This window comes from Micromonospora sp. NBRC 101691, from assembly GCF_030269285.1.
In the GTDB taxonomy this organism is placed as follows: Bacteria; Actinomycetota; Actinomycetes; order Mycobacteriales; family Micromonosporaceae; genus Micromonospora; species Micromonospora echinospora.
This window is the reverse complement of sequence record NZ_BSTB01000015.1, coordinates 114,741-172,411: the sequence shown is the minus strand read 5'-3', so window position 1 is coordinate 172,411 and position 57,671 is coordinate 114,741. Positions and strand designations below refer to the sequence as shown.

Annotated in this window: 40 protein-coding genes (2 of these 40 cut by a window edge); 19 read left to right on the top strand and 21 right to left on the bottom strand. The window is 71.4% G+C overall.

Annotated elements, in window-relative coordinates:
• A protein-coding gene (locus QSK20_RS22220) for a LacI family DNA-binding transcriptional regulator (protein ID WP_285790529.1) crosses the window boundary here: on the top strand, positions 1-235 show its 3' portion. It extends 857 nt beyond the left edge of the window; only the last 235 of its 1,092 coding nucleotides appear in the window; its start codon lies beyond the left edge, outside the window; it ends in the stop codon at positions 233-235.
• Between the two features lie 52 nt (positions 236-287).
• Here QSK20_RS22220 and QSK20_RS22215 read toward each other — a convergent pair whose 3' ends face one another.
• Positions 288-797: an MFS transporter gene (locus QSK20_RS22215; RefSeq protein WP_285790528.1), complete on the bottom strand. Its 510-nt coding sequence runs from the start codon at positions 795-797 to the stop codon at positions 288-290.
• A gap of 39 nt (positions 798-836) precedes the next feature.
• Positions 837-1,595: an MFS transporter gene (locus tag QSK20_RS22210; RefSeq protein ID WP_285790527.1), complete on the bottom strand. Its 759-nt coding sequence runs from the start codon at positions 1,593-1,595 to the stop codon at positions 837-839.
• 507 nt (positions 1,596-2,102) lie between these two features.
• Here QSK20_RS22210 and QSK20_RS22205 point away from each other — a divergent pair.
• Positions 2,103-2,321, top strand: coding sequence for a hypothetical protein (locus QSK20_RS22205; RefSeq protein WP_285790526.1), 219 nt, complete (start codon positions 2,103-2,105; stop codon positions 2,319-2,321).
• Positions 2,322-2,842: 521 nt separating this feature from the next.
• On the opposite strand, the gene QSK20_RS22200 is transcribed toward QSK20_RS22205, so the two are convergent.
• The 3 genes from QSK20_RS22200 to QSK20_RS22190 form a co-directional block, all read right to left on the bottom strand.
• Entirely contained in the window at positions 2,843-3,427 is a 585-nt protein-coding gene (locus QSK20_RS22200; protein ID WP_285790525.1) for a copper resistance CopC family protein, read from the bottom strand.
• A gap of 351 nt (positions 3,428-3,778) precedes the next feature.
• Complete coding sequence (locus QSK20_RS22195; RefSeq protein WP_285790524.1) at positions 3,779-4,981, bottom strand: M14 family zinc carboxypeptidase; 1,203 nt, start codon at positions 4,979-4,981, stop codon at positions 3,779-3,781.
• A 408-nt stretch (positions 4,982-5,389) separates the two neighbouring features.
• Positions 5,390-6,817: an Nramp family divalent metal transporter gene (locus QSK20_RS22190; RefSeq protein ID WP_285790523.1), complete on the bottom strand. Its 1,428-nt coding sequence runs from the start codon at positions 6,815-6,817 to the stop codon at positions 5,390-5,392.
• Between the two features lie 374 nt (positions 6,818-7,191).
• Between QSK20_RS22190 and QSK20_RS22185 the strand changes: the two genes are divergently transcribed.
• Genes QSK20_RS22185 through QSK20_RS22160 form a run of 6 tightly spaced genes read left to right on the top strand, consistent with a single transcriptional unit; the run spans position 7,192 to position 21,344 of the window.
• Complete coding sequence (locus QSK20_RS22185) at positions 7,192-10,809, top strand: hypothetical protein (protein WP_285790522.1); 3,618 nt, start codon at positions 7,192-7,194, stop codon at positions 10,807-10,809.
• A gap of 41 nt (positions 10,810-10,850) precedes the next feature.
• Positions 10,851-11,075 carry a hypothetical protein gene (locus QSK20_RS22180; protein WP_285790521.1) on the top strand — a complete coding sequence of 75 codons (225 nt, stop codon included), beginning with the start codon at positions 10,851-10,853 and terminating at the stop codon, positions 11,073-11,075.
• The gene (locus tag QSK20_RS22175; protein WP_285790520.1) at positions 11,072-13,705 is read left to right on the top strand and encodes a LamG domain-containing protein; all 2,634 of its coding nucleotides are present in this window, start codon (positions 11,072-11,074) and stop codon (positions 13,703-13,705) included. The genes QSK20_RS22180 and QSK20_RS22175 overlap by 4 nt, the downstream gene beginning before the upstream one ends.
• 10 nt (positions 13,706-13,715) lie before the next feature.
• Positions 13,716-15,062: a ComEC/Rec2 family competence protein gene (locus QSK20_RS22170; RefSeq protein ID WP_285790519.1), complete on the top strand. Its 1,347-nt coding sequence runs from the start codon at positions 13,716-13,718 to the stop codon at positions 15,060-15,062.
• The gene (locus tag QSK20_RS22165; RefSeq protein WP_285790518.1) at positions 15,059-19,516 is read left to right on the top strand and encodes a DUF6603 domain-containing protein; all 4,458 of its coding nucleotides are present in this window, start codon (positions 15,059-15,061) and stop codon (positions 19,514-19,516) included. The genes QSK20_RS22170 and QSK20_RS22165 overlap by 4 nt, the downstream gene beginning before the upstream one ends.
• Positions 19,509-21,344 (top strand): hypothetical protein, encoded by a 1,836-nt coding sequence (locus tag QSK20_RS22160; protein WP_285790517.1) that lies wholly within the window; start codon positions 19,509-19,511, stop codon positions 21,342-21,344. Before QSK20_RS22165 ends, QSK20_RS22160 begins: the two co-directional genes overlap by 8 nt.
• Before the next feature lie 75 nt (positions 21,345-21,419).
• Here the strand turns inward: QSK20_RS22160 and QSK20_RS22155 are convergent, their stop codons facing one another.
• Entirely contained in the window at positions 21,420-22,856 is a 1,437-nt protein-coding gene (locus tag QSK20_RS22155) for a glycosyltransferase family protein (RefSeq protein ID WP_285790516.1), read from the bottom strand.
• Between the two features lie 445 nt (positions 22,857-23,301).
• Between QSK20_RS22155 and QSK20_RS22150 the strand changes: the two genes are divergently transcribed.
• A complete protein-coding gene (locus QSK20_RS22150) occupies positions 23,302-26,172 on the top strand; it encodes an AAA family ATPase (protein ID WP_285790515.1) in 2,871 nt (956 codons plus the stop codon).
• Positions 26,173-26,933: 761 nt separating this feature from the next.
• A complete protein-coding gene (locus tag QSK20_RS22145) occupies positions 26,934-27,632 on the top strand; it encodes a TetR/AcrR family transcriptional regulator (RefSeq protein WP_285790514.1) in 699 nt (232 codons plus the stop codon).
• Here the strand turns inward: QSK20_RS22145 and QSK20_RS22140 are convergent.
• The 4 genes from QSK20_RS22140 to QSK20_RS22125 are packed head-to-tail and all read right to left on the bottom strand — an operon-like array spanning position 27,618 to position 31,785.
• Positions 27,618-28,751, bottom strand: a complete 1,134-nt coding sequence (locus QSK20_RS22140; RefSeq protein ID WP_285790549.1) for an acyl-CoA dehydrogenase family protein — start codon at positions 28,749-28,751, stop codon at positions 27,618-27,620. The two genes, QSK20_RS22145 and QSK20_RS22140, sit on opposite strands and share 15 nt — an antisense overlap.
• 30 nt (positions 28,752-28,781) lie before the next feature.
• Complete coding sequence (locus tag QSK20_RS22135) at positions 28,782-29,810, bottom strand: LLM class F420-dependent oxidoreductase (RefSeq protein ID WP_285790513.1); 1,029 nt, start codon at positions 29,808-29,810, stop codon at positions 28,782-28,784.
• A complete protein-coding gene (locus tag QSK20_RS22130; protein ID WP_285790512.1) occupies positions 29,810-30,967 on the bottom strand; it encodes a CaiB/BaiF CoA transferase family protein in 1,158 nt (385 codons plus the stop codon). The genes QSK20_RS22135 and QSK20_RS22130 overlap by 1 nt, the downstream gene beginning before the upstream one ends.
• On the bottom strand, positions 30,964-31,785 hold the full coding sequence (locus QSK20_RS22125) for an enoyl-CoA hydratase-related protein (protein ID WP_285790511.1): 822 nt from the start codon (positions 31,783-31,785) through the stop codon (positions 30,964-30,966). The genes QSK20_RS22130 and QSK20_RS22125 overlap by 4 nt, the downstream gene beginning before the upstream one ends.
• A gap of 43 nt (positions 31,786-31,828) precedes the next feature.
• Between QSK20_RS22125 and QSK20_RS22120 the strand changes: the two genes are divergently transcribed.
• Positions 31,829-32,509 (top strand): GntR family transcriptional regulator, encoded by a 681-nt coding sequence (locus tag QSK20_RS22120; RefSeq protein ID WP_285790510.1) that lies wholly within the window; start codon positions 31,829-31,831, stop codon positions 32,507-32,509.
• Position 32,510: 1 nt separating this feature from the next.
• Here QSK20_RS22120 and QSK20_RS22115 read toward each other — a convergent pair whose 3' ends face one another.
• Positions 32,511-34,001 carry an aldehyde dehydrogenase family protein gene (locus QSK20_RS22115; protein WP_285790509.1) on the bottom strand — a complete coding sequence of 497 codons (1,491 nt, stop codon included), beginning with the start codon at positions 33,999-34,001 and terminating at the stop codon, positions 32,511-32,513.
• A 76-nt stretch (positions 34,002-34,077) separates the two neighbouring features.
• Here QSK20_RS22115 and QSK20_RS22110 point away from each other — a divergent pair, with 76 nt between their 5' ends.
• Together QSK20_RS22110 and QSK20_RS22105 are read left to right on the top strand one after the other, a co-directional pair.
• Positions 34,078-35,229, top strand: coding sequence for an acyl-CoA dehydrogenase family protein (locus QSK20_RS22110; protein ID WP_285790508.1), 1,152 nt, complete (start codon positions 34,078-34,080; stop codon positions 35,227-35,229).
• A 105-nt stretch (positions 35,230-35,334) separates the two neighbouring features.
• Complete coding sequence (locus tag QSK20_RS22105) at positions 35,335-37,278, top strand: GMC family oxidoreductase N-terminal domain-containing protein (protein ID WP_285790507.1); 1,944 nt, start codon at positions 35,335-35,337, stop codon at positions 37,276-37,278.
• 5 nt (positions 37,279-37,283) lie between these two features.
• Here QSK20_RS22105 and QSK20_RS22100 read toward each other — a convergent pair whose 3' ends face one another.
• Both QSK20_RS22100 and QSK20_RS22095 read right to left on the bottom strand, forming a co-directional pair.
• Positions 37,284-39,431, bottom strand: coding sequence for a 3-hydroxyacyl-CoA dehydrogenase NAD-binding domain-containing protein (locus tag QSK20_RS22100; protein WP_285790506.1), 2,148 nt, complete (start codon positions 39,429-39,431; stop codon positions 37,284-37,286).
• Positions 39,432-39,441: 10 nt separating this feature from the next.
• Positions 39,442-40,656 carry an acetyl-CoA C-acetyltransferase gene (locus QSK20_RS22095; protein WP_285790505.1) on the bottom strand — a complete coding sequence of 405 codons (1,215 nt, stop codon included), beginning with the start codon at positions 40,654-40,656 and terminating at the stop codon, positions 39,442-39,444.
• 177 nt (positions 40,657-40,833) lie between these two features.
• Between QSK20_RS22095 and QSK20_RS22090 the strand changes: the two genes are divergently transcribed.
• Complete coding sequence (locus QSK20_RS22090; RefSeq protein WP_285790504.1) at positions 40,834-42,030, top strand: TetR/AcrR family transcriptional regulator; 1,197 nt, start codon at positions 40,834-40,836, stop codon at positions 42,028-42,030.
• Between the two features lie 140 nt (positions 42,031-42,170).
• Positions 42,171-43,334 carry a TetR/AcrR family transcriptional regulator gene (locus tag QSK20_RS22085; protein ID WP_285790503.1) on the top strand — a complete coding sequence of 388 codons (1,164 nt, stop codon included), beginning with the start codon at positions 42,171-42,173 and terminating at the stop codon, positions 43,332-43,334.
• A 15-nt stretch (positions 43,335-43,349) separates the two neighbouring features.
• Here the strand turns inward: QSK20_RS22085 and QSK20_RS22080 are convergent, their stop codons facing one another.
• The 3 genes from QSK20_RS22080 to QSK20_RS22070 all read right to left on the bottom strand — a co-directional run bounded on the left by QSK20_RS22080 (position 43,350) and on the right by QSK20_RS22070 (position 46,362).
• Positions 43,350-44,540: an oxygenase MpaB family protein gene (locus tag QSK20_RS22080; RefSeq protein WP_285790502.1), complete on the bottom strand. Its 1,191-nt coding sequence runs from the start codon at positions 44,538-44,540 to the stop codon at positions 43,350-43,352.
• 232 nt (positions 44,541-44,772) lie between these two features.
• Positions 44,773-45,867: an NAD(P)-dependent alcohol dehydrogenase gene (locus QSK20_RS22075; protein WP_285790501.1), complete on the bottom strand. Its 1,095-nt coding sequence runs from the start codon at positions 45,865-45,867 to the stop codon at positions 44,773-44,775.
• Positions 45,868-45,891: 24 nt separating this feature from the next.
• A complete protein-coding gene (locus QSK20_RS22070; protein WP_285790500.1) occupies positions 45,892-46,362 on the bottom strand; it encodes a DUF4334 domain-containing protein in 471 nt (156 codons plus the stop codon).
• Between the two features lie 96 nt (positions 46,363-46,458).
• Here QSK20_RS22070 and QSK20_RS22065 point away from each other — a divergent pair, with 96 nt between their 5' ends.
• Positions 46,459-47,379, top strand: a complete 921-nt coding sequence (locus QSK20_RS22065; RefSeq protein ID WP_285790499.1) for an oxygenase MpaB family protein — start codon at positions 46,459-46,461, stop codon at positions 47,377-47,379.
• Between the two features lie 149 nt (positions 47,380-47,528).
• Here the strand turns inward: QSK20_RS22065 and QSK20_RS22060 are convergent, their stop codons facing one another.
• The 4 genes from QSK20_RS22060 to QSK20_RS22045 form a co-directional block, all read right to left on the bottom strand.
• Positions 47,529-49,379, bottom strand: a complete 1,851-nt coding sequence (locus tag QSK20_RS22060) for an AMP-dependent synthetase/ligase (protein WP_285790498.1) — start codon at positions 49,377-49,379, stop codon at positions 47,529-47,531.
• 461 nt (positions 49,380-49,840) lie between these two features.
• On the bottom strand, positions 49,841-50,602 hold the full coding sequence (locus tag QSK20_RS22055) for an SDR family NAD(P)-dependent oxidoreductase (protein ID WP_285790497.1): 762 nt from the start codon (positions 50,600-50,602) through the stop codon (positions 49,841-49,843).
• 29 nt (positions 50,603-50,631) lie between these two features.
• The gene (locus QSK20_RS22050) at positions 50,632-51,780 is read right to left on the bottom strand and encodes a phosphotransferase family protein (RefSeq protein ID WP_285790496.1); all 1,149 of its coding nucleotides are present in this window, start codon (positions 51,778-51,780) and stop codon (positions 50,632-50,634) included.
• Complete coding sequence (locus QSK20_RS22045) at positions 51,773-53,068, bottom strand: acyl-CoA dehydrogenase family protein (RefSeq protein ID WP_285790495.1); 1,296 nt, start codon at positions 53,066-53,068, stop codon at positions 51,773-51,775. The genes QSK20_RS22050 and QSK20_RS22045 overlap by 8 nt, the downstream gene beginning before the upstream one ends.
• 277 nt (positions 53,069-53,345) lie before the next feature.
• Between QSK20_RS22045 and QSK20_RS22040 the strand changes: the two genes are divergently transcribed.
• The 3 genes from QSK20_RS22040 to QSK20_RS22030 all read left to right on the top strand — a co-directional run bounded on the left by QSK20_RS22040 (position 53,346) and on the right by QSK20_RS22030 (position 55,956).
• A complete protein-coding gene (locus QSK20_RS22040) occupies positions 53,346-54,569 on the top strand; it encodes an oxygenase MpaB family protein (protein WP_285790494.1) in 1,224 nt (407 codons plus the stop codon).
• 184 nt (positions 54,570-54,753) lie between these two features.
• Positions 54,754-55,407, top strand: coding sequence for a molybdopterin cofactor-binding domain-containing protein (locus QSK20_RS22035; protein WP_285790493.1), 654 nt, complete (start codon positions 54,754-54,756; stop codon positions 55,405-55,407).
• A gap of 201 nt (positions 55,408-55,608) precedes the next feature.
• Positions 55,609-55,956, top strand: a complete 348-nt coding sequence (locus QSK20_RS22030) for a hypothetical protein (RefSeq protein WP_285790492.1) — start codon at positions 55,609-55,611, stop codon at positions 55,954-55,956.
• Between the two features lie 254 nt (positions 55,957-56,210).
• Here the strand turns inward: QSK20_RS22030 and QSK20_RS22025 are convergent, their stop codons facing one another.
• Positions 56,211-57,671 carry the 3' portion of a twin-arginine translocation signal domain-containing protein gene (locus tag QSK20_RS22025; protein ID WP_285790491.1) on the bottom strand. Its footprint extends 510 nt past the window's final position, so only the last 1,461 of its 1,971 coding nucleotides appear in the window; its start codon lies off the right edge, out of view; its stop codon occupies positions 56,211-56,213.

Below are 57,671 nucleotides of genomic sequence, written 5' to 3'. Positions count from 1 at the left end.
CGTCCCCGTCGCCGCCGACCTCGCCCCCAGCCTCACCACCATCCGGCTGCCGATGACCGACATGGGGCGGATGGTGCTGTCGCTCGCGCTCAAGCCCCGGTCGGCCCGCCCCCGCCGCCGGACGATCGGCCATCTCCTGGTGGTCCGCGACTCGACCGGCCCCGTCCCCACGGTGCTGCCGGCAAGCCGCGCCGAGACCGGCGAGCGGAGGGGAGCCGTCAGGCCCGTCAGCTGAGACGCGCCGTGACGACCGTCCCGGCGGGGCTGTCGCCGCGCTCGTCGGGTCACTACCGGCTTGGTGCCTCCCGGACCTGTCCAGCCCGCGCGAGGCCGGTCTCCACGTCCCCGCCTGCGGTGGCGCCGTCCCCGTCCCCGTGCACCTCCCGGCCGGACTGATCGCGGAACGACCGCCCCAGCAGCGGAAGGACACTGAGCGCTCCCAGCCCGGCACCGACCGCGAGTGCGGTGCGGGCACCCAGGAGTTCGGCCAGGACGCCGACCGCCCCGATGGCTACCGGGTGGACCAGTCGCGTGGTCGCCGCCCAACTTGCGACGACCGAGCCGAGCCGGTCCGCCGGGGTGACCGCCATCCGCGTGGACGCGAAGGTCGGATTGAACAGCCCCGTGGTGAATAGCAGGCCGAACTGCACCGCCAGGACCGCCGCAAGCGCCGCAGGCCCCGCCGGTACGACGGCGAGGGGCAGCAGCCAGACGACACGCACCAGTCCGGTGCCGAACAGGACCTGCTCCCTCCCCCGGCGCCGGACCAACCGGTACGACAGCGAGCCCGCGACCATCCCGCCGACGCACGGGACGCCGAGGGTCAGCCCGTACTCTCACGCGGACAGGCCCAGGTCACGCACGACGAACAGCGCCAGGATCGGGTTCGTGGCCATGAGGGCGGACCCGAAGAGCACCGCGTTGACGTAGAGGGCACGAAGCGGAGGCACCCGCCAGATGGTGCGCAGACCTTCGCCGACCCGAAGGCCGGCCGACGGTCGTTCGGCGGCGGGACCCGGTTCGGACATCCCGGCCAGCAGGACGGCGGACACCAGGAACGACGCGCTGTTGCAGGCGAGGGTCAGGGACGGGCCGACGGCCGAGGTCACCACGCCGCCGGCCGGCGGACCGATCAGCTGGGCCGCCCAGAACACCGACTCCTGCCGTCCGAGCGCCCAATCCAGACGATCGCGGCCGACGTGTCTGAGCATCGACGTGCTCGCGGCGGCGAAGAGGATCGCCACCGACATCTCGGTGCCGGCCACCGCCGCCAGGTGCCACACGGTCACCGCCCCGGCCCAGGTGGCGAGGCTGAGGCTGAGCAGGGCGGCGCCCGCCAGCAGGTCCAGCCAGATCATCACCGACCGTTTGTGCCAGGTGTCGATCCTCGGCGCGACCACCAGGGCGGTGGCACCCGCGGCGAGGGTCGCCATGCCGCTCAACAACCCCAGTTCGCCGCCGCCGACACCGACCTCCGTGATGGCGATCCACAGGACCACGCCGCTACCGAGCAGCGTGCCGACGGTGCTGACCGTGTAGGCGAGAAGCATCCGCCGCAGGTCCGGTAAGGCGGCCGCCACCGCGCCCTGCTTCACGCGACACCGTCCCGTACGGGTCGGCGAAGGCCCATGCGCCGACGTTACTGGTCCGGGACCGCCGGGGCCGCAGGCCGGGGCCGCCGGCATCAGGAGGTGTCCGGTCTCCGGGAGTCACCGCTGTTCGACGGCCCCGAGCAGCCGGGACGGATACGTTGTCCATCGCTTCGACCGCGCACGGCACCCGACAATTTCCGCCCGTCACCACCCGCCGTCCGGTCGGCGGCAATCCTGGCGATGGCGGAATCCGTCCACATCACGGTGACGCCGTCTCACTCGACGAATCGCGCGCTCGGAAATCGCCGCGCGCCACGGCCGAACCGGCGGGCCGGACGCAAACTGGGCCGGGACCACGATGCATCAGCGCAGCCCAGGCTGCTCCCCCCGTCCGCAGACCGGCAGTCGCCCGTTGCGCGCTCCGTGACAGGAAGTGGCGGAGACCGATCCGCGCCGGGGCCTGGGGCGACCGCCGCAGGGACAATGATGGCCGCGACATACCTATTGACCTTGACCGAACCGCTGGACCCGCCCGGCTTCGCCGAACTGGTCGAGGTCACCCAGATTCCCGAGTACGACGGCCGCCTGCCCACTCCGGCCGGAGGCTTCGCCACCGGTCATGACGGAAGGTACGACATCGCTCCGACCGGGAGAGTAACCCCCGAGATCCACCAAAGCCTGACAGTTCGACCCGTCCACAGCGAGCCTGCTCGGCTATGGCGTCGATGACACCGACCGTTACGCCACGAACGCTTTCCAGCTGTTTCCGGAAGCAAGCCATCCGCTGAGCCGGCACCCATTATCGGCCTTTGTCGGATCGCCCTGCGTCGCGTCACCAATATCCGAGATGAGCCCTTTGATCACATGGCCGGATCACGCGGGGCCACCCGGCTTTCCTTACCCTTTTCGCACCTTGACACGCGGAGACGATCCGGCCACTCTCATGGGCATCCTGTTCGTGCAATCAGGAGTGAGAGGAGAACGTTCATGGCTACCTACAAGTTCATCGGCGGCGTCGAGGACGTCGTGTCCTACCGCGGCGGTGTCGAGGACATCGTCGCCGGCTGAAACGACACGGCCGGCCGCTGGTCGTCGGTGGAAAGCATGCCGAAGCCGACATCACCATGACCAGTTCGGCTCCGATCGTATTCTCGGAAGTTCCGAGCGCCAGTCCATGTCAATGGGCTGGCGCTCGGCTCGGAAAGGGCCCCCGGCGGAGCCGCCCGGACGTGCGCCCACGATCCGGTGAGTCAGGCTGCGTCGTGACGGCGACGTCGGAGCATGAGCGCGATGCCGGCGAGGGCCAGGACGCCGAGCAGCGCCGCGCCGACCAGCACGACGGTGTCCGGCCCGTCATCGGTGCTGTCGCTGGCTGCGGGGCTGGGGGTGGCGGTGGGGCTCTCGGCTGTGGTGGGTACGGCGCTGGGGCTTGCCGCGTCGGTGGGGCTGGTGGTGCGGGTCGGGTCGGCGACCGTGAAGCGGTAGGAGCCCCGTACGGGGTGCCCGTCGGCTGAGACGACCCGGTAGGCGACGGTGTAGGTGCCGTTGGCGATCGGCTCGTCGATGGCGATCGTGCCGGTCGGGCCGGTCACGGTGACCTCACCGGTGGGCATCTCCTGTCCGGTGTCGTCGGTCAGCGTGATGGTGGTCAGGTCCGGGTTGAGCTTCTGCATGAACCGGAGGGTGATCTCGCCGGGCGGCGTGGTGACCCGTGCGTCCCTTGCCGGGGTGGCCTCCTGCAGCGTGTTGTGTGCCGCAGCGGGTGAGGCCGGCGTGAGGCACAACGCGACGGCGGTGACCAGGACGCCGACAACGGCGCTGGCGGAGAGACGCATGGTGGATTCCTCCGGTCGTGGTGTCACGTGAGTGGTAGTTGGCCGAACCAGCCGGCGGCGGGACAGTCGGGCGGCCAGGACGGCGGTGGCGAACGGCCGCCGGGCGTACGAGACGGCTGGCCGAGACCGTGCGGGTCACGGGAGTCCTCCGGAGTTCGGTTACCGGGTTGGTCGGCCGGCCCGCTTTGGAAAGTTCCACCACGTAACATTCGTCACCGGTAGCGGCTGGTCAGACGTGCCGCCCAGCGGGCGCCCAGCGGTTCCGGCCGCTCCACCAGCCGGCTCCTGGTACTGCCGACGCCAGCGGCCCCCGGAGCTGAAGCTCCGGGGGCCGCCAGTCGTCAGAAATCGTCAGTCGTTCGTGGTGTCCCAGCCGTAGTCGGGCAGGTCGAAGAAGTCGTCCCCCTCGACCTGGTCGACGGTGCCGTCGGCCAGGCCGTCGATCAGCGACTGGATGCCGGTCTGCACGCTCTGCACGAACATGCCCTTCTGCTTCTGGCCCAGGTCGTCCTGCTGGCCGCGCACCTCGAACAGCACCGTGCCGGTGCCGTTGAGGGCGAACGCCGAGCGGCCCTGACCCGCGTACTCCCGCTCGTCCGGGTGGAGGTACCGGCCGATGGCCGCGAGCTTCGACTGGCTGCCGTACTTCTCGAGCATGCCGTTGGCGACGGTGAGGGCGTAACGGCGGGACTTGTCCTGGTCCAGCGCCGGCCACTTCGCCTTGTACGCGGCGCCGTCCTGCACACCCAGCGGCGGGTAGTCGAGCGTGACGTTGATCAGGTTGCCGTCCTGCTCACCGCCGGTGATCCGGTTGCACGGCCCCATGTGGTGCAGGTCGATGTACGCGTCGACGGCGCCCTTCTCGTCCCGCAGGTCCACGTAGACGTCCCGGACGGCCCGCGACTCGGGGGCGAGGAAGAACCCGGCGTCGGTCTGGCGACCCGGCAGGTCCGCGGCGCTCGGTACGTAGTCGAGGTCCGGGTTGAAGTCGCGGTTCAGGTCGAAGCCGGGCAGGTTGATGCCGTCGCCGTTGGGCCGGTGGTACCAGGCGGTCGGAGCGCCGGCCAGCTGCGGGAACTCCGCGACCGTGTCGCTCCAGGACTGCACGTTGATACGCCGGTTGAGCTCACCACCGTCGGGGTTGGTCATCGGCATGGCGACGAGGGTGACCTCGTTGAGGATCTGCCGCGTCTGCGCGTCACCGGCGCTGCCCAGACGCTTGAGGATGTTGAGCAGCGCCTCCGTGCCGGTCCGCTCGTTACCGTGGATCGCGCTGGTGACCAGCAGCACCTTGTCACCGTTACCCACCCGGGCGGCGTACAGGTCCCGGCCCTCCGCCGACTGCCCGACCACCTCGACGTCCACCCGGCCGCCGCTGGTGCGCTCGATCTGCGCCAGCTGCTCGCCGACCTGCTCGTAGTTGCTCCAGCCCGACCACGACGGGTCCTCGGCAACCTTGCAGCTGCCTTCCCCCGGTCCCACGGGAGCGGCGGCGGAGACCGCCGGAACGGTGAGGATCGAGCCGGCGAGCGCAGCCGTGACGGCGGCGGCCATGGCCCTGCGGGAGCGGAGGATCGTTGACGTTGTGTGTGGCTGCACGTTACTCCTCTCGTGGATCCGCCGACCACGGGCTGGGCGCAGAAGAGCCCTGGTGACGCCCGGGAAGCGGACCACCTTTTGCTTAAGGGGATCTTGACCTGCGCAAACGGAGGGAGGCAATAGAGAGCCGGAAATTTTTCGAGTCGGACACAGGCTCGACAGACGCAACGAACCTGTCACGCAGCGTAGCGAAAGAGGCTGTCCGCCCCTCGACAGGACGGCTCTCGCCGATCCGTCCTGTGTGTCCCTCGACTTCGGACGGTGCTCGTCTCCTTACCGTTACACGGACCCGGAAAGCGATCACCCGTACGGTGGACGCCGGGCCCTGGTCGGGGCGACGGCGCCCACCTGGAGCGGGGCGGCTCAGCTCAACCAGTCGATCAGCTTTCCGCCCTGCTGCCAGATGGTGAGGACGGAGAACACGCCGAACAGCGCCACCGCCCACACCAGGGCCGCCACCCGGTAGCCGCGCGGACGGATCTGCTCCGGCAGCACCTTACGGTTGACCACCAGCAGCAGGATGGCGTAGATGAACATCATCAGTCCGCCGACGCAGGCCGAGATGACCAGCAGCAGCAGTGGTTGGGCGAAGCCGGCGAGCAGGATCGCGCAGCCCAGCCCGACCAGGCCCCAGACCAGGAAGAAGTAGATCCGGCTCTCCGAGGCCCGACGCAGGTACGAGGTGGCGAGCACGTCGGCGGCGAGCCGGCTGGTGTAGTCCACGATGCCCATCGCGGCGGCGAACAGCGAGATCGCCCCGATCAGCCAGAACAGGATGCCGAACCAACCGCCGACCAGCTCCTGCAGCCGCTCCCCCTCCACCGCCAGGAAGTCCACGCTGTTGGCCAGTCCCGGCTCTCCGTACACGGTGGAGTAGGCCAGCATCGACATCAACGTGATGGTGACGAAGGAGATCAGCACGAAGGTGACCAGCTGCTCCCGGTTGGCCAGCCGCCACCACCGGCGCCACCGGCGCAGGTTCTCCTCGGTCGGCTCGAACACGAAACCTGTCACGTCCGACGCCGCCTCCTTGCGGCCGGTGACCGGGCTGACCAGGCGGGGGACGTACGCGCCCATACCGAAGCCCTTGTCCCTGATCCAGTTGCTCTGCACCAGGTTCTGGCCGCCGCCGGCCCCGGCGAAGACCAGCGCGGAGAGCATCAGCGCGAACCCCAGCTCGACCGGGAAGTCCGGCGCGGTGACCGTACGGGGCAACTCGCCCCAGGCGTCGGCGGAGATGGCGAAGACCACCGCCACCACCACGAAGAACACGACCAGGCCGACCTTCAGGAACTCCACCCGCTCGAGCGCGGTGTAGACCACCGGGGCCAGGGTGAGGGTCAGCCCGATGGCGAGCAGCATGCCGACGGCGATCCAGGTGACGTTCCCGCCGCCGAAGAGGTACGTGACCATGGTGGCCGAGCTGGACGCCCAGCCGGGCCAGAGGTTGGCGAAGTACGTCATGACCGCGAAGACCAGGCCCCAGTGCCGCCAGAACCGGGAGAACCCGGTCAGCGCGGTCTCCCCGGTCGCCAGCGTGTACCGCTCGATCTCCATGTTCAGGAACCACTGGGTGACCAGCCCGACGGCCGCGGCCCAGAGGAAGACCAACCCCACCTGCGAGGCGATGTACGGATACAGGATGAACTCACCCGACGCGAGGCCGACCCCGGCGGCGATCACCCCCGGTCCGATGATCTTCCAGGTCGACCGGGGCGGCGGGGGCAGGTCCCGGACGGCGGGTCCGGGCACGTGTCGGGTCGGGAATCGGTCGGCGGCGGTCTGCGTCATCGGAGCCTCCAGGGGGGTGGGGCCCCGGTACCCACGCCGCCGCCGCACCGAAACCCGCCGAGCCGGACGGCTCCCGGCCGATGGAGCCCGTAGCCGACCGGCGGCTCCCCTCCGGGATGGGCCCGAGGCGTGGAGGCCTGCGGTGTCTGATCCCCTGACCTGGGGCGAGGTAACCGGAGCAGACCGGACCTACGGGCAGATTGCAATTATCGTTGCCGATATCTGAACAGATCGCCGAAGTCGGTCCTACACCATGGGGGGCCGTCAGCGCTACGGCGCACCGTGCAAGTCCACTGTCGAGTTTGTGGAGGCTCAAGATCCGGTCCGGTTTGTAGGGTGGGCCGCGCTGATCGTCCATCCCAGAGAGAGCCTCCATGCGTCTGCTCGCCGTACCCGTCCGAATCGACGCACTGTGGCTCCCGGCCCAGCGGACCGTCGCCGGCCCGGTCGCCGACTTCACCCGACTGCCCTACCGCGACCCGGTCACCGGACGGGACGTCCACCCCGACCAGCCCTTCCTCAGCGACGGGATCCTCCCCGCCCCCTTCGAGGAGGAACTCACCCTCCAGGCCGGGGTCCACCTGCACTGGGCCCTGCCGGACGCACTGACCCGCCTGGTCCACAGCCCGCAGGAGGGCGTCCTCGGCCGGGGGCGGGAGGCCGCGGCGCAGCCGCCCCGGGTACCCGACCGGTGGCTGGTCACCCGCACCGACCCCGACGGCCGGCGGGCCCGGTGGGTGGTGGAGAGCGACGCCCTCACCGACGGGTCGTCCGCCTCGGTGGCCTACCCCCTCTCCCCCGCCGACCCCCCGGGCCCCTCGGGTCGCCCCTGGCGTCGGCTCGGGCGGGTCCTGCCCCTGGGGGCCTGGCCGGGGGCGGAGACCGACCGGGTGGCCCGGCTGACCGCCCTCGGGTACGGGGAGCCCACCTTCGCCGCCTTCTACCCCAACTCGGCAAGCGTCTTCGGGTTCTTCGACCCCCAGTCGGGCACCCGGCGACCGGCCGGTACCCGGTACGACCTGCTCGGCTGGTACTCCTCCCCCGCGCTGGACGAACTGACCGCCACCCTGGCCCGGCCGGGTACCGGCACCTGGACGCAGCGGGTGGCCGACGAGCTGGGTTGGGCCGTGCCTGACGGGGCGGCCCCGGAGCGGATGGTCTGCTTCGGACGGCTGACCCTGGACCCGGAGGGGAAACTGTCCCTGCCCGACACCCGGACCACCGAGACCGGGGTCTACCTCGCCGACAGCGCCACCGAGGCGCTCGCCGCCCACCTGGGGGCGGAGCTGCCCGGCGTGAGCGCCGACGAGATGGAACAGCTCCTGGAGGCGATCGACCTCGCCGACCGCCTGGAGACCGCCACCCTGGACCTGCCGGAGCGGCTCGCCGAGGCCCGGCACACCGCCGCCTTCACCCCGGTCGCCGCCGGGACCCGCTGGACGGTCCGGCCCCAGGACGCCGTCCCCGGCACCGACCCGGCGGCCCTGGTCGCCGCCGCCGGCCTCGCCGGCTCAGCCGGTCTCGCCCGTCCCGCCCCGGTGGGGGCCGCCCCCGCCCGGGAGCTGGCCGACCTACCGCCCGAGCTGGGTGACCTGCTGGTCGCCCTGAACACGGCCCAGGCCGCCCACGACGGGGCCCAGGCCCAGGCCGACGGGCTGCGGCAGCGTCTCTTCGCCGACTGGCACCGGTACCTGACCTGCGCCTACCCGCCCCCGGAGAACCGGACGGACTACCCCGACCCGGATCTGGTGGCCGCCTACCTGCAACGGGAGATGGCGGCCCTGGACGCCCTGCTCGCCGAGACCGGGGAGTTCCCCCCGACCGGGCGGGGCGACACCCTGGCCCACCGGCTGGCGGCGGCCCGGGAGGCGGTGCAGGCGGTGGTGGCCCGGGTCAACGCGGAGCTGCCGGAGGGGGCCGGCTACCGGCTCCAGCAGCTCCCCGACGACTCCTACCAGGTGCCCAACGAGCCGGTGGTGCTGCTCACCGGCGCCGAGGCCACCGGATCGGACCGGTACGGAAGCGACGACGAGCACCCCGAGGGCCTGTTGCCCTGCCTGGTGGTGGAGGCCCCCGGGGCGGCCGGGGACCTGACCGACGCCGAGGGTGTCGCCGCGGCCGGCGACCTGCTGGACACGGTCCTCGCCGGCCTGACCGAACCCCACCCGGCGCTGCGCCGCTGGGCCGGCCAGCCCTGGCATCCCCTGCTGCTGCACTGGGAGGTGGAGTTCCTGCCGGCCGCCCTCGGGACCAACCTCGACCCCACCGACCGGAACTACGACCCCGAGGTGGTCCGCCTCAACTACCGGCTCCCGGCCGGGGAGGCCGAGCTGGCGACCCGCCCCGGGCACCGGCTGACCGAACGGGCGGCGGTGACCTACAGCGGCAGCACCGTGCTCTCCACCGCCACCCGTCCGCTCCTCTCGGCCCGGATCCTGCGGTACCTCGCGGGCGGCCCCCTGGCCCGATACAACGAGGAACGCGCGACCGCCGGGCTGGCGCCCCTCACCCCGGAGCAGGTGACCGGGGATCCCGTGACCCTGCTCGCCTGGTGTGCCGACCAGTCGGCCGACCCCCGGCTCGGCACCCTCGCCGCCGCGTACGCCCACCTGGCCGCGCACGAGGGAAGCAACCTGGCCCAGAGCCTGGGCGGGTTCAACGACGCCCTGCTGATGCGCCGGCTGACCCGCCAGCTTCCCATCCTCGACCCGCTCGGTTTCCCCTCCGGGCAGCTCCTCGCCGAGCGGGTGCGGGACCGGGTCGGGGAACAGAACCGACAGGCCCCGGTGCCCCTGGCCGACTTCAACCCCCTGCGGGCCGGCTGCCTGCGACTGCTGCGGCTGCGGGTGGTGGACTCCTTCGGGGTCGGGCACGACCTCTCGGTCGACCAGCCCGCCGCCACCACCCGGCTGCGGGTACCGGACCGGCCGGGCTGGATCGCCCTGCCGCCCCGGGTGGCCCAGCCGGCCCGCCTGCGGCTGCGGCTGCTCGACGCCGAGCGCCCGGACCGGCCGGTCAGCGGCCTGGTGGAGTCCTCCCCGGTCTGCGGGTGGCTCCTGCCCGACCTGCTCGACGACGGGCTGCGGGTGCACGCCGCCGGCGGGGAGTGGCTGGGCAGCCTCCTTCCCGACCCGGACCCGGACCGCCCGGCCCTGGCCCGTTGGCTGGCCGCCCCCACCGGCGGGGTGCCCGCCGTGGAGCAGATCGCCAACCCCGGGCTGCGGGCCGTCGTCGACCGGCTGCGGGGGTACGGGGCCGACCGGCTCGGAGCGCTGCTCGGTTCCCTGCTCGACGCCCTGGATGCGGTGGACGAGGAGGGGGAGGGCGGTCACCAGGTCCGGTCCCGGCTCACCGGCCGACCGATCGCGGTGTTACGCCTGACCCTCGGGCTGGAGCTGCTCGGCCCTCCCGCGATCCACCAGGACTGGAACGTGTTCCGGCAGGATCTGGGGCGTACCGGCCGGGAGACCAACGGCTTCCCGCTGGTGCGGTTCCCGGTCCGGCTGGGGGCGTACGGGCGGCTCACCGACGGGGTGCTGGGCTACTGGCGGCACGAGCCCGACGGGAGCCTCGGCACCGAGTACCACGACGTGCCCACCATGGCCGCCGCCGGCACCGACTCCCCGCTACGGCTCGCCTTCGGCCTGCCCGAGGAGACCCTGACGGTGCTCCTGGAGCCGGCCGGGGCCCTGCACGCCACCACCGGCATCCTGCCCACCGCCTCGGTGCGGCTGGACCCCGCCCACCACCACGACGCCCTGGCCCGCCTGGAGACCGGCTTCCTCGCCGCCCCGGTGCTGACCGACGCGGCCGAGGTCGGGCTGGTGCTGCCCGCCACCGAGCCGGGTCGTCGGTGGACCTGGCGCGAGCGGGCGGGTGCCGTCTGGACCGAGACCGAGGATCCCCCCGCCCCGAACCCGGGGTTCCCCACCGACCTGACCCTGCGGGAGGGCTGGCTCGCGCTGCCCACCCCGACCATCCCCACCCGATGAGCCACCACCCCGGTCACCTGACCGGATCAAGGATGCGAGCAATGCCGCCGATCACCCTCACCCTCACCCTCGACCAGACGAACACGATCCTGGAGGCCCTGGGTCAGATGCCCTACGTCCGTGTGTACGAACTGATCGAGTCCATCGGTCAGCAGGCCGGGGCCCAGCTCCACCCGGAGGGGGGCCCGGCCGGCACCCGACCGACCGGCTCCGGTGCCGCCCCGGTCGTCCCGGGCTCCCCCGTCGTCCCGGGCTCCCCGGCATGAGCGCCGCGCTGCTGCTGCACTGGCAGCTCGACGACCTGGCCCACGGCCCCCTGGTCACCGGCTCCCCCGCCGCCCCGGCCACCGGGGAGATCGAGGGTTCCCCGCGGGTCCGCGCCGACGACCGGTTCGGCAGTTGCCTGGCCCTGGACGGGGGCTCCGACGCGGTGGTCAGCACCTCGGGCGTGCCCCAGCCGGTCACCAGCATGGCCTGGGTGCGGGTGCCCCCGATGCCGTCGGGCTCGAAGGCCGTCGTCTTCGGCCAGTGGGGCCACTTCGTGCTCTTCCTCGTCGACGACGGTCGGATCGGGTACCAGGTTCTGACGGTGCACGGGCCCTTCCAGCAGGAGACCGCCCCGGGGACGTTCACCTTCGACCGGTGGCACCACCTGGCGGTGACCAGCCAGGACAGCACCGCCCGGATCCTGCTCGACGGGGTGGTGGTGGCCGAGGACGCGATGCCGGGGCCCACCCAGCCGAGCGGGGAGAGGTTCGTGCTGGGCCGGGACCCCAACTCCGTCAGCTCCCACCTCGCCCTCGCCGCAGCCCACCTGCGGGTGTACGACGCTCCCCGGTCGGTGGCCGAGATCCAGCGGGACATGGCCGGCGACGAGGCCCTGCTCGCCACCTTCGTCCGTACCCACCCGCTCTCCTTCGAGCTGGTCAACGTCGACGACCAGCCGGTGCTCTACATCGACGACGCCCCGGCGGGGCAGACCCTCACCCTGCGGGTCACCAACTCCTCCCGCCAGGACCTGGCCCTCTGGTCGACCTCCGGACCCGCCGGTCCGGAGAGCCACCACCTCGCGGTGGCCTTCCGCCCGGGGGTGCTGGCCGCCGATTCCCGCCCGGCTCTTGAGGTGCCGGGGTGGGAGCTGTCGTTCACCGGGTCCACCGGCTGGCTGCGCGGGCCGGAGGGGCTGACCCTGCCGGCCGGGGCCACCCTCGACCTGCCCCTGACCGGGCTGCGGGCCGACGGGGTGGGTGGCACCCGGGGCAGCCGGGTGGAGCTGGGCTACCGACGCATGGGGTACAGCGGGGAGCCGAGCGAGCTGACCGGGGCCCGGCACCAGGTGTTGGAGATCGTCAACCACCGGGGTCGGCCCGACGTACCCCTGCACCTGGGTTTCGTCGGCGGGGACCGGGTGCTCAGCGACGGACGGACCCCCTGTGACCTGCGGGTCCGGGTGGCCAACGTCTCCCGGGAGATTCCGGTGCCGCTGACCGGGGCGGACGGGACCGCCCCCACCGAACTGGTCCTCTCCTTCGAGGTACAGGGCGACCGGGAGTCCCGGGACTGGGCCCTGACCACCGCCGGTACCGCCGGCACGGTCACCCTCCGGCTCGGGGGGTCGGTTCCCGGGGTCTGGCAGGTCCACCGGGAGATGCTGGCGGACCGGGCCCAGTGGACCCTGGTCCCCCAGCAGGACACGACCCTGCCCCCCGGGGGCTGCCTGGAGCTGACCCTGGAGGAGGTACAGGGGCTGCCGGACCCCGGTCACGCCCCGGTGGTGCTGGCCTACCGCAACCTCCCCGGATTCCAGGACGGTCAGCTCAGCGCCGAGGTAGAGCGGGCGCCCCTGGTCTTCTCCGCCCGCAACGCCGGGCTGGGCACCGCCACCCCGCAGGCCCGGCTGCACATCGTGGACGACAACGGCGACGCCAACGGGGGCAGCGTCATCGTCGGCCCCACCCACCAGCCGAACCTGCGGCTGGGCTACGACACCGGGTACTCCTGGATCCAGTCCCACGGCTCCGCCCCGCTGGCCGTCAACCCGCTGGGCAACAAGGTCGGCATCGGCACCACCGCGCCCCCGTCCCCGCTCACCGTGCAGGCGGTCTCCGAGCACCTGCAGCTGCGGCGGGAGGCCCAGAGCGGGGGTGGCGTGGTGTTCCTGGAGCTGTTCCAGGACCAGACCCCGGCGGGGGTGGACGTCTACCCCAGCATCCGCTTCCACCACTCCCACAAGTTCTGGCACCGCATCGAGGGCCGCCCCGAGGGCTTCGCGTTCAAGCAGGGCGCCTCCGACGAGCTGACCGGCGTGACGACCGGGGCTCTGAGCGCCAGCGCCGTGACGACCGGGCCTCTGGTGGCCGGCACCGTGACCACCCCCCGGCTCCAGGCCGACGAGGTGCACGGCGTCCGGCTCGCCGCCGGCCAGGCGACGCTCACCGCCGGCTCCGACCACCTCCAGCTCCGCCGGGAGGCCCAGAGCGGCGGCGGGGTCCTGTTCCTGGAGCTGTTCCAGGACCAGACCCCGGACGGGGTGGACGTCCACCCCAGCATCCGCTTCCACCACTCCCACAAGTTCTGGCACCGCATCGAGGGCCGCCCCGAGGGCTTCGCCTTCAAGCAGGGCGCCTCCGACGACCTCAGCGACGTACAGGCAGCCCGGGGAACCTTCCAGGCCCTGACCGTGGACGGGGTCACCATCGGTGCTCACGAGCTGCGGGCCCTGCTGCGGCTGGCCGCCGGGGAACTGGAGTTCGACCTCTACAACGTGCTGCAGGACGAGTTCGCCTACGCCGCCGACTTCAGCCCCTTCGACAACGACCGCCGACACGTCTTCACCTGGCGGCGCAAGGGCGAACGGGTCAGCCAGGGTCGCTGGCGGATCGCCTTCCCGAGCTGAGGAGCGCACCATGACCGACCCGAACCCTCCGACGCGCAAGCGGAAGACGGCCGACTACGACCTCGGCCTGAGAGACGGGGAGACGATTCTCCACAAGAGCCGCAAGGAGTCCAAAAAGAAGCGGCAAAAGCTGGAGGAGGAGCACGAGGCACAGCGCCGGAGAGAGGCGGCAGCCGTGTACAAACTCTGGGAGGACGAGGTCAGAAGGCGGCCACCGTCGGCCCCCGGCACTCGGGGGGACCGGAAGTTCTACGCCCGCATGATCAAGGTGGGGCAGGGTGACTGCATCGCCCTGAGCACCCCGGGTGGGCGGATGATCCTCATCGACTGCGGCTCCACCTCTCGGGAGGTGGAGGACGACGAGGTCGATGTCTACACCAAGCGGGTGCGGGACTGCCTGGAGGACCCGAAGTTCCTCGGCCCGGTGCAGACCACCGGCGTCCTCGGCACGCCGTCGGCGACCCCGAAGGCCCAGCTCATCGACATCCTGATCTTCACACACGCTGACGAGGACCACTACAACCAGCTCGCCACGGTACTCGCCGACAAGCCCAACAAGATCCAGGTCGGCCGGGTCTACCACAGCGGGGAGTTCGCCGAGTACGGTGCCGCCGCCACCTGGGTGCGGGGGCACATCACGCACGAGCACCTCATCAAGAAGGTGCTCCACAACGCGGTCGACCCCGACCAGAAACTGAACAGGGGCGAGGTGTCCGGCGAGATCAGCCTGGGCGGGCTCGCCGTACCGGCGGCGACGACCACCACCGACATCGACTGCCTCGACGTCCAGGGCGGTATCCGGATCGTGGCGGAGACCGACCCGGCCTGCACGGTGACCATCCTGGCCTCCGGGGTGGTGAACAACTACAAGAAGGACGGGGACAAGGGCAAGAACCGGGGCAGCGTGGTGCTCCTGGTGGAGGTCTTCGGCAAGAAGCTGCTGCTCTGCGGGGACTCGACCCGCAGCACCGAGCACCACCTCATGCGCCGGGGGTTGTACGCCGCCCAGAACCGGACCCGGCTGAAGAACGTCGACATCGTCCACATCGCCCACCACGGCAGTAACTGCACCTCCTCCTCCCTGGAGTTCGTGAACCTGGTGGATCCGAAGGAAAGGGCCCTGATCAGCGCCGGGAAAGTGGGGGTGACCAACCACCACCTGCCCTCCCGGACGGTGGTGGAGCGCTACGTCAAACGGTTCATCGACAGCGGCCGGGAGAAGGACCCGGCCCACTCCGGGTGGGCCTGGGATTCCGAGAACTGGAATCCCGCGAGGTCGGTGCAGTTCCCCTTCAAGGCCCCGGTCTACATCACCGGATCCCACGGCGACCTCGACATCACCTGGGAGCGGGCATGACCCCCGAGGCGCTGGAGACCCTGCTGGCCGGGGTGCCCTCCGGCCGACTCGACCTGCCGCTCTCCGCCCTCGATCCCGCGACCGCGGCCTACCTGGGCCGGTTCCTGCCCACCGGCCGGCTGCTGCTGACCGGCTGTGAACGCGCCGAGGTCCCCGGCCCGGTCACCATCGGGGGCACCGGTTCCGGGCCCCCCTTCGACCGGGCCGACGTGACCCTCCGGTTCACCCTGGCCGGCGAGACCGTGAGCCGGGTGGAGGTGATCGTCCGGCCGGACACCGACTGGTCCCTGGCCGACACCTTCCCACCCCTGCGCGGAACCCTGCTGGACACCCTCCGGTTCAGCGGGGCCGTCCTGCGCCTGGACACCGACCTGATCGCCGAGAGCGGAGAGCCGCCCGCCCCGACCGCCACCGCAATGACCTTCGAGGGGAACCTGCTGGTCCGACCCGGGATGGAACTGGTGGGGCTGCTCTTCCCCGGGGAGAACCACCCCGTCTCCGGGGAGATCACGATGGTCTCCCTCGCCCCGCCCGGGCTCACCCCGGCCACTCCCCTGGTGCCGAGCGTGGCCCTGTACGGCCCCGCCGACGCCCGCCTCGACCTGGGGCTGTTCACCCTCACCAACCTGCGGTACGGGCTGTTCGGTCTGCCAGACCTGAACTACCACACCCTCGACCACTGGGTCCGGGGGGCGCTGATCCTCGCGGCGGGCATCCCGGTGTCGGCGGGCAGCATGGCCGGGGTCACCGAGGACCACGAGGTCACCATCGACGCCCGCTTCGCCTCCTGGAGCGAGGACCTGGTCCTCACCGCCGACTTCCGCAAGCTGGGGCCGTTGACCCTGACCGACATCGCCGGCCTGGCCGGGCTGGAGACCCTGCCGGTGCCCTTCGGCATCGACCCGGGGGCCGGGATCACTCTGGGCGCGGTCACCCTCGCGGTGAACCCCACCGCCGCCAACCCGGTCGACTACCTGACCATGACCCTCTACACCGAGGCGGAGTGGGAGGTGATCCCCGGGCTGCTCACCCTCCAGCAGATCGACCTGACCGTCCGGGTGGTCGCCCCCGGCCCCTCCGCCCAGGTGTCGGTCCTGGTCGGCGGCCTGTTCGGGATCGGCCGGGACGGCACCCTGGAGCTGGTCGCCGACTCCGTCACCCGGCGGATCGGCGGAGGGCTGCGCACGGGCGACCCGCCCCTACGCATCCGGGAGGTCTACCGGCACTTCACCGGTTTCGAGCCCGACCACGTCCCGGACCTGACGGTCACCCGGTTCCAGGCCGGGGCCGTGGTGCCCTCGGCCACCGTGCCCGCCTCCTTCGACGGCGAGATCGTTCTCGACGGCGTCTGGCAGATCACCGAGGAGGTCGCGGTCACCCAGGTCGGCTTCGACCTGCTGCACGACGCCACCGGCACCACCTTCCACGCCCGGGCGGGGCTGCTGCTGGCCGGGATCGCGGTGATGGTCGAGGCCGCCTACGACCCGGCCCCCGACCGGCGTTGGGAGTTCGCCGGGGAGACCGCCCCCGACCAGCAGATCCCCGTCGGGCATCTCTTCGCCGACCTGGCCGACCGTTTCGGCGGGCTGGCCCTGCCGGCTCCCCTGGCCGAGTCCACCGTGGACAACCTGGCCGCCCGGATCTCCACCGGGGCCGGACGCCTCTTCCTCACCGGGCGGGCCCGGTTCCCGGTCGACGGCACCGAGGTGGCCCTCACCCTGGCCGTGGACACCGCCCAGCGCTCCGTCGCCGGAACCCTGGACCTGGTCGTACCGGTGCAGGGGGGAACCTTCCACCCCACCCTGGAGCTGCACTTCGCCCAGGACCCGACCGCCCGCCGCTTCGCCGCCTCCTACCGGCACCTGCCCGACGACCCGGTACCCGAACTGAAGGCCCTGGTAGGGGCGATCTCCCCGACCGCCGCCGCGTACGTGCCGGAGGGGATCCGGCTGGACCTGCGTCAGGCCCTGTTCGCCCTCACCGGCAACGGCACCCGCACCGGCTACCTCTTCGGGGTTGAGGTCGCCGCCACCCTGGACCTGGGTCGGCTCCCGGTGGTCGGGGACCAGCTGCGGGGCACCAAAATGGGCGTGGACCCCCTGCGGCTGCTCGCCGCCACCACCGCCCTGCCCGCGGCCGAGGCCACCGCCCTCGCCGCCCTGCTCCCGGCCGGCACCACCCTGCCCACCGGGGGCCTGGCCGCCGGGTTCACCGTGGACGCCACCCTGCTGCTCGGCCCCTTCTCCCAGGCCCTGGCGGTACCGGTCGGCGGCCCCCCGGGAGTGTCGCCGGCACCGGCCACCGGCGGCCCCGCGCCGGTACGGACCGGCGACGACGCCACCTGGCTCACCGTCCAGCGTTCCTTCGGACCCCTGCACATCTCCCGGGTCGGCCTGGCGTGGCGGCAGTCCCCCGGCCGGGAGTCCCGGGTCGCCCTGCTGCTGGACGCCTCGGTCACCGTGGCCGGGCTGACCCTCTCCCTGAGCGGCCTCGCCATCGGGGTCTCCACCACCGACCCCCTCTCCATGCCCACCTTCGACCTGGCCGGGATCGGGGTGGCCTACGACACCGTCCCGCTGCGCATCGACGGGGCGCTGCGCAAGGACACCATCGAGTACGAGGGGGCCAGCTACACCGCGTACAGCGGGGGGCTGAGCGTCCGGACCCCGACCTTCTCCGTCGGGGCCCTCGGCGCCTACGTCCAGCTCCCCGCCGGGCCGTCCCTGTTCGCCTACGCCTACCTCAACGGCCTGCACGCCGGGCCGCCCGAGCTGTCGGTGCGGGGACTGGCCGGCGGGTTCGGGTACAACCGGCGGTTCGTCGCCCCCGCCATCGACCAGGTGGCGACCTTCCCCCTGGTGGCCGACGCGGTCACCGGGCCGCCCCCGGGCACCACCCTCGCCGACGAGCTGCGGATCCTCGCCGACTATTTGCCGCCCTCGGTCGGGGACTACTTCCTCGCCGTGGGGCTGCGGGTCAACTCCTTCGAGATGGTGGACGCCTTCCTGCTGGTCGCCGCCGCCTTCGGGCACCGGTTCGAGCTGGACGTGCTGGGGCTGGCCACGGTGGTGCTGCCCGCACCGGACGCGGGGGCGGGGCCGGTCAAACCGGTCGCCCAGATCCAGCTCGCCATCAAGGCCACCCTGGTCCCCGAGGACGGGTACCTGGCGGTGGAGGCCCAGCTCACCCGGGCCTCGTACCTGCTCTCCCCGGACTGCCACCTGACCGGGGGGTTCGCCTTCGCCACCTGGTTCACCGGGGAGCACACCGGGGACTTCGCCCTCACCGCCGGGGGCTACCACCCCCAGTTCCCGGTACCCGCCCACTACCCGACGGTGCCCCGGCTCGGCTTCGCCTGGCAGGTCACGAAGCAGTTCAGCATCGCCGGGGCCGGGTACTTCGCGCTGACCCCCACCATGCTGATGGCCGGGGGCCGGGTCACCGCCCTGTGGCAGGACGACTCCCTGCGGGCCGGGTTCGACGCCTCGATGGACTTCCTGATCTCCTGGCAGCCGTACCACTACGAGGCGTCCCTGCACGTCAGCATAGGAGTGTCGTACACCTTCAGCCTCTTCGGCACCCGAACCCTCAACGTGCAGGTCGGCGCGGACGTCCAGTTGTGGGGCCCGGACTTCGGCGGTACCGCCGCCATCGACCTGGGCATCGTCACGGTACGCATCGCCTTCGGCGCGAACGGCGGGACGAAGCCGGAGCCGGTGAGCTGGGACCGGTTCCGGGACACCCTGCTGCCGCCCCGGGACCGGATCCTCGGCCTGGCGGTACGGGCCGACACCCACCGCACCGCCCCCGGGGCCGCCCCCGAGGAGCTGGGGGTCGTCGACCCGGCCACCCTGGTCGTGACGACCAACAGCGCCATCCCGGCCAGCACGGCGGTCCGGGGCGCCCCGGAGCGGGAGGTGGCCCTGCCCACCGGCGGGGGCCGGACCACGTTCGGGATCGGCCCGGCCGACCTGGCCCCCGGCACCGTCACCGCCGTCCACCGGATCGTGGTCACCCACGACGGGATGCCGGTCGAGGACCGGTTCGACTACACCCCGGTCCGCCGGGGGCTGCCCTTCGCGATGTGGGGTGGCCGGCTCACCCCCCAGGTCACCGACCCGGCCCTGATGGAGGACCTGGTCACCGGGTACGAGCTGCGCCCCCGCCCGCCCGCCCCGGCCCGGGCGGTCTGGGTGGACCGGGCCGCCCTCCAGGCCGACACCCCCCTGTACACCCGGGAGGTGCTCAGCCTGGCACCCCCGCCCGGACGGGCGGTCGTACCGGACGGGCCGGCGGCGCGGGCCGCCACGATCCGGACGGCGATGGCCGACCCGGGGGTCGCCGCCACCCGCAGCGCGGTCGCCGCCGCCCTGCTCCCCTCGGCGGTGGTCGACCCCGCCGGCTTCGACACCACCCAGTTCCACGCGATCCCCCAGGTGGCAGCGCATGTCTGAGTCCCAGGTGACCTTCCGCCACGAGCACCGCCCGGTGCTGGCCGCCGGCGAATACCGGGTCACCCTCACCCACCGGGTCAGCCTGGAGCCGGTTGACTTCACCACGACCCGCCGGTTCACCGTCGCCGGGGACCGGTTCGGCCTGGCTCCCTCCCTCATCCGGTCGGTCTTCCCGCCCGAGGGGAGCGTCGGGGACCACGCCACCGTGCTGCCGCACATCGTGCTGGAGCGCGCCACCCTGCCCTGGGAACGCAGCCCGGGGGGAGCCGGGTCGCAGACCCCGCCCTGGCTGGCGCTGCTGCTCTTCACCGAGCAGGAGGCGCCTCCCGTCTCGACGGTGCCCCTGGGGCAGGTGGGGGCGGGCCCCTGGCTGCCGCCGGCCGCCGTCGCCGCCGAGTCCCACGAGTCGGCGCAGGAGCCGGTCACCGTCATCGACGTCCCGGCCGCTCTCCTCGCCGACCTGCTGCCCGGCTACGCCGACCTGCCCCTGCTGGCCCACGTCCGGTCCGAGGGGGACGACCCGGCCGACGTGGCGGTGGTGGTCGGCACCCGGCTGCCGCCGGCCGGGATGACCAGCGTGGTGCACCTGGTCTCCCTGGAGCACCGGTTCACCCCGACCACCGACGGGTCCTGGGTACTCGACCGGGGACCCGCCCCGGTCGGGGACACCGTCCGGCTGGTCAGCCTGACGAGTTGGCGGTTCGCCTCGGTGAGCGCCGACCACACCTTCGCCACCCTGGTCCGGGACCTCGCCGAGGAGGGGGCCGCCCTCCGGCTTCCCCCCAGCGGGCAGCCCGCCGCCGACCGGTACCTCGGTGCGGGGTTCGTGCCGGCCCGGCACCGGCTCCGGCAGGGCGGGAGCAGCATCGGCTGGTACCGGGGGCCGCTGGCGCCCGGTCCGACGGACGCGGGGCCGGTGGTCCCGGTACGGACCGGGGACGCCCTGCTGCGTCTCGACGCGGAGCTGGGCATGTTCGACCTGGGGTACGCCGCCGCCTGGCAGCTCGGCCGGCTGCTGGCCCTGGGCAGCGGGGACACCGCCACCGCCCTGTACGGGTGGCGTCGCCGCCGGGACCAGCGGGCCGTCCGGACCCTGCGTGCCGCCCGCAACGACCTCGGTGCCGGGTACCCCCTGGCGGTGGCCCCGATCGACGACTCCCTCCCGGCGGGGGTGCGGGCCTGGCTGGCCGGGCTGACCCGGCTGGAGGGGGTGCCCTTCGGCTACCTGGTGCCGGACGAGGGGCTGCTGCCGGCCGAGTCGATCCGGTTCCTCGGGGTGGACCAGACCTGGGTCCGGCACCTGGTCGACGGCGCGGTCAGCGTGGGTCGGCTGGGCCCCGCCGACGAGGCCCGGGACGCCGCCGCTCCCCTGCCGTTGGAGTTCCCCACCCTCACCGGGGCCATGATCCGGTCCCAGGTGGTGTCGGGCTACCCGGGGCTGCTCGTCGACGGGTACGCCGACCGGGCCGGCACCACGCGCCTGACCCCCTGGGTGACCCGCCGGCTGAGCCCGGAGGTGCTGCTCTGCCTCTTCGAGGGGGAGTTGGCCCGGCTGGACCTGCACCAGCCCCCGGAGGCCCAGCACCTGGCGGTGGAGTTGCGCTCCCCCGGCAGCTTCGGCAGGACCCTGCGGGCCCCGGGAGGCTCGGAGCGGGTCCCCGACCCGGTCGGGCCCCTGCCCCTGGGGCCCCGGGGGACGGTCTCCCCGACCGGGTTGGCCGCCGCGATCGCCGGCTCCCTGGGGGTGCCGGCGGCCGAGGTGGACTCGGGGGACCTGGCTCTCCAGCTCACCGAGACCGCCGAACGGGTCACCTTCCTGCGCCCCTGACCGACGGCCCGGGGCCTCGCTGCGGGGGCGGGGCGGTGTCCCCGCAGCGGGGTGGTGGTCCTACGGCAGTGCCGGTCAGAGGCGCCGGGCCGTCGCCGACGGAGCCCCTCGACCGGCCGTGACCGCATGAGCCATCCGGTCGAGCAGGTTCCGCCAGGGGCCGTCGGGGAACCGTTCACGCATGGAGATGCGGTTGCCGGCCAGCCTCAGCCGGACAGCAGGATCCGCCCGCCGGCCCGCCGCCAGGTAGTCCGCGAATTCGGCGGCGCTCGCGGCGGGCGCCTGCGGATCCACCCGGACCTGCACGAAGTCGCTTCCGTAGACCTCGTCGCGGGCGTCGTACGTGGTGGACGCGCACGGCACGTCCACCAGCGCAGCCAGGGCCGGGCCCAGACCGACGCTCTCCACGTCGGGACGGTTCGGGGTGAAGAACACCCCGCCCTGACTGTCGGCACACACCCGCAGCAGGTCCGCCTCGTCCAGCAGCCACCGCCCGTCCTGGCCGCGCCCGCTCGCCAGAGGAACACCGTCGAGGAACCGGACGTCGTCGCCGACCCCTTCTGCCGCCACTGCGGCCATCACCTCCTCGGTGTACTCGGGGTCCTCGCCCAGGCTGCCGAAGACCAACAGGTACGGGACGGGCTCGTCGCGTCCGACGCAGACGTCCCGCACGGCGGCCAGCAGCCGCACCGCGACCTCCACCCCCTTGACCCGGAACATCCGCACCGGGCACAGCACCACCGGACGGCCGTCGGCCAGTCCGTGCTGGGCCAGAAACTCGCGGTGCCGGGTGCTCGTCCCGGCCGGCACCGTGGGGAGTACGTTCGGCACGAGTTCCGGACGCAGGCCGGTCGGATAGCCGGCGCCTTCCTCGACCAGGGCCGGCGACACGACAGCCCACCGGTGCAGGCGTGGGTCGTTCGGTACCGGAGTGAACTCGTTCGGCGCCCGTGGATAGACCCGGGAGGAGCCCTCGTGAACGGCGTAACTGGCGAAGAGGTCATGGTCCCAGAACAGGACCCCGCCCGGCCGGCCCGCCCCCCACCTCCGCTCGGCGGCCCGGTGCAGGGCCAGGGTGACCGGCACCGCGTCGGACAGGGTCATGTTCACCGCACACACCCAGTCCACGTCGTGCCGCTCCCACCAGTCCAGGAAGTGCCGCTCGTAGGGGCCCGCGAGGACGTCGATCCGGTCCCGCAGCCGTGCGCGCTCGGCGGTCGAAAGCTGCTCGGGGGCAGCCACCGCGACGCGGATGGCGGTCAGTTCCTCGGCCACCCCGGCGCCGTCACCGAGCGGGGTGGCGTCCGTGACGTCCAGCCAGGGCGGGCTGACCGTGGAGGCTGCGCCACGTGGATAGAACGCAGGCTTGTCCGGCCGCCAGGAGTAGCCGAGGTCGGCCGGGATCGGGGTGGACAACACTCCGGCCGCGTCGGCCAGGTCGACCACGTTACGGAAGACCGTCAACAGGCCGCTGACCGGCAGCCCGTCGCCACACACCAGGGCCATTCTCATCGCGGCCGTCCCGACGCCATGCTGAAGGCCCTCTGGTGCTGGGCCGTATCACTGGGATGGCCGTGGTGGTGTTCGCTGATGTGCTCGACAGTCAGCCGGGCGCTGCCGCGCCGGGCCGGGTCGACGCAGAGGTGACATCGGTGTGCCAGTGCATACAGGGCATTCACCGGAGTCTTCGTACCCCACTTCGCCGACATGTACGCACGGTGCGCGATCCCTTGCGGCCGGCGAAGCCTGCCCGTCCCACCAGCACGCTCTTCTCCGAATCGTCACCGAAACGTGGCGGACGCCTTCTGGCCGGCGTCCCCGCCACGCGGAGGGGCGACCCGTCGGCGACCCACCCACGGAGCAGTCCCGAGCAGCCCGACCGGGCCACCTCGGGGGCAGCCCTGAGGTAACCGGTGCCGACGGAAGAGTTGTCGGTGGTCGGACCTAGAGTTCAGGCATGAGCGCCTGGCCCCCGGCCGGTCCCACCCCCGTCGCCTCGCGGCCGACCAGTGGCCGGATCGAACTGCCCGACCATCTGGTGCCGTTGCTGACCGGATCGCCACACCTCAACGTGTTCGGGCCGACCAGACCATGGGTGCCGCCCGAGGGGTGGCTCGACGACACCCGTGCACGACTGATGGCCATCGCCTCACGCGAAGGACTCACCGACCTGCCCGCCCGGGCCCCGCGCCTCAAATCCGGCACGTCCATGGCGGTCGAGGAGGTGAAGTGGTTGGCGCAGGGCTCGCTCGGTGCGTCCACGAGCGCGTCGGGCTCGCTGTGGCGGCTCGGTGACCTCCTGGTCACCGAGCACCTGCAGTCGCCCGTGACTCCGACGACAGACCCGGAGGCGACCTGGCAGACCCAGGTCGTGCCGTCCCCGCCCGGACGCCTCTACGCGGACTCCGACAGTCCGGAGCGCCGGGAACGCATCCTCCGCTACTACCGGGACTGCCTCGAGGTCCTGGTCGAGGCGCCACCGTTCGCGGACCGCGGGCACGCACTGGCCGCGCTGTACGCCCGGATAGCCGAGGATCCGGCGCTGCGGGAACAGCACCGGACGGGGTCGAGGCAGCAACTCGCCACCCTGTGGCGATCGAGCCTGCTCGGTGACGCGGAGCGCGCCGCCCTGCCCGACTACGCCGGACCAGCCGACTACCTTTCCTGGACCCTGACCGGCCTCCACGCCATTCACCAGCGGTTGGTGGACACCGTGGGCGACGAGGCCGGCAGCTTCGACGAGTTGGTCGCCGCCATGCTGCTGAAGCTCGGCAAGCCGGTGCCCGCGGTCATCGCCACGACCGGTTTGGGCCAGGACGGTTACCACGAGATCCTCCGCGCGTTCCAGCTACTCAAGCCCAGCTTCGACTACGAGGCCTGGTACAAGGGCGTGTTCGCGTGGCTGGACCGCGCGATCATCGCGGGCGAGGCGGAGACCGCGCGCATCTGGGTGGGACTGGAGTGGAGCTGCGCCACCGCGCTGAACGGCTGGCCGGACCCGCACAAGGACGTGAAGAGCGGTCTCTTCTTCTGCCTGAGGTACCTGCGTGGCCTGCGCACGCTCGGCCAGCCGCGGCCCGCCGTCATCAACCCGCTCGTGTCCGCCCTCGCCGATGCTCCGAAACCGGCGCGGCCCGCCCCCGCCCTACCCCGGCCGGCCCGGCCCGACGGTGTCCCGAGCGATTACGCGGAGCGGGTTGCCGTGAGCCTCCTCGACGACATGGTCGGGCTGTCCCCGGTCAAGCAACGCGTCGCCCGGCTGAGCGCTGAGGCCAGGGTCGAGGCGTTGCGCCGCGAGGCCGGGCTGCCGCCGGCCCGCAACCGGCGGCACATGGTGTTCGCGGGAAATCCCGGTACCGGCAAGACCACCATCGCCACGATCATCGGCCAGATCTATGCCTCGTACGGCGTGCTGACCTCCGGGCACCTGGTCGAGGTGGCCAGGGCGGAGCTGCTCGACGGCGCCAAGGTGACCGCTGCCGTACGCAACGCGGTCGGCGGCATCTTGCTGATCAACATCGGCCGGGCGATCCAGGAGAGCGCTGCCTCGCGCGAGGCTGTCGCCACGCTGGCCAGGATGATCGAGGAGCACCGCGAGAACCTCGTCGTCATCATCGCCGGTCATCCCAAGGAGGTCGCGGACTTCCTGTCCAGCGAGGCCGGCCTGGCGGCGCGGTTCCCGAACACCTTCAACTTCGTCGACTTCACCGACGACGAGATGGTGCGGCTCTTCGACCTGGAGGCCAAAGCGTCAGGATTCACGCCCGCCGACGGCGTACTCGACCGGGTCCGGAACCTGGTCACGCGGATGCCGCGCGCTGCCGGCTTCGACAACGCCTGGGTGGTCCGCAACCTCGTCGACGAGTCCGCGTCGCACCAGGCGCTGCGGATCAGCCGGTCGGCCACACCCACGGTCGAGCAGTTGGCCGAACTGTTGGTCGAGGACATCACGGCACCGGCGTCGGTCGTGCTCGCGCCCGCCCACAAGGGCGACCCGATGGCGGAACTGGACGCGCTCATCGGGCTACGCGACGTCAAGGCGCAGGTGCGGCTGCTGGTCGCGGAGGCTCGGGCGGAGAGCCTGCGGACCCGGGCCGGGCTCGTGGTGGGCGGAGGATCCCGGCACATGGTGTTCGTCGGCAATCCGGGCACCGCGAAGACCACCGTGGCTCGGATGATCGCCCGGATCTACGCCGATCTCGGGCTGCTCGGTTCCGGTCATCTGGTCGAGGTCACCAGGGCAGACCTGATCGGTCAGTACATCGGGCAAACCGCTCCACGCGTCCACGCGGCGTTCGAGCGGGCACTCGGTGGTGTGCTCTTCATCGACGAGGCGTACTCGTTGTCGATGTCCGACTCGCCGCGGGACTACGGTCACGAGGCGATCGCCACGCTGCTCAAGCTGATGGAGGACCATCGCGACGACCTGGTGGTGATCGCGGCCGGGTACGACCATGAGATGCGGCGGTTCCTCGACGCGAACAGCGGTCTGGCCTCTCGTTTCCCGAAGGTCCTCGAGTTCCCCGACTACAACCTCGACGAACTGGTGCAGATCTTCACCGTGCTCGCCGACGACGCCGGCTACCAACTCGCCGACAACGTACGGGACCGGGTGCGCACGGCGCTGGTCCGCCTCTCCCGAGGGCCGTCGTTCGGCAACGGCCGTACGGTGCGCAACCTGCTGGAGGCGACCATCGCCAAACAGGCATCCCGGATCATCGAGCTGACCGACGCGCCAGCGGAGGTCATTCGGAAGCTGCTGGCGGAGGATCTGCCGACCGAATTCGGCGACCACGACAAGCCGCCCGCGATCGGCCAGTATCTGTGATCGTCAGGGCTCGGGTGCGGCCACGCGGGGTCCCGAGCTTGCAGTTTCCGTCCTTCCGGTCCCGGCGTTCATGATTGGCGACCGGAGATCGAAGCAGCGCACGTTGCGAACATGTCGGAGGTGGGCGACGCGAGGATCACGGCCGGCCTGGCGGAGGCTCTGAACCGGGACCGAATGAGGCACCTCCGGACGAGTCCCCATCGCCTGGACCAAAAATGCTGCGCTGGGGCGGGCTCAGATCATTGTTCTTGTGCTTCCGCCAGGCCTCCACCGCCCGACTTGCCGCGATCAGAAGGAAGGCGGCGGTTTCGAAAAGAGCCATCCCATCATCCCCCTGCGACGACCAAAGTGGATTCAGCATAGCCGTCGAACCGGGCTCGACTCGCCATGCTTTCCTTTGATGACGCTTTGGAGAAACGGGAGCAAAAGCCCAATGGGCGGCCTCAGACGCAATCCCGCCGAAGCCCGGTAGCGAAGCACTCGGGCGCCGGGCGACGTCCCGAGCGGGAGCGGGGACTCAGCGGGCGGGAACCGGCTCGGGCAACGGCTGCCGCTCCCGCCTGATCAGCCCGTAGACCCACGAGCCGCGTCATTGTCGACCGTTACCGCGCGAGCATCACCGCTCGCTACGGTGGGTAGGCCCCGCAGCACTCGAAGTTCCGGGTTCATGGTTGGTACCGTGATGCAGGACTCGCGTCAACGTAACTCACGAGAGGGCAGCCATGGCCCGGACCGTCCCCGCGAACGCATCATCCCCCGGTGTGTCCGGGGCCGGTCACGACGGGCGCGCCGTGGAACTGCCGGGGACCGCGTCCGGCTCGGAGTCGCTGCTGGAACGGGCCTTCACCGAGGCGCTGGAACGCGCCGACGACAACGACGACGTCACCATGCGGGTTCTCGATGCCGCCTACGAGCAGTTCTGCCGCATGGGCGTCCGACGGTCCACCATGGAGGACGTGGCCCGGCGGGCCGGCGTCTCCCGGATCACGGCGTACCGCCGGTTCGCCACCAAGGACAGGCTGGTCGAGCAGGTGGTACGCCGGGAGTTCCGCCGGTACTTCGACCAGTTTCTCGTCGACATCCAACAGGCCGCGAGCGTCGGTGACCGGGTGGTGCTGGGCTTCGTCAGCGCCCTGCAGGCCATCCGCCGTAACCCGCTGATCGGGGGGCTGATGACCGCCGAACCGGACGTGATCATCCCCTCGATGATCAGCGACGGCGGACGGACGTTGGCCACGGTACAACGGTTCGTCGCCGGCCAACTCCGCCGCGAACAACACGCCGGCAACATCTCCGAGACGGTGGACGTCGAGGTGGTGGCCGAACTGATGACGCGACTGTCCTGTTCCTTCCTGCTCACTCCCAGCCACGTCGTCGATCTCGACGACACCGAACAGCTGCGCGCCGTGGCCCGAAGGTTCCTCGTACCCATGCTGGAGTACCGCTCACAGGCCGAGTGACCGGCCGATCACCTCCTTCATGATCTCCGTGGTGCCGCCGTAGATCGTCTGGACGCGGGCGTCCAGATACGCCTTGGCCACCGGGTACTCGCGCATGTAGCCGTAGCCGCCGTGCAACTGTAGGCAACGGTCGACGGTCCGGTGCTGCAACTCGGTGCACCACCATTTCGCCATCGCCGCCGTCTCCGCCGTGAGGGCCGGCTCGACCAGGCACTGGTCGACGAAGACCCGGCCGAGGCGCAGTTCGGTGGCGAGTTCGGCCAGCACGAACCGGTTGTGCTGAAACGTGCCGATGGGTCGGCCGAAGGCCTGGCGCTGCTTGCAGTAGTCCAGGGTCTGCTCGAACACCGCCTCGGCACCGGCGAGCGCCGCGACGGCGATCGACAGCCGCTCGAAGGGAAGGTTGCGCATCAGGTAGGCGAAGCCCTCGCCCTCCACGCCGAGGAGATTGGCGGCCGGCACCCGGACGTCGGCGAAGAACAGTTCGGCGGTGTCCTGCGCCTTCTGCCCGATCTTGTCGAGGTTGCGGCCCCGCTCGAAGCCGGCCATGCCCCGCTCGACCACCAGCAGACTGATCCCCCGGTGCCCCGCTGCCGGGTCGGTACGGGCCACGACGATGACCACGTCGGCCAGGATGCCGTTGCTGATGAAGGTCTTCTGCCCGTTGAGGACGTAGCTGTCCCCGTCGCGCACCGCGGTGGTCGTGATTCCCTGCAGGTCGCTGCCGGCGCCCGGTTCGGACATGGCGATCGCGGTGATGATGTCGCCGGAGCAGAAACCCGGCAGCCACCGCTGCTTCTGCTCGTCGTTGGTCAGGTCGGTCAGGTACGGCCCGATGATGTCGTTGTGCAGGCCGAACGCCGGGCCGCTCGCGCCCGCCCGGGCCAGTTCCTCGGTGAGGACGGCGCTGAAGCGCCGGTCCGTCACCCCGCCGCCGCCGTACCGTTCGTCGACGGAGAAGCCCAGCAGGCCGGCAGCGCCGGCAGCCCGCCACACGCTGCGGTCGACGATGCCCTCGGCTTCCCAGCGGTCATGGTGCGGTGCGATCTCCTTGTCGATGAAGGCGCGTACGAGTTCGGTGAACGCGAGGTGGTCGGCGGAGAAGATGGTGCGGTCCACCATGTGCGTCAGCTCCTTCTGCACAGGTTCCTACTGGGCCATGTCCTTGAGGGTGGCGATGAGACGCCGCGGTTCGGAACCCAGCGGCGTGACGTTGAGGATCGTGACGCCGGCGTCGCGATAGGCCTGGACGCGGTCCCGAACGTAGCTCTCCGGCCCGATGAGGCTGGTGCGTTCCAGTAGCTCCGCCGGCACCGCGGCAGCTGCCTCCGTCTTGCGGCCAGCCAGGTAGAGGTCCTGGATGCGGTCCGCCTCGGCGGCGTAGCCGTAGCGGCCCAGCAGGTCGTGGTAGAAGTTGCGGCCCTTGGCGCCCATACCGCCGACGTACAGGGCGATCAGCGGCCGGGCGAGGTCGCGCAGGCCGGTCACGTCCGGGCCGATGGCCAGCGGACCGCCGGCCACGATCTCGAGCGGCCCGAGATCGCCGGGCCGCTTGGCCCGGCCGGCCGCCAACGCGGCACCCCAGACATCGGCCGCGCGCTCGGGGTCGAAGAGGAACGGCAGCCACCCGTCGGCGATCTCGGCGGTCATCCGTACGTTCTTGTCACCCAGGCTCGCCACGTGGATCGGGATGCGGTCGCGGACCGGGTGGGTGAGGATCTTCAGCGGTTTACCGAGGCCGGTGCCCTCCCCGGCGGGCAGCGGCAGCTGGTAGATGCCGTCATGGACCAGCGTCTCGCGTCGCCACACCTGCCGGCAGACCCGGATCACCTCGCGGGTCCGGGTGAGCGGCCGGTCGTAGGCGACGCCGTGCCATCCCTCGATCACCTGCGGTCCTGACGCGCCCAGGCCGAGGATGGCGCGGCCGCCCGAGATCGCGTCCAGGCCGGCCGCGGTCTGTGCCAGCAGCGCCGGGGTGCGGGAGTAGATGGGCAGGATGGCCGAGCCGATCTGCATCCGGGTCGTCTTCGCGGCGAGGTAGCCCATGATGGTCGGCGCGTCGAAGCCGTAGGCCTCCGACACCCAGACCACGTCGAGGCCGTCCTGCTCCCAGGTGGCCACGGCGTCCGCGCCGCTCCTGGGGTCCGTGGCATAGGCCAGCGGTGTCGCGATACGCATCAGCGGGCTCCCTGTGTCTGACTGACAGCGCCGTTGTCCAGCCACTGTCGGAGGTGTGCGCCGAGACCCCACTCGGTGAGCACGGTCTCGGTGTCGGCGCCCGGTACGGGCGGGCTGCCGCCGATCACCCCCGGTGTCCGCGACAGGCGGGGTGCCACCGCCGGCTGCCGAAGGCCGAAGTGCTCCTCGAACGTCGCACGCGCCACCAGGTGCGGATGGTGCTGCGCCTCGGCGAGCGACAGCACCGGCGCCACGCAGGCGTCGGTGCCCTCGAACACGGTGGTCCACTCGTCGCGGGTGCGACCGGCGAAGACCTCCGCGAAACGCGCGCGGAGCACCGGCCAGCCGGCGACGTCGTGCTGGGCCGGCAGGTCCGCGTCGGCCAGCCCGAGCAGCCGCAGCAGCTCGGCGTAGAACCGGGGTTCCAGTGCGCCGACCGCCATGTGCCCGCCGTCGGCGGTCGCGTAGACGTCGTAGAACGGCGCTCCGCCGTCGAGCAGGTTGCGGCCACGCTCGGGTCGCCAGGCGCCGTCGGCGAGGAGACCGGCGAACATCGTGGTGAGGTGGGCCGTACCGTCGACGATGGCGGCGTCGACGACCTGCCCCCGGCCGGTGGTCCCGGCCACGTGCAGCGCCGCCAGACAGCCGACGACGAGGTAGAGCGCGCCACCACCGAAGTCACCGACGAGGTTGAGCGGGATCTGGGGCGGCCCGTCCGGGCGGCCGATCGGGTGGAGGGCCCCGGCGACGGCGATGTAGCCGATGTCGTGACCGGCGGCGCGGGCCAGTGGCCCCTGCTGTCCCCACCCGGTCATCCGTCCGTAGACGAGGCCCGGGTTGCGCTCCAGCGCGACCTGTGGCCCGATGCCCAGCCGTTCGGCCACCCCGGGACGCCAGCCCTCGATCACGATCGCGGCCCGCTCGGCCAGTCCGAGGACCACCTCGGCCCCGTCGGGATGCTTCAGGTCCACGACGACCGACCGCTTGCCCCGGTTGAGCAGGTCCCGCCCCGGGTCGCCGGCCGACAGCGCGCCCGGCTCCGGGCGGTCGATCCGGACGACGTCGGCCCCCAGGTCGGCCAGGAGCATCGCCGCGAACGGGCCCGGGCCGATCCCGGCGAGCTCCAGGACCCGGACCCCGGCCAGCGGGCCGCTCATGCGCCGGCCCGCGCGGCGAAGCGGGGAGCACGCCCCTCGAGTTGGCTGGCGAGTGCCTCACCGAAGTCGGCCCCGGCGAGGGATGCGGCCATGAGCCGACCGGCGTCGGCGGTCGCCTGGGCGGCTCCGGTCTCCAGGCCCGACCACACCTGCTGCCGGATCACCGCCATGGAGGCCGGCGAGCAGTGCGCGGCGAGAGCGGCGGCATAGGCTTGTGCCTCGGCCAGCACCTCGTCGCGTGGGAGCACCCGTTGCACCAGTCCGATCCGGTACGCCTCCGCCGCGTCGATCTTGCGGCCGGACACCAGCAGATCCAGCGCGTTGCCCACGCCGACCAGCCGGGGCAGTAGCCAGGCGCTGCCGTACTCGGCGATGAGGCCGAGCCGGCTGAACGCGGTGGCCAGGCGTGCCTGCGCCGACAGGAACCGCACGTCGGCATAGAGGGCGTGGACCAGGCCGAGGCCTGCGGCACCGCCGTTGACCGCCGCGACGATCGGCGTTCCCAGTGTCATCGGCAGATGTGGCGCGAAGCCGAACTCGTCCATGAGCCGGTCGCGGTGGCGCTCGTCGAGCAGCGCCTGCAGCGCCTCCGGGTCGGCGCCCGCGCAGAACCAGTCGCCCGCGCCGGTCACCACGATCGCCCGCACCTGCGGATCCGCGTCGGCGGCCCGCAGTGCCGCGTAGTAGTCGCGGAACATGTCCAGCGTCATGGTGTTCCGCCGGTCGGGCCGGTCGAACCAGATCGTACGGACTCCGGCGCGGGTGGCGGCCCGCAGGCCACAACCGGCCGGTTCGGCCTCAGGCACAGACAAGCTCATCGGCGCATCCCTCGTGACATCTGATATTTGATACTCTCACCGGGTGGCGGCGCGAAGCAAGATCCAGGACGTTTCTCATCCTCAACTGTCCGAGACGGTGGCGAGCCTGCTGCGCGACCGGATCATGTCCGGCCAGCTGCGCCCCGGTGAGCGGATCCGGCTCGAGGAGGTCGCCCAGGAGACCGGGCTGAGTATCACGCCGGTGCGGGAGGCCCTGCTGATGCTGCGCGCGGAGGACATGGTCGAGCTGCAGCCCCGCCGCGGTCACGTGGTCGCGCCGCTGTCCCGACAGGACATCATGGACATGTTCGGCCTGCAGGGCGACATCGCCGGCGAGCTCGCCGCCCGGGTCGCCGTCAGCATCACGCCGGACCAGCTCGACGACCTGCGGCAGCAGCACGAGCGGCTGCGTCGGGCCGCCCAGGCCCGGCAGATCAGCCGGGTCGAGCAGCTCGAGTTCGAGTTCCACCGCACGATCAACCGGCTGGCCGACGCGCGCAAGCTGTCCTGGATGCTGCGGACCGCGACGCGCTACACGCCGTCGCGGTTCTACGCGGCCAACCCGGAGTGGCGGGCGGGCATGATCGCCGATCACGAGGCCCTGCTCGGCGCGCTCGAGGCCCACGACCCGGTCGCCGTCCGGCCGGTCATGGCCCGCCACTTCACCGACGGTGCCGAACGGTTGATCAAGCATCTCGACGGTCTGGGGGTGTGGAGCGGGTGAGTCACCGGCGACCATGACGCCACTTGAACATCGCCAACGAGGCCCGCATGGCGGAAGCGGCCGGCTGCAACGTCATCACGTCGATCGGCGGCCGGAACCGCTGCCACGTGACCGACCGCGGCCGGCTGAACTCGCGCAGGCCGTCCGCGCCGTGGACCCGTCCGAACCCCGAGTCGCCGACACCGCCGAAGGGCAGTGACGGCACGCCGGCGTACCCGAGCACCGAGTTGACCGACACCGCACCCGCCCGCAGCCGGGCGGCGAGCGCCAGTCCACGACGGCGGTGTCCCGTGAAGATCGAGCCGGAGAGCCCGTAGGTGGTCGCGTTCGTCCGGCGCAGCGCCTCGTCGGCGTCGGTCACCGGATTGACCACCAGCACCGGCCCGAACGTCTCGTCGGTGACCGCCGTGCTGTCCTCGGGCACCTCGGCCAGCAGGACCGGCTCGACGAACGGGGACCGCACCGAACTCGCGTCGCCGACCACCGCCCGGGCGCCCCGGTCGATCGCGTCGGTGATGTGGCTCAGCACGATGCCGGGCTGGGCCGGCGTGCTCATCGGCCCGTACGGCGCATCCGGCTCGGCACCCGGCCGGACCTGCCGTACCAGATCGGCCAGTTTGGCCAGGAACGGCTCGTACACGGCCTGTTCGACGTAGACGCGCTCGACTCCGGCGCAGGTCTGCCCGGCGTTGCCCAGGCCGCCGAACACGGCCGCCCGGGCAGCCGCGTCGAGGTCGGCGTCGGCCGTGACGATGAGCGCGTCCTTGCCGCCGCCCTCGATCACGACGGGGGTCAGGCTCTCGGCGCAGGCGGCCATGACCGCACGCCCCGTCGCGGCCGATCCGGTGAACGCGATCTTGTCGACCGCGGCGCGGCACAGCGCGGCCCCGGTCGTGCCGTCACCGGTGACGACCTGGAGGACCGGCCGGTCGGGAAGCAGTTCGCTCCAGCGCTGCGCCAGCCACACACCGACGCCGGAGGTGAACTCGCTGGGCTTGAACACCACCGCGTTGCCGGCCGCCAGCGCATGGGAGATCGCCCCCATCGGCGTGTAGACGGGGTAGTTCCACGGGCCGATCACACCGACGACGCCGTACGGCACGTACTCCACCGAGCTGGCCTGGTTGAACGCGAGCAGGCCGGAGGAGACCGCCCGCCGTCGCAGCACCCGCCGGGCGTGTCGGGCGGCCCAGTCCAGGTGCTCGACGGCGAGCATCACCTCCAGCTGGGCCCCCGCGACCGACTTGCCGGTCTCGCTCCGGACGAGGTCGGCCAGTTCGTCGATGCGGCTCGCGACGAGTGTCTTGTACGCGAGCAGATGACGTCGACGTTGCCGGGCGTCCAGACCGGCCCACCAGTGTGCGGCGTCGCGCGCGTGCTGGACGGCGGTGCGGACCGCGGCTTCGTCGGCTATGACGTGGTCGGCGCGGGACTCGCCGGTTATCGGGTCGACGACGTGGAGCCGGCGGGGGTGCTCGACGAGGGACGTCATCGGCGGCCTCCTGACATTTGATATTCGATAGTCTAGCCTTGCTGTCAATCCCCGTTGTGACGCTGGAGGTGCAGCAGTGGAATGGAGCGACGAGCAACGATCACTTGTCGCGGCCGTGCAGGACTTCTGCCGCCGCGAGGCCGGAACCCGTGAGCAGCGGCAGAAACTGACCAACGGCGGGCGGGAGACCCACAGCCCGGAGCTGTACCGCAAGATGGCCGACCTCGGCTGGCTGGGCCTGTCGCTGCCGGAGGAGTTCGACGGCGGCGGCGCGGGCATGGTGGAGCTGTGCCTCTTCCTGGAGGAGACCGCCAGATCGATGGCGCCGATCGGCGGCTTCACCACGTCGATCATCGTCGCCGCCACCTACGAGCGCTTCGGTTCGCCGGAGCAGAAGAAGCTCATCCTGGGTGGGGTGGCCCGCGGGGTCGTCGAGGCGGTCGCGATGTCCGAACCCGAGGCCGGCTCGGACGTGGCCAACCTGAGCTGCCGCGCCGAACGCCGGGACGACGGATTCGTCATCAACGGCCAGAAGACCTGGTGTTCCAACGCCCATCTCGCCGAGCACATCCTGCTGGTCGCCCGCACGTCGGGCCGGGCCGGCGACCACGACGGCCTGACCATGTTCCTGGTCCCCGCCACGGCACCCGGCCTGACCATCTCCGGTATCGAGACCATGGGCGGCCGCGAGGTCAACGACCTCTACTTCGCCGACTGCGTGCTGCCCGCCGACGCCGTGGTCGGCCAGGTCGACCACGGCTGGCGGCAGTTGATGGCCGGGCTCAACATGGAACGGCTGATCCTCGCCACCGCGATGCTCGGCACCGCGCAGCGCGCGTTCGACGACGTCGTGGACTACGTCAAGAACCGGCGCCAGTTCCGCCGGCCGATCGGGTCGTTCCAGGTGATCCGGCACCGCCTGGCTGACCTGGCCACCGAGATCGAGTGCGCCCGGCTACTCGTCTACCACACCGCCGCCCAGGTCGACCGGTCGCCGGAGACCGTGCTGCCCCGGGAGAGCTCGATGGCGAAACTGAAGGCCACCGAGACCGCCCGCCGGGTCGCCCTCGACGCGATGCAGATGATGGGCGGTTACGGGTACGCGACCGAGTTCGACATGGAGCGACTGGTCCGCTCCTCGGTCGTGTCCACCGTCTACGGCGGCACCAGCGAGATCCAGCGCGAGATCATCGCGAAGACCTACGGGCTGTCCGACCAGTTGCGGTGACGCCGGTCGGCGGACCTGTTCGTCGCCCGGATGCTCCCCGGCCGGTGAGTGCGTCGCACACTCGCCGGCCGTACCGCGCCCCCGCCCATCCCGAACGGAGAGACCATGGAACTGTCCGCCCGGCAGCGCGCCGCCCTGGAGAGCATCTGCGACACGTTCGCACCCGGGGACCGCGACCTTCCCTCGGCCAGTCAACTCGGCGCAGTCGACATCATGGCCGCGCTGGTCCTACACAACCCGCGCACCGCCGAGGTCCGGCAGTTCCTCCGGCTGCTGGACGTGTGGGACTCCCCCGCCACCCAGCTGATCCTCGGCGGAGGCGCACGACGGTTCTCCCGGCAGACCCAGCAGGGCCGCGAGCAGATGCTGCTCGCCCTGGCCGGGTCGGGCGTCACCCGCAAGCGGGCGCTCTTCCAGGCGCTCAAGGGTGCCGCCACCCTCTCCTACTACATGGCACCCGGACCGACCGGTCACTCGCCGCTGTGGCACGCCATCGGCTACCCCGGCCCGCTCGGCACCAGGACCGACGCCCCCGAGCCGGCGCTGGCTCCGATCCGCCTGTCCGCGGCGACCACCCTGGACTGCGACGTCGTGATCGTCGGGTCGGGTGCCGGCGGCGGCACCGCCGCGGCCGTCCTCGCCGGCCACGGACTGGACGTGATCGTCGTGGAGAAGGGCGGGTACTACGACGACCGGGACTTCGACGGCGGGGAACTGTCCGGACTGTCGCGGCTCTACGCCCCGGGCCCTTCGGCCACTGCCGAGGGCCAGCTGAGCATTCTCCAGGGACAGTGCCTCGGTGGCGGCACCGTCGTCAACTACACCACGTCGTTCCGCACCCCGCCCCGCGTACGCGAGGAGTGGGCCGCGCTGGGCGTGCCGCAGTTCGCCACGGACGAGTACGACCGTTGCCTCGACGCGGTGTGGTCCCGGCTCGGGGTCAACCGCGACCACGGCCGGATCTCGTCCCGCGACGCGCTCATGGAGCGCGGCCTGACCAAGCTCGGCTGGCACGTCGACGAGATGCCCCGCAACGTCGACGGCTGCGACACCGGCATCGAGTGCGGGCGGTGCGGCCTGGGGTGCCGCATCGGTGCCAAGCGGTCCGCGACCAAGACCTGGCTCGTCGACGCCCAGCGGTCAGCCGCGCGACTCGTCGTCGACGTCGACGTCCGGACGGTCACCGTGAAGGCGGGACGGGCGACCGGCGTCGTCGGCCACACGGCCGACGGTCACCCGGTGACCATCCACGCCCGCGCCGTGGTCGCCGCGGCCGGCAGCGTGCAGACGCCGGCCCTGCTACGCCGCTCCGGCCTCACCAACCCGAACATCGGCCGGCACCTCCACCTGCACCCGGCCACCGGCGTCTGGGGTGTGTTCGACGAGGAGGTCCGACCGTGGGAGGGCGGGATGCAGACCCGGTACTCCACCGAACACGCCGATCTCGACGGCCGCGGCTACGGCGTCATCTACGAGACCGCCGCCACCAACCCGGCCACCGCCGTGTCCTTCATGAGCTGGACGGGCGCCCGGACCCACCTGGAGCGGATGCGGTCGCTGCCGAACCTCAGCGGGGTCGGCGTCATCACCCGCGACCGCGACAGCGGACAGGTCAGGGTCGGCAGCGACGGTGAGCCGGTGGTGCACTACCGCCTGTCCGCCTACGACGCCGCCCACATGAGGGCCGGGATCGGGGGCGCCGCCCGTATCGTCGAGGCGGCCGGCGCCCGCAAGCTGTTCTCCGGACACCAGCGCGGCAGGATCTGGGAACGCGGCAAGGGCTCCATCGACGACTTCATCCGCTACACGGACACCCTGGGGACCGCGCCCGGCCAGGTGGCGATGGCCGCCCTGCACATCATGGGCGCGGCCCGCATGGGCGGCAGCGCGGCGACGTCGGTCGCCGGGCCGGACGGTGCCACGTGGGAGGTGCCGAACCTGGTGCTCGCCGACGCGTCCACCTTCCCGGCGTCGTTGGGCGTCAACCCGATGATCTCCGTCGAGGCCATCGCGTACATGAACGCCCAACGCCTCGCCGCCGGACTCTGACCGCGCTATTCGAACCGCTCGCCCCGGTCGGCCATGGCCACCAGCAGCGGGGGCGGGTTGAACCGGTCACCGTAGCGCTCCGCGAGCACCCGCGCGCGGGCGACGAAGCCCGGCAGTCCGCCCGCGTACTGGTTGATGTACTGAAGGACGCCGCCGGTCCAGCTCGGGTAGCCGATGCCCAGGATCGAGCCGACGTTGGCGTCGACCACCGAGACCAGCACGCCCTCTTCGAGGCACCGCACCGACTCGATCGCCTCGATGAAGAGCATCCGCTCCCTGAGGTCGTCGAAGGGCGTGTCGAGGTTCGTACCGCCGAAGGTGTCCCGCAGGCCCGGCCAGAGTCCGACCCGCTTGCCGTCGCGGTAGTCGTAGAAGCCCGCGCCACCCGAGCGTCCCGGCCGGCCGCAGTCGTCGATCATCCGGTCGATGACCGCGTCGGCGGCGTGCGGCTGCCAGGTGCCGCCAGCGGCGACCGTCGCCGCGGCCGTCTCCTGCCGGATCCTGCGGGGCAGGGTGAGGGTGAGCTCGTCCATCAGTGCGAGAACCGGTGCGGGGTAGCCGGCCTGGCCGCTGGCCTGCTCGATGCTGGCCGCCGGGATCCCCTCGGCCAGCATCGCCACGCCCTCGTTGGTGAACGTCCCGATGACCCGGCTGGTGAAGAAGCCACGGCTGTCGTTGACGACGATGGGCGTCTTGCGCAGCCGACGAACGACGCCCAGGGCCCGCTGCAGCGTGGCCTCGTCGGTCCGCTCGCCGCGAATGATCTCGACAAGCGGCATCTTGTCCACCGGCGAGAAGAAGTGCAGCCCGATGAACCTCTCCGGCGCGCTGACACCCTCGGCGAGCAGGGTGATGGGGAGGGTGGACGTGTTGGAGGCGATGAGCGCGTCCGGCGCGACCTGCTCGATCTCGGCGTACACCTTGTGCTTGAGCGCGGGATCCTCGAAGACCGCCTCGATGGCGAGGTCGACGCCGGCCAGGTCGGCGAGGTCCTCGGTCGCCTGGATCCGGGCCAGGATCGCGTCACGGTCGTCCGGAGTGGACACGCCCCGGGCGACGGCCTTGTCGAGCAGGCCCGCCGAGTACGCCCTGCCCCGCAGCGCCCCCTCGACGGTCACGTCCTTGAGTACGACCTGCATGCCGGCGCGGGCACACACGTAGGCGATGGCGGCGCCCATCATGCCCGCACCGACGACGGCCACCCGCTCCAGCGGCGGGTGGCCGTCGCCGATGTCCCGCGAGCGCGCGGTCTGCACGTCGAAGAAGAGCGCTTTGATCATGTTCTTGGCGATCTGGCCGGTGGCCAGCTCGGTGAAGTACCGCCCCTCGATGGTGAGGGCGGTGTCCAGGTCGACCTGCGCGCCTTCGACGGCGGCGGCGAGGATGTTGACCGGGGCGGGGTAGGGCGCACCCTTGAGCTGCTTGCGCAGCATGGCGGGCATGGCCGGCAGCTGGGCGGCGAGCGCCGGGGTGGACGGGGTGCCGCCGGGAATCCGGTAGCCCTTGCGGTCGTACGGCTGCGTCGCGTCGGGGTGGGCGGCGATCCAGGTGCGGGCGGCGTCCATCAGGCCCGCCTCGTCGGCGGCGATCTCGTCGACCAGCCCGTGTGCGAGGGCGTCCTGCGGTCGACGCCGCTGGCCACGTAGCAGCCAGTTGACCAGTGCGTCGGCCACACCCAGCAGCCGGACGGTGCGGACGACGCCCCCGCACCCCGGCAGCAGGCCGAGGGTGACCTCGGGAAAGCCGATCTCGATGGCCGGATCGTCGAGCACGATGCGGTGGTGGCAGCCCAGCGCGAGTTCCAGTCCGCCGCCGAGGGCCGATCCGTTGATGGCGGCCACGACCGGACGACCGAGTGTCTCCAGCCGGCGTACGGCGTTCTTGAGCTGACGTGTGTCGGCCTCGGACGCCTCGGCGTCGGCCGGCGTCAGCCGCAGCAGGGCGTCCAGGTCGCCGCCGGCGAAGAACGTCTTCTTGGCCGAGGTGACGATCACGCCGGCGATCTGGTCGCGCTCGGCCTCGAGCCGGTCCACGGTCGCCGTGAGGCTCGCACCGAACTCGGCGTTCATCACGTTCGCCGAACGCCCGGGGTGGTCGAGGGTGAGCAGGACGACGCCGTCGTCGCCGTGCTCCCACCGGATGGTGTTGACCATTCGTGACTCCTCAGATTCGTTCGATGACGGTCGCGATACCCATGCCGCCGCCGGCGCAGAGCGTGGCGAGCCCGTAGCGACCACCGCGTCGCTCCAACTCGTCGACGAGCGTGCCGAGGATCATGGCTCCGGTCGCCCCCAGCGGGTGCCCCATCGCGATCGCGCCGCCGTTGACGTTGACGATGTCCGGGCTCAGGCCCATGTCGCCGACGAACCGCAGGACCACGGCCGCGAACGCCTCGTTGATCTCCACCAGGTCGAGGTCCTCGACGCCGAGGCCGGCCCTGGCCAACGCCTTGCGCGCGGCCGGGGCCGGGCCGGTGAGCATGATCGTCGGGTCGGCGCCGCTGATCGCGGTGGCGACGACGCGGGCTCGTGGAGTGAGACCGGCGGCCGCACCGACCGCCTCGCTGCCGATGGCCACCAACGAGGCGCCGTCGACGATGCCGGACGAGTTGCCCGCCGTGTGGACGTGGTCGATCCGCTCGATCCAGTGGTACTTCTGGAGCGCGACCGCGTCGAAGCCGGCCTGTTCCCCGATGCCCGCGAACGAGGGACGGAGCGCGGCGAGACCCTCGGCGGTCGAGTCCAGCCGGATGTGCTCGTCGCGGTCGAGGACGGTCAGTCCGTTGCGGTCCCGCACGGGTACCACCGAGCGGTTGAAGTAGCCGTTGGCCCACGCCTTCGCGGCCCGGGCCTGCGACTGCAGCGCGTAGCCGTCGACCACGTCGCGGTCATAGCCCTCGATGGTCGCGATGAGGTCCGCGCTGATGCCCTGCGGCACGAAGCCGGTGCGGAAGTTGGTCTCCGGATCCAGCGCCCACGCTCCGCCGTCGGACCCCATCGGGATCCGGGACATCGACTCGACGCCGCCGGCGAGGACGAGATCCTCCCAGCCCGAACGCACCTTCTGCGCGGCGGTGTTCACCGCCTCCAGGCCCGAGGCGCAGAAGCGGTTGAGCTGGACGCCGGCCACCGTGTCGGGCAGGCCGGCGGCGACGGCGGCCGTCTTGGCGATGACGGCGCCCTGGTCGCCCAGCGGGGACACCACCCCGAGCACGACGTCGTCGATCAGTGCCGGATCCAGGCCGGGCATCCGCCGCAGGGTCTCCTCGATCAGGCCGGTGACGAGCGAAACCGGCTTAACCCCGTGCAGCGATCCGCTCGGCTTCCCTCGGCCGCGCGGTGTGCGCAGCGCGTCGTAGATGAACGCCTCGGTCGTCATAGCCAAGCTCCTCGATGCTCACCCGAATGCGAATCTCGCCTAACTTTCGGGTAGTCGGCGGTCGCTTGTCAAGGAACCTCCACGCGAAGCGTGCTGGCTGCCTCCGGCCCGCTCGGGGCGTGCCGGAAGGCCGGTGGTCACCGCAGACCTCTCGCGATGTGGCGCTAACGTGTAAGGGTGAGACCGGCAGCGAGCGACACGGGCCCCGTAGCGACGAAGCGACCGAAAGACCGCAAGGACCGCATCGCGCTGGCGGGCGCGGAGCTGTTCTGCGAGCGGGGCTACCACCGGGTCTCCGTCGACGAGATCGCCGCCGTCGTCGGCATCAGCGGGCCGGCGGTGTACCGGCACTTCCCGAACAAGTACGCGATCCTCGTGCACGCCACCCGCGAGGTCGTCGGCGCTCTGCTCGCCGCGACCGCCGCCCCGCAGTCGAGCACCACCGAGGGTGTCCTCGACGAGCTGCTGAACGCTGTCGCCGGAGTCACCGTGAGCAAACGGCGCGTCGCCGGGCTGTACCAGTGGGAGGGCCGCTACCTCACCCCCGAGCATCGGCGGGAGTTCGCCGTGACCCTGGCCACGCTGGTCGGCCGACTCGCCGGGCCCCTGCGCGAGCTTCGGCCCGAGCTGACTGCCGGGCAGGCGGACCTGCTGGTCGAGGCGGCGCTCAGCGCCTTCGGCAGCGTGGCCACCTACCGCGCGGCGGCCACCGGCACCGGAACCGAACAGCTGCTCAACCGCGTCGCCTGGACCCTGCTGCGGGCCGACGCGCCACAGGTGCCGCCACCGCAGCGGGCCACGCCGGGCACCGCGCCGGTGCGCCCGGCGTCGCGCCGTGAACTGCTGTTGATCGAGGCGATCCGCCTGTTCCACCGCCACGGCTACCACGCCGTCGCGGTCGAGGACATCGGGCGCGCGGCCGGCATGCAGGCATCCAGCGTCTACCGGTACTTTCCCGGCAAGGCCGACCTGCTCGCGGCCGCCTACTACCGGGCCACCGAACTCCTCACCGGGGCCACCAGCGCGGCGATCGCCGAGGCGAGCGACCCGGCCGACGCGCTGCGCCGGGTCGTGCAGACCTACGTCGCCTACGCGTTCGGCCAGAGCGACCTCGTCGCGGTCTACCTGGCGGAGAACAACAACCTGCCCGACAAGGACCGTCACCAGCTGCGCGGGGCGCAGCGCCTGCACGTCGAGGAATGGGTGCGACTCGTCAACGCGGTACGACCGGACCTGCCGGTCACCGACGCCCGGGTGCTCGTGCACGCCGCTCTCAACGTCATCACCGACATCGGCCGGCTCGGCCGCTTCGACCGCACCGAGGGCTACGACGCCCAGACGGCCCGCCTGGCCCTCGCGGTGCTGCACGCCTGACCACCAGGGGCCGACCGCCTCGTCCCGAGAACCGTCGATTCCGGCCGCGCGCGCTCCCCCACGAGGTCGAGGGCCCGGACGGTGCTGTGATTGACTAGCCGTATGGTCCTGTGTCCGCCCATGCCTGATCGATCGATCCGGTGACCACCGGGTCGACCGCGGCCACCCGACCCCGCAACCGCAAGCAGGTCATCGTCGAAGCGGCCGGCCAGGTGTTCAGTGAGCGCGGCTACCACGCGGCGTCCATGGAGGAGATCGCCGCCGTCGTCGGTACCAGCGCGGCAGCGCTGTACCGGCACTTCCCGAACAAGTACGCGCTCTTCGCCGAGTGCGCCAACGTCATCGTGGACAAGCTCGTCGCGGTGGTCGACGAGTGGCCGCCCGAGGCGGCCCTGACGGACGTGCTCGTCGCCCTCACCCGGGTCACGGTCACCCACCGCGCGTCCGGCGGCCTCTACCGGTGGGAGGCCCGCTACCTCCAGCGCGAGGACCGCCGGCAGCTCCGGACCAAGTTCGCGCACGTGGTGGATCGGGTCACCGAGTTGGTACGGCGCGAGTACCCGCGCCCCGACGAGAGCCTGCGGGCGGTGGCGGCCCTCGGGGCGATCGGCTCCATCACGTCACATCGCACCTCGATCGCGCAACGCCGGATCGAGGAGCTGCTGCTGGCCTCCGCCCTGGGCGTGGTCACCTCGGACCCGGCGGCGGCAGCGGGCAGCGCACGCCTGGTCGAACTGCCCGTCCAGCCCGTGCCGCGCACCCGGCGCGCGGAGATCCTGACCGCGGCCATCCCGTTGTTCGCGCGGGACGGGTTCGCCAACGTCACGAACGCGCAGATCGCCCAGGCCGTCGGGCTGGCCCCGTCCGCGATCTATCGCCACTACCCCGGCAAGGTCGACATCCTGGTGGCCGCCTGTCTGCAGGCGGCGGGACTTCTGGCCCAGGCGGTGGACCGGAGCCTCCGTCAGGCGACCGATCCACGCCAGGCCGTGGTCGCGCTGGCGGCCGCGTACGTGGCCTACTGTTTCGAACACAACGCCCTCAACAGCGTGGCCGAGGCCGAGGTCGCCGGTCTTCCGCCCGAGCTGCAGCGCCCGGTGATCCTCGCCCAACGCGAGCACATCGCCGTCTGGGAGCAACAGTTGCGGAGGGTCCGGCCGGAGCTGGACTCACGACAGACCCGGCTGCTGGTCCACGCGGGGTTCGGCGTGGTGGTCGAGGCCGGGCGCGCCCTGCGCTGGCAGGACGCGCCCGGCCACCGGGACGCCGTGACCGCCCTGGTCACCGGTGCCCTGACCCTGTGAGCACGGGGTCCCGGCTCAGGAGCCGGGCCGGTTCCGGGTCGGGATGGTGATGGGGGTGTGGCTCGGCGAGGTGCCGTTGTTCAGGAACAGCATCGCCAGGCCCCGGATGAACCTGTCGAACATGGAGAAGGTGTCCGGCATGATCGGTGACAGCCCCTCGCGGAACATGATGTACGTCGGCCAACCGGCCTCGATCACGCCCCGCGAGATGAAGTCACGCGGCAACTTCAGCCAGTTGCCGATCTCGTCGCTGAGCAGGTAGCGCGCGAACTCGCGCTGGAACCCCTTGGTGATGCCCAGGTCGACCGACGAGGTCAGGTTCAACAGGATGTCGGCCAGGTCGATGCCCTCCCGCGTCGGCGCGAGGAGCGGTGTCAGCGCGTACTCCGACTGCTCGTACGCGGCAGCCCAGGTGGCGGGAATGAACTCGTGCCGTACGCCGAGCAGGTGCAGCGCGACCTGCCACATGTGCAGGTAGGCATCCTCTTCCGCAGCCGAGATCCGGAGGCCGTACCGACGCCACTCCACCAGCTTGCGGTGGACGTAGGTGCCCAGGCTGTGGAAGGTGATCAGGATGTCGCCGTTGCTGATCGGGATCGGGTGGTCCGTGACTCCCCGCCACGCTGCCGACTGCGGCAGCAGGTGCCGCACGGCGGCATGCGTCAGGCGGGTCTTGGTGGAGGTGGTGATGAACTTGCCGGTCGGCTTGAAGGCGTCGACCGGGTTCATGTCGTAGCCGTACGTGAAGGTCTTGGCCGCGCGCGCCTTCATGTCCGCGCCGCCCTCGGACCAGTAGACGTTGCGGGCCTCGCGCGGGATCACCGTGCTCATGATGCCGCTGCCCAGGCCGTACAGCAGGAACAGGTACATGCTCATGCGCTTGTTGAACTGGGCGGCACGGTCCAGTTTGGCCTGATCGGCCCAGGAGGGCAGCTTGTTGACCCGGTTGAGGTAGGTGACGAGCGCGGAGGGCAGGCCGCTCGGCACCGGGTCGCCGTTCCTGATGAACGATTCGAACGCGGTGTTGACGGCCGGGACCTGGCCGTTGTCGAGCAGTGCGGCGACGAGCGGGTCGGTGTCGTCGTCCCACACGTCCCACGGGTCGGTGACCGTGTCGGTCCCGGCGATCGAGTTGGCGGACGACCACGCCCAGGCCTTGGGGGTCTCCGTCACGGCCACCAGACCCAGCGCGGCACCGAGGGTCAAGACGCTTCTTCTGCTGAGATTCTCCATTCGCACCACTTCCCGGTCGGCTAGATATCGCCCTGAACACCAGCTTGCGGAGGTGCTACAGGCAGGTTTCGAGCGATCCGAGCATGTGATTTTCTATTAACATAGAGCAGCTTGACCCGGCCTGCAAGAGGTCGTCTTCGATACGAGGTCACCTGCCACCGGCACCGGGCCGCCAGGTGCGGCCTGCCGTCGACCGGGACTGTCCTCAGTCGAAGGTGAGGACGGGCTTGATCGCGGTGCCGTCACGCATGCCGGACACGGCGTCACCGATGTTCTCGAAGGGGAAGGTGGCGATGAGCCGGTCCAGCGGGAAGAGGCCACGCTGGTGCAGGTCGACCAGTTCGGGGATGAAGCGCGCCGGGTCCGCGTCGCCCTCGATCACGCCGTGGACCCGGATTCCCCTGCTGAGCAGGCTCATGACGTCGAAGTCGACCGTGGTGCCGATGCCGACGAGGGCGAGCTCGCCCCGGGGACGCAGGGCGGTGACGGCCTGCCGGAGCATCTCCGGTCGGCTGGTGGTGTCCACGACGTGGTGTGCGCCGCCGCCGGTGAGGTCGAGCACGGCGGTGCCGAGGTCGTCGGCCGCGCTCGGATCCAGGGCTGCCGTGGCACCGAGTTCGGTGGCCAGGGCGCGTCGCGAGGCGACCGGTTCGATGACGATGACAGGGTCGCAGCCCAGGACGACCGCGGCCATCAGCGCGCTGAGTCCGACCCCGCCGGCACCGATGACGACCAGGGATTGTCCCGGCTCGGGACGCAGACGGTTGATCACCGTACCCGCCCCCGTCTGCACACCGCAGCCCAACGGCGCGGCGACGACGGCCGGCAGGTCGGCAGGGACCCGGATGGCGTTGCGCTCGTGGGCGAGCGCGAACGTCGCGAAGCTGGACTGGCCGAAGAACGCGCCGTGTACGGGCGACCCGTCGCGGGACAGCGGGGTGGTGCCGTCGCCACGACCGCCGGAGATGTTCAAGGTCTGCTGGAAGTGGCAGTAGGCCGGGTGGCCGGTCGCGCACTGCTCACACCGACCGCAGCTGTGGAAGGTCAGGCAGACGTGGTCGCCCGGCGCGAGGCCGGTCACGTCCGCGCCGACCGCCTCGACCACGCCGGCCCCCTCGTGCCCGAAGACCATGGGGGTGCGCCGCCGGGGCCAGCTCGCCTGCATGCTGAGGTCGGTGTGGCAGAGGCCGGCCGCGGCGATCCTGACCAGCACCTCGTGCGGCCGTGGGGCTTCGAGATCCACGGCCTGGATGACGAACGGTCCGCCCGGGGTTTCGGTGACGGCTGCCCGGATCCGCATGATCAGCTCCTTCGGTGGTCGAGCTCAGCCGACGCGATCGAGAAGGAAGTAGAAGAAGGGACCGTCGGTGGGAACGTTCTTGCCGTTCATGATCCCCATCAGCGTGCTCTCGTCGACTCGTTTGAAGTGGTCGAGGACCGGCTGACCGTCGTAGACCATCGTGGCGGTCGACTCGCCACGGAACTCGACGGTCCACAGGCTGGCCTCGCCCTTGCCGAGCACGGTGTTGGAATACAGCTCGCCCTTGTCGTTACGGCAGATCAGGGGCTTGACGTCCGTGCGGGTGACGAAGCTCTTGCCGTACCACCCCACCTGGTCGAGTCGCCCGTTGACGGGATGCCCCGTGTCGAACGCGCTGCCCTTCCACTCGCCGAGGATCTCTTCGGGACGGACCGTGTCCAACGCGGCCCAGATCTCGTCGAGTTCGGCGGCCGACACCGGGCCGTCCTGTCGGCGCAGCTCGGCGAACCGGGCTCGGGCTCTGCTCGCGTTCATGATGGCTTCCTCTCTCCGTACGTGCGACTTCAGGCACCGCACCTGGCCCTTGACACGGGCCGCGCCGTCACCAACTCTGGTGGCGAGGTGGTCACGATGGTCGATGGCGGCCGGTACCGCTGGTTGCGTCGTATCGAGGCACTCGATCCGGTACGTGACCATCACGAGATCTACCGGATCTCGGTGGGATACGAGTTCCCCTTCGACTACCAGCGGGCGCTGGAACTCGCGCTGCTCCGTACGTACTGTGTGCCGAGCATCTCGGCGCTGCTCGACGCGACCGGCGAGTTCCGGCTGCGGACGCAGCAGCGGTACGACGACACCGCGCTGCTGATGGCGGAGATGGCCGAGCACGGGTACGACTCGCCGCGCGGCAGGCAGGCGTTGAGAGTCGTCAACCGGGCGCACCGTCGGTACGCGATCTCCAACGACGACATGCGCTACGTGTTGTCCACGTTCGTGTACGAGCCCGTCGACTGGCTGGAACGGTTCGGCTGGCGTCGGCTGCACGAGCACGAGCGGCTGGCCGCGTTCCACTACTACCGGGCGGTCGGCGCGCGGATGGACGTCCGCGACGTGCCGGACGACTACGACGCGTTCCGGGACTTCAAGCGCGAGTACGAGCGTGCCTCCTTCCGCTTCGCGCCGACCAACCAGCGGATCGGCGCCTACACCGTGGACCTGTTCGGCTCGTGGTATCCGAGGCCGCCGCGCCGCGCGGCTCGGCGTGCTCGCGTTGCTTCCCGCCGAGGTACGCGCCGCCTTCGGATTCCCGGCCGCGCCGCGCTGGCTGTCCGCAGCGGTCGAGGGCGGATTGCGCACCCGGGCAGCGGTGGTACGGCTGATGCCGCCGCGCACCACGAGCCGGTTGACCCACGCGCCGCACAACCGCACCTACCCCGGCTACCCCCGGGGGTACCAGCCCGCCGACCTGGGGTCGCCGCCACCGCCGCCCGACCTCGACCCGACGTGGCTGGCCCGCCCGGCACCGCCACCGGCCGCCGGGCCGGGGCCTGACTGACCGCCGGAGGAGCGCGGGAAGGCTCCTACCGGTACGGCGTCAGCCCGCGACCGACGAGTGGCGGTGACCGATACCGACATCGCCCTGGTGTCCTGAGCCGACCCGGTGCGTGGACGGCTCAGGACACCGACCCGGGACCGACCCGTCAGACCGCTCCCGGCGACTGGTAGAGGGCGTTGATGCTGTCGTGGTAACGGTCGACGATGACGCGGCGCCGCAGCTTCAGGGTGGGAGTCAGCTCACCCGATTCCGGCGTCCAGGCCGACGGCAGTACCTCGAAGGTCTTGACCTGCTCGGGTCGGGCGAGCTTGGCGTTGGCAGCGTCGACGACGGCCTGGATCTCGGCGAGCAGCAGCGGATCCGAGGCCAGGCCGGGCAACTGCGCGTCGCTGATGCCGCGCGCCCGCGCCCACAGGGGTGCGACCTCGTCGTCCAGCACGATCAGCGCCGTGACGTACGGCCGCCGATCGCCGATCGCGACCGCCTGACCGATGAGCGGATGCGCCCGAAGCAGCCCCTCGATGTGCGCCGGCGAGATGTTCTTGCCGCTCGAGGTGATGATGAGTTCCTTCTTGCGGTCGGTGATGCTGAGGAAGCCGTCCTCGTCGATCGTGCCGACGTCGCCGGTGGCCAGCCAGCCGTCGGCGTCGACGACCGGCTCGATGCTGCCGTCGCCGCGCAGGTACCCCGAGCAGACCAACGGCCCGCGCACGAGGATCTCACCGTCGTCGGCGAGACGCACCTGCATGCCGGCGTTGGGCCGGCCGACGGTCCCGGTGCGGAAACGCTCCGGGGTGTTGATGGTGGCGGTACCGGTGGTCTCGGTCATGCCCCACACCTCCAGCACGTCGACACCGAGCCCGGCGAGGAACCGCAGGACGTCGACCGGGATCGGGGCGGCGCCGCTGCCGGCCCAGACCACGTTCTGCAGGCCCAGCGTCGACTGGAGCGGTCGCAGTACCGTGGCTTCGGCCTGCGCCACCCGGGCAGCCAACTCGTCGGGCACGGCCTGGCCCGCCGCGCGCAGCTCGTACGCCTCGAGGGCCACGGCGCTCGCGGCATTGAAGGCGGCCTGTACCGCCGGTTCCGCGGTGGCCAGATGGGCCTCGATACCGGCGGCCATCTTCTCCCAGATCCGTGGCACGCCGAAGAACGAGGGCGGACCGATCGCGCGTAGGGCCCTGATGAGCTGCGTGGGGTCCGGGCAGATGGTGACGTGACCGGCGCGGTAGATGGGGTTGTAGATGCCCAGGATCCGCTCGGCGATGTGGGCCAGCGGCAGGTAGGCCACCGACGGTGCGTGGTCGGGGACGGACACGGTGGCCTCGAGGACCACGGCCTGATAGATGACGTTGTGGTGGCTGAGCACGACGCCCTTCGGGTCACCGGTCGTCCCCGACGTGTAGAGCAACGTCACCGGCTGCTCGGGTCGGATCGCGCGCCAGCGCCGCTCGAAGGCGTCCGGGTCGGCCTGGTGTGCGGCCTGGCCGATGGCACGCACCTGGGACAGTGGCACGGTCTTCGGGGTCAGATCGTCGGGTTCGGCCGCGTCGACCAGCACGATCCGGCGCAGGTGGGGCAGGTCCGGCAGGATCGAGCGCCAGCGGGCCAGCTCGTTGGCGCCTTCCAGCACCAACACCTGGGCGCCGCTGTGCAGCGCCAGGTACCGCAGTTGATCGGTGCTCAGCGTCGGATAGACCGTGCAGGGCACCGCACCGAGGTGGGTTGCGGCGAGGTCGACCAGCCAGTGCTCCGGCCGGCTCGACATCATGATCAGCATGTGGCCACCCGGCTGCAGGCCGATCTCGGCCAGACCGCCGGACAACTCGGCGACCTCGTCGCGCAACTCGGCCCACGTGCGGGTGTCGTCGCGGTCGAGCGTGGTCAGCGCCGGCAGGTCGGCGAACTCGGTGGCGTTGCGGTGCAGGAGCGCGGGGACGGTCAGCTCAGCAGCCGTCTTGGCGCATCGGTCGGCAAGGGTGTCGGCAGGGTCCATGGGTTACTCCTTCGACCGTAACCAGGCCTGGTGGTGGTGAGGCCGGTGTACCCCTCATCGTGGTGGTGTCGAGGGTGCCGCATCCTCTGACAGCACTGTAAACGAGGGTTAACTTTCTGGGAAGAAGCGATTGGGATCAGGTGCTCAGCCGAGTCGAAGGTGCGGCCGGGAAACGAACGCGGACTAACCAGCCAGGGCCGGGCGCGCGGCCGTCGCGGCCGCGCGCCCCGTGCCGGCTGCCGGATGCCGGCTGCCGGATGTCCTGGAGAACGGACGGTCGGCCGCCCGTCACGATCGTGGCGGCGACGACCTCGCTGATCGCGTCGCCGGTCGCCGTGGCTCCGGACGGCCACCGGCTGCCTCAGGCGACGCGCCGGGCCGCGATGGCGCTGAAGGCCCGGCCCAGTCGTTCGCCGGTCCCTGCGGATCGCCGTCGACCGGGGCCGGCGGACCGCTGGTCGTCACTGCGCGGTCCACCCACCGTCCACGTGCAGGACGCTGCCGGTGACATAACTGGCAGCGTCCGACGCCAGGAACGCGACCGCGCCGACGACCTCGTGCGGCAGGCCGAACCGGCCCATCGGGATCCGCTCGCGCAGTCGTTTCGACCACTGGTCGTGGCTGCGCAGTCCCTCCGTCATCGGCGTCTCCAGGTAACCGGGCGCCACCGCGTTCACCCGGACACCGGCAGCCGCCCACTCCAACGCCAGCGTCCGGGTGAGCTGCTCGACCCCGCCCTTGCTGGCGCTGTAGGCGGCCAGTCGCGGCAGGCCGACCTGACCGTGCACCGAGGACATGTTGACGATGCTGCCCGCGCCCTGCTCGATCATGAACGCGCCGGCGGCGCGGGCGCAGACGAACACCCCGGACAGGTTGGTGTCGATCACCTGTTGCCAGTCCGCGACGGTCAACTGCTCGCTGCGGTGCAGCGCCGGACTGATCCCGGCGTTGTTCACCAGGACGTCCAGGCGACCCCAGCGCTGCCGGGCCAACGTCACGACGGCATCGGCGACGGCCTCGTCGGTGACGTCACCGGCGACGACGTCCGCCGTGCCACCGTTGGCCACGATCTTGTCCCGTACCGCCTCCAGCGCGTCCCGCCGACGTGACTGGAGGATCACGCACGCGCCGGCCTCCGCCAGTCCTTCGGCGATCGCCGCGCCCACGCCCTGGCCGGCGCCCGTCACCCAGGCGACCTTGCTCTGAAGTAGTCCCTTGAACATCTGTCGGATTCCTCTCGGTGGAGGTCTCGTCACGAGCCCAGCGCCGCGACGCCCTGCCCGTCGGCGACCCGCAGTCCCATCTCCACGAGCGCCGCCGCTGCCCCGGCCATGTCCGCCGCGTCCGACCCCATGTGCTTGCCCTGGAGATGGCGGAAGTAGATCGATTCCATGATGACCGCGAGTTTGAGGCAGGTGAGCGCCAGGCACACGTCGAGGTGGTCGCGGTCGACCGGACGGATGGCGGTGTAGGCGCGCAGAACGGCTGCACGATCACCGAAACCCGGCCGGTCCGTCACGCCGAGGGCCACCGGAACCTGCCGCCGCAGCGTGTCACCGGGCTCGGTCCAGTAGACGAGCAGGAGCGCGACGTCGCACACCGGATCGCCACGGGTGGCCATCTCCCAGTCCAGCACCGCGCGTACGCGTGCGCTGTCCGGCGCGAGGATGAGGTTGTCCAGGCGGTAGTCGCCGTGCACGAGCGCCCAGGCCCGGTCGGCGAACGCGTCCGTGCGGGCGGCCAACCAGTGCCCGAGCCGGTCGAACCCCGGCAGGTCACGCACCTTGGTCCGCTCCCACTGCGCGGTCCACAGCGCGGTCTGGCGGCTCAGGTAGCCGGCCGGCTGGCCGAACGTCTCCAGACCGGTGCCGGTGAGGTCCGCGTCGTGCAGCGTCGCCAGCGTCCGGACGAGGACGTCGGTGATCGCCGCCGCGCGTTCCGCGGAGAGACCGGCGCAGTCGGCCGCCGAGGACAGCACCACGCCGTCGACGTGCTCCATGACGAGGAAGGGCGTGCCGATGACGGACCGGTCCTCGCAGAGCAGGTACGGCCGGGCGGTCGGCACCGCCGTCCGTTCGAGGCCGCGTAGCACGCGATACTCGCGCGCCATGTCGTGCGCCTTGGGCATCACGTGGCCGAGTGGCGGACGACGCAGCACCCAGGAGCCGGCACCCTGGCTGATCCGGTACGTGAGGTTGCTCCGGCCGCCGGCGAGAAGCTCGGCGTGCCACGACGCGACCGGATCGGCGTCGGGCAGCCGCCCACCGAGGTAGGTCGCCAGCCGGTCGAGCGACAGGCCCGGCGGGTCCACGCCCACGCTCGCGGGTGCCGGCCCGGTCATGGTGCCGGACTCCCTGTGGAGCGGACCGTCGCCCGCCGGACCGCGGCCCTCGTCAGCCATGCGTCGCTCCACCGGTCCGGGCGGCCTCGTACCGCCGGACGGCGCGGCGGGCCACCGCCCAGCGATGCACCTCGGACGCGCCGTCGTAGATGCGGAACGGGCGCACCTCGGCGAGGAACCGCGCCAGCGGCAGGTCGTGGGAGACGCCCTGCGCGCCGCACAACTGCACCGAGCGGTCGACGATACGCCCGACGGCCTCGGAGACGAACGTCTTGGCGATCGACGTCTCGTGGTTCGCGCGCCCACGCTCGTCGAGCGTCGCGGCGGTGGTACGGATCAGCGACCGGCACGCCGCGATGTCGATCTCGTTGTCGGCGATGAGATGCTGCGCCAGGCCGAGATCGGCGAGCCGGCTACCGAACATCTCACGCTCGACGACGTAGCCGAGCATGATCTCGTGAGCACGGCGGGCGACACCGAGCCAGCGCATGCAGTGCGTGAGACGAGCAGGCCCGAGCCGGACCTGGGCGTTGGCGAAGCCACGGTCGACCTCACCCAGCACGGCGGACGACGGCACCCGGCAGCGGTCGAACACCACCTCGCAGTGCCCGCCGGTGAATCCGGCATCGATGGTCGGGATGTGCCGGCCGACCGAGAGACCGGGAGTGCCGGCGTCGACGAGGAACATCGTCGCGGCGTCGGCACCCGTACCTGCCATCACGATGAAGAAGGCGGCACCGTCGGCACCGGTGATGAACCACTTCCTGCCGTCGATCAACCAGTCGCCGCCGTCACGCACCGCCGTCGTGGTGAGCGCGCCGGGGTCCGATCCGGCACCCGGCGCCGGCTCGGTCATCGCGAACGCCGAACGCGCGTCGCCGGCGGCCAGCGGTCGGAGGTACCGCTCGCGTTGCGCAGGCGTGGCGACGTGTTCCAGTAGCGTCATGTTGCCCTCGTCGGGCGCTGCGCAGTTCATGACGAGCGGGCCGAGCAGACTCCGGCCGGACTCTTCGAGCACGTCGGCCTGTTCGCGCATCGACAATCCCAGACCGCCGTACTCGGTGGGTGCCGACGGGGCGAACACGCCGGCGGCGCGGGCGGCCCCGCGAAGCCGCGCGAGGAGTTCGCGGTCGGTCTCGATCTCGTGTTCGACGGGAATCACCTGATGGTCGACGAAGCTTGTCACCCGCTCCGTGAGGTCCTCCGCGCCTTCGCCGGGCGTCGCGTTCGTACTCACCCTGTGCCTCCTGGTCGCTCCGGTAGCTGCACGCGGCGCCCGGTGGTCGAGTGCGGAGCCGACCGACTGATCGGTTTTCCGCCGTACGGTGTCGACCGGACGCTCGAGCATGGTGCCGACGTTCGGGAATTCCTATTTCTGAGAATGCCAATCAACGGTTTCCGACTGACAGACCACCGTGCCGTGGCCGCCTTGCCTGCCGGCGGCCGACTCGGGTGCGCTGGTGCGGTGGGTGGGTGGTCGCGGTGTCCGGGCGGCCCAGCTAAACAAACATAGATCAGCATCACCATCAACCTTGTGACCGTCGACACAAGTGTGCTCTCATGTGAAACACGGGCGCAACATGCGTTTCACCGTATCAGTAGCCCTCGACTCCGAGGAGTGCACCGTGGAACCACTCAGCAGACGCAACATGTTGAAGGCTGGTGGGGCGTTGGGCGCGCTCGGCGCGTTGAGCATCGCCGCGCCGGCGCAGGCCCAGTCGAAGTGGACCTGGTCCCCCTCGGGCTCGGTGGCGGGCGCCGGGGCGGGCGTCGACCCACGGCTCGTGTGGGACGACGAGGCCGACCCGCTGGTCGCCTCGCTGCTCGACCGGGGCGAGGCGCCCCTGGTCAACCAGTTGCTCCGGACCTGGACCAGGAACGGTCAGCCGCTGCCGGCCGGGCTGCCGGCGGACGTGCACCAGTTCATCGAGCGCGCCCGCCAACTGCCGACGTGGGTCGACCAGGGCAAGCTGACCACCGCGGTGCAGTTCAACGAGAAGCGGGGGCTCTACCTCGGCGTGCTGTACGGACTGGCCAGCGGCATGATGAGCACGGTCATCCCGCAGGAGGCCCGGGCCGTCTACTACTCCGAGGGCGGCGCGGACATGAAGGACCGCATCGCCAAGACGGCCAAGCTCGGGTACGACATCGGGACGGCGAACGCCTACCAGCCCAACGGTTCGATGATCGTGACCGCCGTCAAGACCCGACTGGCCCACGCCGGCGTGCGACACCTCCTGCCGCAGTCGCCGAGGTGGGTGGGTGCCGCCCCCGAGGACATCCCGATCAGCCAGCGGGACATGATGATCACCTGGCACAGCCTTCCGACCACGGTCATGCGGGAGCTGAACTCCTGGCGGGTTCCGATCCCCACCCGCGAGTCGGACGCCTTCCTCCACCTGTGGCAGGTGGCCGCCCACATGCTGGGCATCAAGGACGAGTACATCCCCGCGTCGTGGAGTGAGGCCAACTCCCAGGCCACCCAGGTCCTCGACCCGATCCTGGCACCGACGCCCGAGGGCATCGCGCTGGCGGACATCCTGCTCGGCCTCGGCAAGGAGATCGACGGCGGCATCCTGAGCAAACCCATCCTCGGCTCGTTCACGCGATTCCTGCTCGGTGACCAGATCGCCAACTGGCTCAAGATCCCCCGGGACCTGCTCTGGGACACCCTGTTGCACACGTCCTGGGGGCCGTTCATCGCCGTCCGGGAGGCCCTGCTCCCGCTTCCGCTCGCGCCGGAGTGCTTCTGGCTCTTCGACGAGTTCCTGCGCAAGTTGGCCCTGCTCTTCCTCTCCGAGGGACAGCAGATCAACATCGAGATCCCGCTCGGCAACCGTCCCGACTGACGGGCGACAGCCCCTCCTGACCGGGAACGTCACCGTCGAGGGCGCGGGCCGGCCCCTCGCCCTCGGTTCTCTCCGGCGCACCGTCCGAAGCACCGCGACTCAGCTCGCGGTGCTTCCGCCGACCACACCAGAGGCCACGACACCACGATCGAGTTCCCCGACGAACCGTCCCGAGTGAGCCACCATGGTCGAACCCGATTCCCGGCGACACTTCCCCGGGTACGTGCTGGCCGCCCCGATCCTCGTGACCGCCGCCGAACTGGCGGCGACCTCCACCGCGACCACCCGGCCACCGTCGCCAGACGTGACGGAACTGCTCGGCCTCAACCACATCATGACCGCGGCGGCACTGCCGACATCGGGGCTGATCTCGGTCGAGGTCAGCCAGGACGGAACCGTGTCGTTCACGTTGCCCCGAGCCCGGCTGGGACAGGGCGTCACCACCTCGACCGCCACGCTGATCGCCGAGGAACTGTCCGTACCGAGGGGACGGGTTCGGGTCACGCTGATCGACGCGTGGCCGGAACACCTGTCCCACCCGGGGACCGGCGGACCGGACACGACCATCTCGACCTACGCTCCCCTCCGGGTCGCCGCGGCCGTGGCCCGGCAGCGCCTGTTGGAAGCCGCGTCGGCCGCCTTCGGCTCGCCCGTCGTCGACCTGCGGCTGACGGCCGGCGTCATCACCGATGGCGACGGCCGGAGCCTCGACATCGGCGCCCTCGCCACGACGGCCGCCAGCGCGAGCACCGTCGCGGTGGTGGTGGAACTCGCCCCTCGGGAAGGCCGCACCGTCGTCGGCCGTCCCGCGACCGGGTCGACGCGCGGGAGGCGGTGACCGGGCACGGGACCCGGGTCACCGAGCCGGTGGATGGACTGCTCGGCTGTCACTGTCGGCGGGGCGGGTGTCGGGATCCCGTTCTCGTCCGGTTGACACAGAAACTCTGCGGTCCGATTGTGGCATCGATGCACATCGCTCAGATCCCGACCTGAACCGAGCCACGGCCCCTTCCCTGAACGCCGTCCCGGAAGGACACTCATGCGCAGATCCGCCAACCGAATCGCCACAGGTCTCGCCGCCGCCCTGAGCACCGCGCTGACCGCGACGCTAGGAGCGTCGCCCGCGGCTGCTGGCGAGCCGGTCCAGAGCCCCGACGCGGGCCTGGTCTTCTACTCGAGCTACCCGACCGAGGTGGTCGGCAGGCAGGCCACACCTGACGACGTCTGCCGTCGGGTCCCGGCCGACGCAACCTGGCTGCTCGTCTGGAGCGGCGGCTTTCGTGCCGTCCCCGGCTACCGGACCCCAGACTGCAGCGGTCAGGCGTCCGAGCTCAACAACTTCCACAGCTGGCCGAAGGGCCATTACCTCACATACAAGGCCAGCTGACAGCGTTCCCGCTCCCTGCCCCGGCAACGCCGCGTCCAGGCCAGCCAACTCCTCACCGCGCTACGCACCCCGCGACGAGGATCCACCGCCGTCGTTGTCAGCTCGTCGCGCGGCTGCGGGATCGGCTTGCGGTCAACGGGTCCTCTCTGTCGGGTCCAGGAAGGTGGTGCGCAGCGCACGGCGGCGGCGCAGGCCCGCCGGTCGGTCCGTGCCGGCGCCGGAGGGCTGACCGGCACCGGCACGGACCGCTCGACTCAGGTCACCGGCACGACCCGGAGATCGACGGATAGCGAGCCGGAGAAGCTGATGGTGAGGATGCGGTGGGTGCGATTGCCCAGGTACGACCGGTCCATCGGCGCGTACTTCGCTTCCCGGTCCACCCCCCAGTCGATGACGAACTTCATGCTTCCGCGGGTGAGGGTCAGCCCGCGGGTGACGGTGATCGTCTCCTGTCCGTAGGGTGCCGGCGTGCCGTTGGCGAAGGCCACTTGATCCTCGGTGCCGACGATGAGGGGGATGCGTTCGCGGGACGCTCCCGGCGTGGTCAGCACCCGCCTGATGCCGTCGGGGCGGTGCGTCACGTCCGTGGTCACCGCACCGTCCGTGGTCACGTACCTCGTGGTGAACACGCCCCGGTATCCGGTCAGCGCGTCCGCCGGGATGACCGCGCCGGACGCCGACGCCCCGCGGTGGTGGGTCGCGTTCACCGGGCCTCGTGAGGAGGCGGTGCCGACGGTGTCGGCGACGGTCGTCCAGTCGTCCGGACCCGAGCTGTTGACGGTGAGGGCGAGCATGCCGGCCACCGGGTGCCAGAACGCGTTGGTCCCCATCCGCTGGAGCGAGTTCTGCCGGACGCCGTAGAGCCCGGCGGTGTAGTACCCGGGACGGCGGACGAACACGTACTGCTGGTCGAGGGTGCCCTTGCGGAGTTCGGTGAAGGTGCTCTCGCGCAGGTAGCGCAACTCGGCGACCCGCGCGTCGCGCTGGGCTGCGGGGATCCCGAGCGGGGCCTGCGGGACGTGCATGTGCAGCCGCGGCGAGGAGTCCTGCTTGCGTCGGGGCGAGACGGGTGCCGTGGAGTTCCGCCAGGCGTCGCGCGCCTGGGTCCTCTCCTCGGCGCTGGCGAAGAACGCGCCCAGCGCGGGCACGTGGGGCAGCAGGGTCCGTGCGAGCGCGCTGCGGTCCAGGTCGTCCACCGGGGTGGTCTCGAAGGTCGCGACGATGTTGCGGGCGCTCGTGCCGGAGAGGATGAAGCCCTCGTCGCGTCCGGGTTCCATGACGACGACGTACCCGAACCAGGCGGCGAACCGCTCGGCCATCTGGATGACGGCCGGGTCCGGCAGCCGCTTGTACAGGGCGCCGAGGTCGGGGAGCATCACCTCGAAGTTGTACCCGGCGTCCGGTGCGACGGGTTCGTGGAAGAACCCGGCGGGCGCCTGGCCGTCCTTGAGCAGGATCTGCAACCGGTTCGGAACGGCGGCGCTGACTGCCGGTTCACCGAGGACGTGCGCCGCGTCGACGACGCCGGAGAGCCCCGCGACGACCTGGTTGGCGAACTGGACCGGGCGGTTCCAGTGCGGAAGGGAGGTGTCGACGAGCCACGCGGAGCTCTTGCGGATGGCGTCGCGGATCTGCAGTCGCCGGTCGTAGAGCTCACCGGCGGCGCGGAGGTCCCGAAGCACGGCGGCGAGCGCGACGGTGCCGAACCCGGTCGG

Coding starts and splice junctions, on each gene's coding strand:
- QSK20_RS22095 (WP_285790505.1), bottom strand. CDS start 40,656: ATGACGACCGAGGCGTTCATCTACGACGCGCTGCGCACACCGCGCGGC.
- QSK20_RS22060 (WP_285790498.1), bottom strand. CDS start 49,379: ATGGACCCTGCCGACACCCTTGCCGACCGATGCGCCAAGACGGCTGCT.
- QSK20_RS22075 (WP_285790501.1), bottom strand. CDS start 45,867: ATGCGGATCCGGGCAGCCGTCACCGAAACCCCGGGCGGACCGTTCGTC.
- QSK20_RS22170 (WP_285790519.1), top strand. CDS start 13,716: ATGACCGACCCGAACCCTCCGACGCGCAAGCGGAAGACGGCCGACTAC.
- QSK20_RS22130 (WP_285790512.1), bottom strand. CDS start 30,967: ATGAGCGGCCCGCTGGCCGGGGTCCGGGTCCTGGAGCTCGCCGGGATC.
- QSK20_RS22180 (WP_285790521.1), top strand. CDS start 10,851: ATGCCGCCGATCACCCTCACCCTCACCCTCGACCAGACGAACACGATC.
- QSK20_RS22065 (WP_285790499.1), top strand. CDS start 46,459: ATGGTCGATGGCGGCCGGTACCGCTGGTTGCGTCGTATCGAGGCACTC.
- QSK20_RS22190 (WP_285790523.1), bottom strand. CDS start 6,817: ATGACGCAGACCGCCGCCGACCGATTCCCGACCCGACACGTGCCCGGA.
- QSK20_RS22185 (WP_285790522.1), top strand. CDS start 7,192: ATGCGTCTGCTCGCCGTACCCGTCCGAATCGACGCACTGTGGCTCCCG.
- QSK20_RS22070 (WP_285790500.1), bottom strand. CDS start 46,362: ATGAACGCGAGCAGAGCCCGAGCCCGGTTCGCCGAGCTGCGCCGACAG.
- QSK20_RS22175 (WP_285790520.1), top strand. CDS start 11,072: ATGAGCGCCGCGCTGCTGCTGCACTGGCAGCTCGACGACCTGGCCCAC.
- QSK20_RS22050 (WP_285790496.1), bottom strand. CDS start 51,780: ATGGCTGACGAGGGCCGCGGTCCGGCGGGCGACGGTCCGCTCCACAGG.
- QSK20_RS22195 (WP_285790524.1), bottom strand. CDS start 4,981: ATGGCCGCCGCCGTCACGGCTGCGCTCGCCGGCTCGATCCTCACCGTT.
- QSK20_RS22055 (WP_285790497.1), bottom strand. CDS start 50,602: ATGTTCAAGGGACTACTTCAGAGCAAGGTCGCCTGGGTGACGGGCGCC.
- QSK20_RS22165 (WP_285790518.1), top strand. CDS start 15,059: ATGACCCCCGAGGCGCTGGAGACCCTGCTGGCCGGGGTGCCCTCCGGC.
- QSK20_RS22200 (WP_285790525.1), bottom strand. CDS start 3,427: ATGCGTCTCTCCGCCAGCGCCGTTGTCGGCGTCCTGGTCACCGCCGTC.
- QSK20_RS22105 (WP_285790507.1), top strand. CDS start 35,335: ATGGAACTGTCCGCCCGGCAGCGCGCCGCCCTGGAGAGCATCTGCGAC.
- QSK20_RS22045 (WP_285790495.1), bottom strand. CDS start 53,068: ATGCTCGAGCGTCCGGTCGACACCGTACGGCGGAAAACCGATCAGTCG.
- QSK20_RS22135 (WP_285790513.1), bottom strand. CDS start 29,810: ATGCGTATCGCGACACCGCTGGCCTATGCCACGGACCCCAGGAGCGGC.
- QSK20_RS22115 (WP_285790509.1), bottom strand. CDS start 34,001: ATGACGTCCCTCGTCGAGCACCCCCGCCGGCTCCACGTCGTCGACCCG.
- QSK20_RS22215 (WP_285790528.1), bottom strand. CDS start 797: ATGGTCGCGGGCTCGCTGTCGTACCGGTTGGTCCGGCGCCGGGGGAGG.
- QSK20_RS22155 (WP_285790516.1), bottom strand. CDS start 22,856: ATGAGAATGGCCCTGGTGTGTGGCGACGGGCTGCCGGTCAGCGGCCTG.
- QSK20_RS22150 (WP_285790515.1), top strand. CDS start 23,302: ATGAGCGCCTGGCCCCCGGCCGGTCCCACCCCCGTCGCCTCGCGGCCG.
- QSK20_RS22125 (WP_285790511.1), bottom strand. CDS start 31,785: ATGAGCTTGTCTGTGCCTGAGGCCGAACCGGCCGGTTGTGGCCTGCGG.
- QSK20_RS22100 (WP_285790506.1), bottom strand. CDS start 39,431: ATGGTCAACACCATCCGGTGGGAGCACGGCGACGACGGCGTCGTCCTG.
- QSK20_RS22160 (WP_285790517.1), top strand. CDS start 19,509: ATGTCTGAGTCCCAGGTGACCTTCCGCCACGAGCACCGCCCGGTGCTG.
- QSK20_RS22035 (WP_285790493.1), top strand. CDS start 54,754: ATGGTCGAACCCGATTCCCGGCGACACTTCCCCGGGTACGTGCTGGCC.
- QSK20_RS22030 (WP_285790492.1), top strand. CDS start 55,609: ATGCGCAGATCCGCCAACCGAATCGCCACAGGTCTCGCCGCCGCCCTG.